The 46,173-nt window shown below is 71.6% G+C and carries 47 protein-coding genes (1 of these 47 running past the window's edge); 34 read left to right on the forward strand and 13 right to left on the reverse strand.

The features are described 5' to 3' along the window. From ACWDY5_RS10840 to ACWDY5_RS10855, 4 genes are all read right to left on the reverse strand, one after another. Window positions 1-751, reverse strand: partial view of a hypothetical protein gene (locus ACWDY5_RS10840; protein ID WP_449722037.1) — the 5' portion only. Its footprint begins 1,235 nt before the window's first position; only the first 751 of its 1,986 coding nucleotides appear in the window; its start codon is at window positions 749-751; the stop codon falls past the left edge of the window. 186 nt (window positions 752-937) lie between these two features. Then, a complete protein-coding gene (locus ACWDY5_RS10845; RefSeq protein ID WP_449722038.1) occupies window positions 938-3,040 on the reverse strand; it encodes an Ig-like domain-containing protein in 2,103 nt (700 codons plus the stop codon). Window positions 3,041-3,161: 121 nt separating this feature from the next. Next, a complete protein-coding gene (locus ACWDY5_RS10850) occupies window positions 3,162-5,324 on the reverse strand; it encodes a putative bifunctional diguanylate cyclase/phosphodiesterase (protein ID WP_449722039.1) in 2,163 nt (720 codons plus the stop codon). 4 nt (window positions 5,325-5,328) lie between these two features. Beyond that, window positions 5,329-6,144: an SAM-dependent methyltransferase gene (locus tag ACWDY5_RS10855; protein ID WP_449722040.1), complete on the reverse strand. Its 816-nt coding sequence runs from the start codon at window positions 6,142-6,144 to the stop codon at window positions 5,329-5,331. Between the two features lie 129 nt (window positions 6,145-6,273). Between ACWDY5_RS10855 and ACWDY5_RS10860 the strand changes: the two genes are divergently transcribed. The 7 genes from ACWDY5_RS10860 to metG all read left to right on the forward strand — a co-directional run bounded on the left by ACWDY5_RS10860 (window position 6,274) and on the right by metG (window position 15,193). Beyond that, on the forward strand, window positions 6,274-7,590 hold the full coding sequence (locus ACWDY5_RS10860; RefSeq protein ID WP_449722041.1) for a cytochrome P450: 1,317 nt from the start codon (window positions 6,274-6,276) through the stop codon (window positions 7,588-7,590). 35 nt (window positions 7,591-7,625) lie between these two features. Next, the gene (locus ACWDY5_RS10865; protein ID WP_449722042.1) at window positions 7,626-8,669 is read left to right on the forward strand and encodes an alpha/beta hydrolase; all 1,044 of its coding nucleotides are present in this window, start codon (window positions 7,626-7,628) and stop codon (window positions 8,667-8,669) included. 216 nt (window positions 8,670-8,885) lie between these two features. After that, entirely contained in the window at window positions 8,886-10,739 is a 1,854-nt protein-coding gene (gene dnaK, locus ACWDY5_RS10870; RefSeq protein ID WP_252483755.1) for a molecular chaperone DnaK, read from the forward strand. Continuing rightward, the gene (gene grpE, locus ACWDY5_RS10875) at window positions 10,736-11,404 is read left to right on the forward strand and encodes a nucleotide exchange factor GrpE (protein ID WP_449722043.1); all 669 of its coding nucleotides are present in this window, start codon (window positions 10,736-10,738) and stop codon (window positions 11,402-11,404) included. Before dnaK ends, grpE begins: the two co-directional genes overlap by 4 nt. A 32-nt stretch (window positions 11,405-11,436) precedes the next feature. Beyond that, window positions 11,437-12,618: a molecular chaperone DnaJ gene (gene dnaJ / locus ACWDY5_RS10880; protein WP_449722044.1), complete on the forward strand. Its 1,182-nt coding sequence runs from the start codon at window positions 11,437-11,439 to the stop codon at window positions 12,616-12,618. Beyond that, on the forward strand, window positions 12,615-13,067 hold the full coding sequence (locus ACWDY5_RS10885) for a heat shock protein transcriptional repressor HspR (protein ID WP_449722045.1): 453 nt from the start codon (window positions 12,615-12,617) through the stop codon (window positions 13,065-13,067). The genes dnaJ and ACWDY5_RS10885 overlap by 4 nt, the downstream gene beginning before the upstream one ends. A 611-nt stretch (window positions 13,068-13,678) precedes the next feature. Beyond that, complete coding sequence (gene metG / locus ACWDY5_RS10890; RefSeq protein WP_283662151.1) at window positions 13,679-15,193, forward strand: methionine--tRNA ligase; 1,515 nt, start codon at window positions 13,679-13,681, stop codon at window positions 15,191-15,193. 46 nt (window positions 15,194-15,239) lie between these two features. On the opposite strand, the gene ACWDY5_RS10895 is transcribed toward metG, so the two are convergent. Continuing rightward, entirely contained in the window at window positions 15,240-16,343 is a 1,104-nt protein-coding gene (locus tag ACWDY5_RS10895; RefSeq protein ID WP_252483847.1) for an FAD-binding oxidoreductase, read from the reverse strand. 554 nt (window positions 16,344-16,897) lie between these two features. On the opposite strand from ACWDY5_RS10895, the gene ACWDY5_RS10900 reads away from it, so the two are divergent. From ACWDY5_RS10900 to ACWDY5_RS10915, 4 genes are all read left to right on the forward strand, one after another. Beyond that, entirely contained in the window at window positions 16,898-17,614 is a 717-nt protein-coding gene (locus ACWDY5_RS10900; RefSeq protein ID WP_449722046.1) for a pyridoxamine 5'-phosphate oxidase family protein, read from the forward strand. Window positions 17,615-17,671: 57 nt separating this feature from the next. Continuing rightward, window positions 17,672-18,118, forward strand: a complete 447-nt coding sequence (locus tag ACWDY5_RS10905; RefSeq protein WP_449722047.1) for a MarR family winged helix-turn-helix transcriptional regulator — start codon at window positions 17,672-17,674, stop codon at window positions 18,116-18,118. A 110-nt stretch (window positions 18,119-18,228) separates the two neighbouring features. Then, the gene (locus ACWDY5_RS10910; protein ID WP_449722048.1) at window positions 18,229-18,699 is read left to right on the forward strand and encodes a MarR family winged helix-turn-helix transcriptional regulator; all 471 of its coding nucleotides are present in this window, start codon (window positions 18,229-18,231) and stop codon (window positions 18,697-18,699) included. 38 nt (window positions 18,700-18,737) lie between these two features. Further along, a complete protein-coding gene (locus ACWDY5_RS10915) occupies window positions 18,738-20,336 on the forward strand; it encodes an MFS transporter (protein ID WP_449722080.1) in 1,599 nt (532 codons plus the stop codon). Between the two features lie 59 nt (window positions 20,337-20,395). Here ACWDY5_RS10915 and ACWDY5_RS10920 read toward each other — a convergent pair whose 3' ends face one another. After that, a complete protein-coding gene (locus ACWDY5_RS10920) occupies window positions 20,396-20,992 on the reverse strand; it encodes a histidine phosphatase family protein (protein WP_449722049.1) in 597 nt (198 codons plus the stop codon). 112 nt (window positions 20,993-21,104) lie between these two features. Between ACWDY5_RS10920 and clpB the strand changes: the two genes are divergently transcribed. Continuing rightward, a complete protein-coding gene (gene clpB, locus ACWDY5_RS10925) occupies window positions 21,105-23,690 on the forward strand; it encodes an ATP-dependent chaperone ClpB (RefSeq protein ID WP_449722050.1) in 2,586 nt (861 codons plus the stop codon). A gap of 145 nt (window positions 23,691-23,835) precedes the next feature. Further along, window positions 23,836-24,534: a type III secretion system chaperone family protein gene (locus ACWDY5_RS10930; protein ID WP_283662145.1), complete on the forward strand. Its 699-nt coding sequence runs from the start codon at window positions 23,836-23,838 to the stop codon at window positions 24,532-24,534. A 1-nt stretch (window position 24,535) separates the two neighbouring features. Here the strand turns inward: ACWDY5_RS10930 and ACWDY5_RS10935 are convergent, their stop codons facing one another. The 4 genes from ACWDY5_RS10935 to ACWDY5_RS10950 all read right to left on the reverse strand — a co-directional run bounded on the left by ACWDY5_RS10935 (window position 24,536) and on the right by ACWDY5_RS10950 (window position 26,783). Then, window positions 24,536-25,078 carry a hypothetical protein gene (locus tag ACWDY5_RS10935; RefSeq protein ID WP_449722051.1) on the reverse strand — a complete coding sequence of 181 codons (543 nt, stop codon included), beginning with the start codon at window positions 25,076-25,078 and terminating at the stop codon, window positions 24,536-24,538. Then, the gene (locus ACWDY5_RS10940; RefSeq protein ID WP_449722052.1) at window positions 25,075-25,497 is read right to left on the reverse strand and encodes a hypothetical protein; all 423 of its coding nucleotides are present in this window, start codon (window positions 25,495-25,497) and stop codon (window positions 25,075-25,077) included. Before ACWDY5_RS10940 ends, ACWDY5_RS10935 begins: the two co-directional genes overlap by 4 nt. A 101-nt stretch (window positions 25,498-25,598) precedes the next feature. Beyond that, window positions 25,599-26,129 carry a hypothetical protein gene (locus ACWDY5_RS10945; protein WP_449722053.1) on the reverse strand — a complete coding sequence of 177 codons (531 nt, stop codon included), beginning with the start codon at window positions 26,127-26,129 and terminating at the stop codon, window positions 25,599-25,601. 117 nt (window positions 26,130-26,246) lie between these two features. Further along, window positions 26,247-26,783, reverse strand: coding sequence for a hypothetical protein (locus ACWDY5_RS10950; protein ID WP_449722054.1), 537 nt, complete (start codon window positions 26,781-26,783; stop codon window positions 26,247-26,249). Between the two features lie 104 nt (window positions 26,784-26,887). On the opposite strand from ACWDY5_RS10950, the gene ACWDY5_RS10955 reads away from it, so the two are divergent. The 10 genes from ACWDY5_RS10955 (at window position 26,888) to ACWDY5_RS11000 (ending at window position 35,170) form a co-directional block, all read left to right on the forward strand. Next, window positions 26,888-27,667: an SDR family NAD(P)-dependent oxidoreductase gene (locus ACWDY5_RS10955; RefSeq protein ID WP_449722055.1), complete on the forward strand. Its 780-nt coding sequence runs from the start codon at window positions 26,888-26,890 to the stop codon at window positions 27,665-27,667. 6 nt (window positions 27,668-27,673) lie between these two features. Beyond that, on the forward strand, window positions 27,674-28,339 hold the full coding sequence (locus ACWDY5_RS10960) for a hypothetical protein (RefSeq protein ID WP_449722056.1): 666 nt from the start codon (window positions 27,674-27,676) through the stop codon (window positions 28,337-28,339). Further along, the gene (gene pyrE / locus ACWDY5_RS10965; protein WP_252483771.1) at window positions 28,336-28,899 is read left to right on the forward strand and encodes an orotate phosphoribosyltransferase; all 564 of its coding nucleotides are present in this window, start codon (window positions 28,336-28,338) and stop codon (window positions 28,897-28,899) included. Before ACWDY5_RS10960 ends, pyrE begins: the two co-directional genes overlap by 4 nt. Before the next feature lie 11 nt (window positions 28,900-28,910). After that, on the forward strand, window positions 28,911-29,555 hold the full coding sequence (locus ACWDY5_RS10970; RefSeq protein ID WP_449722057.1) for a TrmH family RNA methyltransferase: 645 nt from the start codon (window positions 28,911-28,913) through the stop codon (window positions 29,553-29,555). Window positions 29,556-29,618: 63 nt separating this feature from the next. Beyond that, window positions 29,619-30,773 carry a glycoside hydrolase family 76 protein gene (locus ACWDY5_RS10975; RefSeq protein ID WP_449722058.1) on the forward strand — a complete coding sequence of 385 codons (1,155 nt, stop codon included), beginning with the start codon at window positions 29,619-29,621 and terminating at the stop codon, window positions 30,771-30,773. Between the two features lie 11 nt (window positions 30,774-30,784). Beyond that, window positions 30,785-32,032, forward strand: a complete 1,248-nt coding sequence (gene purD / locus ACWDY5_RS10980; RefSeq protein WP_449722059.1) for a phosphoribosylamine--glycine ligase — start codon at window positions 30,785-30,787, stop codon at window positions 32,030-32,032. Between the two features lie 18 nt (window positions 32,033-32,050). Further along, on the forward strand, window positions 32,051-32,353 hold the full coding sequence (locus ACWDY5_RS10985) for a hypothetical protein (RefSeq protein ID WP_252483775.1): 303 nt from the start codon (window positions 32,051-32,053) through the stop codon (window positions 32,351-32,353). Then, window positions 32,350-33,465: a WXG100 family type VII secretion target gene (locus tag ACWDY5_RS10990; protein WP_449722060.1), complete on the forward strand. Its 1,116-nt coding sequence runs from the start codon at window positions 32,350-32,352 to the stop codon at window positions 33,463-33,465. Before ACWDY5_RS10985 ends, ACWDY5_RS10990 begins: the two co-directional genes overlap by 4 nt. A 20-nt stretch (window positions 33,466-33,485) precedes the next feature. Next, window positions 33,486-34,661: a pyridoxal phosphate-dependent aminotransferase gene (locus ACWDY5_RS10995; protein WP_449722061.1), complete on the forward strand. Its 1,176-nt coding sequence runs from the start codon at window positions 33,486-33,488 to the stop codon at window positions 34,659-34,661. Between the two features lie 101 nt (window positions 34,662-34,762). Then, the gene (locus tag ACWDY5_RS11000; RefSeq protein ID WP_449722062.1) at window positions 34,763-35,170 is read left to right on the forward strand and encodes a hypothetical protein; all 408 of its coding nucleotides are present in this window, start codon (window positions 34,763-34,765) and stop codon (window positions 35,168-35,170) included. Here the strand turns inward: ACWDY5_RS11000 and ACWDY5_RS11005 are convergent, their stop codons facing one another. After that, entirely contained in the window at window positions 35,171-35,689 is a 519-nt protein-coding gene (locus ACWDY5_RS11005; protein ID WP_252483779.1) for a MarR family winged helix-turn-helix transcriptional regulator, read from the reverse strand. It abuts the gene before it with no gap. A gap of 87 nt (window positions 35,690-35,776) precedes the next feature. Here ACWDY5_RS11005 and ACWDY5_RS11010 point away from each other — a divergent pair, with 87 nt between their 5' ends. Continuing rightward, the gene (locus tag ACWDY5_RS11010) at window positions 35,777-35,938 is read left to right on the forward strand and encodes a hypothetical protein (protein WP_283662129.1); all 162 of its coding nucleotides are present in this window, start codon (window positions 35,777-35,779) and stop codon (window positions 35,936-35,938) included. On the opposite strand, the gene ACWDY5_RS11015 is transcribed toward ACWDY5_RS11010, so the two are convergent. Both ACWDY5_RS11015 and ACWDY5_RS11020 read right to left on the reverse strand, forming a co-directional pair. Continuing rightward, window positions 35,910-36,512 (reverse strand): HAD family hydrolase, encoded by a 603-nt coding sequence (locus tag ACWDY5_RS11015; protein WP_449722081.1) that lies wholly within the window; start codon window positions 36,510-36,512, stop codon window positions 35,910-35,912. The two genes, ACWDY5_RS11010 and ACWDY5_RS11015, sit on opposite strands and share 29 nt — an antisense overlap. A gap of 20 nt (window positions 36,513-36,532) precedes the next feature. Next, entirely contained in the window at window positions 36,533-37,579 is a 1,047-nt protein-coding gene (locus tag ACWDY5_RS11020; protein WP_449722063.1) for a threonine aldolase family protein, read from the reverse strand. A gap of 162 nt (window positions 37,580-37,741) precedes the next feature. Between ACWDY5_RS11020 and ACWDY5_RS11025 the strand changes: the two genes are divergently transcribed. The 10 genes from ACWDY5_RS11025 (at window position 37,742) to ACWDY5_RS11070 (ending at window position 46,120) form a co-directional block, all read left to right on the forward strand. Beyond that, the gene (locus tag ACWDY5_RS11025) at window positions 37,742-38,260 is read left to right on the forward strand and encodes a SigE family RNA polymerase sigma factor (RefSeq protein ID WP_252483783.1); all 519 of its coding nucleotides are present in this window, start codon (window positions 37,742-37,744) and stop codon (window positions 38,258-38,260) included. A 32-nt stretch (window positions 38,261-38,292) separates the two neighbouring features. Next, entirely contained in the window at window positions 38,293-39,036 is a 744-nt protein-coding gene (locus ACWDY5_RS11030; protein ID WP_449722064.1) for a hypothetical protein, read from the forward strand. 26 nt (window positions 39,037-39,062) lie between these two features. Then, window positions 39,063-39,674: a TetR/AcrR family transcriptional regulator gene (locus tag ACWDY5_RS11035; protein WP_449722065.1), complete on the forward strand. Its 612-nt coding sequence runs from the start codon at window positions 39,063-39,065 to the stop codon at window positions 39,672-39,674. Between the two features lie 68 nt (window positions 39,675-39,742). Then, the gene (locus tag ACWDY5_RS11040) at window positions 39,743-40,285 is read left to right on the forward strand and encodes a SigE family RNA polymerase sigma factor (RefSeq protein WP_449722066.1); all 543 of its coding nucleotides are present in this window, start codon (window positions 39,743-39,745) and stop codon (window positions 40,283-40,285) included. Then, window positions 40,285-41,187: a hypothetical protein gene (locus ACWDY5_RS11045; RefSeq protein WP_449722067.1), complete on the forward strand. Its 903-nt coding sequence runs from the start codon at window positions 40,285-40,287 to the stop codon at window positions 41,185-41,187. The genes ACWDY5_RS11040 and ACWDY5_RS11045 overlap by 1 nt, the downstream gene beginning before the upstream one ends. A 136-nt stretch (window positions 41,188-41,323) precedes the next feature. Further along, on the forward strand, window positions 41,324-42,757 hold the full coding sequence (purB, locus tag ACWDY5_RS11050; RefSeq protein ID WP_449722068.1) for an adenylosuccinate lyase: 1,434 nt from the start codon (window positions 41,324-41,326) through the stop codon (window positions 42,755-42,757). 138 nt (window positions 42,758-42,895) lie between these two features. Then, the gene (locus tag ACWDY5_RS11055; RefSeq protein ID WP_256509834.1) at window positions 42,896-43,477 is read left to right on the forward strand and encodes a TetR/AcrR family transcriptional regulator; all 582 of its coding nucleotides are present in this window, start codon (window positions 42,896-42,898) and stop codon (window positions 43,475-43,477) included. Between the two features lie 163 nt (window positions 43,478-43,640). After that, on the forward strand, window positions 43,641-44,534 hold the full coding sequence (locus tag ACWDY5_RS11060; protein WP_449722069.1) for a phosphoribosylaminoimidazolesuccinocarboxamide synthase: 894 nt from the start codon (window positions 43,641-43,643) through the stop codon (window positions 44,532-44,534). 67 nt (window positions 44,535-44,601) lie between these two features. Beyond that, window positions 44,602-45,357: a DUF2334 domain-containing protein gene (locus ACWDY5_RS11065; protein WP_449722070.1), complete on the forward strand. Its 756-nt coding sequence runs from the start codon at window positions 44,602-44,604 to the stop codon at window positions 45,355-45,357. A 106-nt stretch (window positions 45,358-45,463) separates the two neighbouring features. Then, complete coding sequence (locus tag ACWDY5_RS11070) at window positions 45,464-46,120, forward strand: hypothetical protein (RefSeq protein ID WP_449722071.1); 657 nt, start codon at window positions 45,464-45,466, stop codon at window positions 46,118-46,120. Window positions 46,121-46,173: the final 53 nt, after the last annotated feature.

Raw genomic sequence — 46,173 nt, forward strand, 5'->3', positions numbered from 1 at the left:
GGATCGAGGCCAGGTCGTCGCCGGGTCCGTCGCCGTCCAGCGAGGCCAGGGTGAACCGGTCCGCCGAGCCGAGCGGGGCGCAGTGCGCGGGGCCGAGGGAGACCACCCGGCCCGCCCGGTCCAGCGCGTTGAGCCCGTAGCCGCAGCCCTGCGCGCGCACCGCGGGCGGCTGCGGCGGGAGGTCGGTGTGCTCGGCCCGCACGGTCACCGCGGTCGTGGGCAGCGCGGTGGCCAGCCTGCGCCCGGCGGGGGAGTCGGCCAGCAGCAGCCGGAGGGTCCCGGCGCGCACGTCGGGGGTGATGCCGAAGACCGCGGCCCGCTCGGCCGGCGGCAGCCCGGCCGACCAGCGGGCCAGCGCGTCCACGCCCTGGTCCATGGCCTCCGCGCTGCCCGGCCGCACCTGCGCGCCCGCCCCGGTGATCCGGACCCGGTCCGCGGCCGCCTCGTCGGTCACCGCGACCCGCAGCCGCCGGTGACCCGGCTCGAACCAGGCGCCGCCGAAGGAGGAGCCCAGCTCACCGCGCAGCCGCTCGGCGGCGGCCGCGGCCTGCCGGGCCGCGCGGCCGTTGGCCAGGTAGGTCACCGGCTCCAGGTTGAGGTCCCGGCGCAGCGCGTCCTTGAGCCCCTGCGGCAGCGCCTCGGCGTGCGCGGCGAGCAATGCCTGCTCACCGGGTTGCTGCGCGGCCCAAGCGGGCGCCACACCCAGCACGAGCAGGCAGGCGGCACCAGCCAACCCGAGCGCCCTGCGCATCCCGCACCTTCTTCGCCACCACACGAACCCGCCCGCGACAACGGGACGTGGCCAAACGCTAGCCGCCCGAAGGGGCAGTTCCGCCGGTCGCTGCCGGGTTCGTTATGAAGGTCGCGGTACGGCAAAGAAACGGGCGGCCGTCCCGTAGGACGACCGCCCGTTTTGGTGCTGTGTGACTGGGTTGGCTCAGGACTCCGCGCCGGCCTTGCGGCGGCGGAAGAACACCAGCAGCGCGACGCCACCGGCCACGGCCACGCCGCCGCCGATCAGCATCGGCAGCACGTTGTCCACACCGGTCTTGGCCAGACCGCCGTTACCGCCACCGTTACCGGCGGGGCTGGTGGTCGGCGGGACCGCCGCGCCACCCTTGGTCAGCTCGTAGGCCACGGTGTCCGCGTCGGAGTCCACCTTGTCGATGGTCTGCTTGGCGGAGATGGTGTGCTTGCCCTTGGCCAGGTCGGCGGCCGGGGTGACGCTCCACTTGCCGTCGGCGCCCACGGTGGCCTCGCCCAGCTTCACGTCACCGGCGGTCACCGTGACGACAGCCCCGGCGGTGCCGGTGCCCGCGACGGTCGGCCGCGCGTTCTCGCTCTTGGCGCCTTCCTTCGGCTCGGTGATGACCGGGGCCGAGGGGACGACGGTGAAGGTGGACTTGACCTCGCGGGAGGTGAGGTCGCCGGCCTTCTGCTTCAGGGTGATCTCGTGACCGCCGTAGGCCAGGTCGGTGGTGATGGCCTCGGTCCACTTGCCGCTCGCGTCGGCCTTCAGCTCCTTGGTCTGACCCTTGTAGGTCAGCGACACGGTGGCGTTGGGCTTGGCGGTGCCGGTCAGCACCGGCTTGCGCTCGGTGATCCGGGACTTGTCGGCCGGGCTGGTCAGCTTCGGCGCGGACAGGTTCGGCTCGTCGGCGTCGCGGTAGGCGGCGACCCCGTTGTTGTTGGTGTCCTTGATCTTGGTGATGTCGGCGTTGAGCTCGTTGATGTCGAGCACGCCGTCCTCGTCCTCGTCACCGTTGGCGGTCAGCACGGTCAGCTGCGCGTCACCCTTGTAGTCGGGCAGGATGTCGCGCTGCACCAGCTCGGCGTAGGAGCGGTCCTTCGGCTGGCCCGCGGTGGGGCACTTGTCGCCGGGGTTGGCCGCGCCACCGGAGGTGATGCCCAGTGCCTTGGAGCCCAAGACCACGGCGCCGCCGGAGTCGCCGGGGATGCTGCACGCGTCGTGCTGGAACAGCGAGAGCAGGTGCCCGCCGATCTTGACCGACACGTCGGTGTTGACCACGTTGCCGCACTGCCAGCCGGTGGTGCGGCCGGACTTGCAGATCTCCTGACCCTGGATCGGGTCGGTCAGGCCGTCCAGCTTCAGGCCGCCGCCGTTGTAGCGGTTGACCTCCGGCAGCAGCTTCTGCGCGCCGTTGGTCACCTTGATGGTGGCCGAGTCGTCGCCGTTGGCGTCGTTGTCGAAGCGCACGTTCTCGCCGAGGCCGATGGCCTCGCCGACCGGGTTGCCCGCGCCCTTGATCTCGGCGTTGACCTTGCGGCCGTCGAAGCCGTCGAAGCAGTGCCCGGCGGTGATGATCTGGCCGCGGCCCAGCTTGTCAACGGCGTTGAAGCCGAGGGAGCACAGCCGCAGGCTGGAGCCCGTGCCGGAGACGGTGTAGCCGTCGCCGCCGCGGATGTCCTTCTCCGGCTGGAGTTCCTCTTCCTTGTGCCCGACCTCGACCTGGACGTTCACCTTGGGCAGCTCGGCAGCCAGCGCCTTGCCGGCCTCCGAGGTGGACAGGGTGACGCCCAGCTTGCCGTCCTTGGTGTCCACCGCGACGGCCTGGAACGCGTTGCGCTTGTCGCCGGTCAGCGACTTCGCCCACTTGCTGATGGTGTCCGCGGCGCGGTCGAGCGCGGCAGCGGAGACCGCGCGCTGGTGCACCTCGCCACCGGCGGCCCGCACCTTGGCGGCCACCGCGGCGTCGGTCACCGCGACGTGCAGCTTCTTGCTGTTCTTGTCGAACCACGCGCCGCCGAACTTCTCGCCCAGCTCCTTGCGCAGCTTGCTGCCCGCCAGCGCGGCCTTGTCCGCGGCCCGTGCAGTGGCCACGTACTCCTTGGCGTCCTTGCCCAGGTCCCTGCGGATCGCTTCCTTCAGCTCGGCCGGCATGGACTGCACGACCGCATCCGCGGTGACCTCGGTCGGCTGCGCGGGCGCGGCGCCGGTGCCGAGCGCGGTGCCCAGAACCAGGACACCACCCACGGTCATCGCAGCGCCGACCCTCCGGCGGAGGCTTGCCTTACTCATCGAGCTCCTTCCCCAGAACCCACCGTGCCCCGATTGGGTTACCTCGGATGGGTGACGCAGGGAAGCTAGCTCTAGTTCCGCCCAGTGCGGGATGAGTTTGTGAAAAAAGGTGCGAACTTCGTTACGTAGATTTGACCCGCCAGGCAGGGCCGCCAAAGCCCGCAGCCAGCTCGTCCGGCCTGCCCGCTGCCCCGAAGTAGTCGCCACAAGCCAGGTCCGCCTCGGCCGCGAACCAGAATTCTGCCTGCTCAGCGGTGGTGACGCCATCCACGATCACGCTGACGCCCGCCCGGTGCGCCAGCCTCGGCAGCTGCCGCAGCGCCTCGGTCACCGGCGAACCCGGCACCAGCTCCCGCCCGACCAGCTCACGGTTCACCCTGACGAAGTCCACCGCCAGATCGGTCACCGCGGCCAGGTTGGCCGTGCCCGGCCCGAAGTCGCGCAGCACCGTGCGCACGCCCAAGTCGGTGAGCGTGCGCAGGTTGTCCCTTGACTCTCCGTGGTCGGCGGCCAGGGCCAGCGCCGGTAGCTCCAGCAGCAGCCCCGCGGCCGGGAAGCCGGTCTGCTCCAGCACGCCGAGCAGCCTGGTCACCAGGTCCGGATCCGCTGCCTGGTGCGCGGTCAGGTTCAGCGCCAGCAGCAGCTCGCGGCCCAGCCGCTGCCGCCACCAGGCCACCTGCGCACAGCCCGCGCGCAACAGCCACTCGCCCAGCTGCGGCATCAGCCCGGTGCGCTCGGCCAGCTCCCGGCACTGCCGGTCCGGCAGCGGCCCGAGCTCGGCGTGCTCCCAGCACACCAGCGCCTCGACCCCGGCCACGGTGCCCTCGGCCAGCCGCACCAGCGGCTGGTACCGCGCCTCCACCGAGCCGTTCTCGAACGCGCCGGGCATGGTCGCGGCCAGCGCGTCGCGCTGCCGGTCCAGCCGCTCGTGCTCGGGGTGGAACAGCTCCCACTGCCCGCCGCCGCCCGCCTTGGCCCTGCGCAGCGCCTGCCGGGCGCCGCGCAGCACGTCCTCCGGGGTGCGCTCCGGCGCGGGCCGGTGCACCACGCCGACACTGGCCGTCGGCGCGGTGCCATGACCATCCACATAGGACGGTTCGGCCAGCTCGCGCCGGATCGCGTGCACCAGGCTCACCAGCTCGGGCGTGCCCGGCGAGTTCTCCAGCAGCACCGCGAACTCGGCCCCGTCGAAGCGGGCCACCATCGCCTTCTGCCCGGCCAGCACCGCCTTGAGCCGCTGCGCCGCGACCACCAGCAGCTGCTCGGCCGCCCGCTCGCCGAGGCCGTCCCGGACCACCGCGTAGCCGTCCAGGTCCAGGTGCAGCAGCGTCACGCCGTAGCGCGGATCCGCTTGGCGCAGCACGGTTTCCAGCTGGGTGCCGAAGAACTGGCGGTTGGGCAGCCCGGTCAGCACGTCGTGCAGCGACTGGCGGCTGAGCTCGTTCTGCAGCAGCACCAGCTCGGTGCCGTCCTCGACCACCGTGACGAAGTGGTCCGGCGCCTCGTCCGCACCGCGCAGCAGCGAGGCGGTCAGCGAGACCATCGCGTGGTCGCCGTCGCGGCGCAGCAACCGCTGGGACTGCTTGATCCTGGCCAGCCTGCCCTCCCGCAGCGCGGCGTAGTCCTCGCGCAGCGCGGGCGCCCGCTCGGGGTCGACCAGCTCGAACAGGTTGCGGTCGGTCAGCTCGTCAGGCGAGTAGCCGAGGATCGCGCCTGCCGAGGCGTTCACCGTGACCAGCTCGCCGTCCAGGCCGGTGATCAGGATGCCGCTGGCCGAGGAGGTGGCGACCTCCTCGAACCTGGCCTCCGCGGCCCGCAGGTTCCACTTGGCGTCGCGGACCGCCTTGAGCAGCGAACGCTGCATGCTCTCCTGCTGCGCCAGGGTGGCCTGCTGCGCCGCGCCGACGAAGCCGACGGCCAGCGCGCCGAGTGCCTCGACCACGCGCTCGGCCGGCGCGCCGCCCTCGGCGAACTCGGGCAGGGCCAGCAGGCCTGGGCCCAGGACGTCCATGGTGGTCGCGAGCGCCCGGTCGTTGGCGCAGTTCAGCTCGATCAGCCGGGCGCCTGCCGCGGCAGCGGGCTCGGTGTCCGCCGGGTCGCTGCACACCGCCGCGCACAGCTGGTCCAGCAGCTCGATCAGCTCAGCCTCGAAGTCGGCGTGCACCAGCGGCACGTAGTTGGCCTCGGCCAGCACGTAGGCCCATCTGCGCGCGAGCGTGCGGCGCTTCCGGCGCCAGTCCTCCGGCGGCGGAAGCGGCTCTGCCTGGAGGCTGAGATCCGGCATCGGCTCAGCTCTTCCTGGCGACGCCGACGTAGATATAGGCGTTGCTCGACGGGTCGGCGACGTCCCCCGGACCGTCGGCCCGCCAGTTCGCGCAGCCGACCAGCCCCGGCTCGACCAGCTCGAAGTCGCCGAACATGGCCAGGATCTCCTCGTAGGAGCGCGGCGTGACCTGGTCCGCGCTGCGCGAGGAGCGGATGGCGTCGCCGAGGTCCTCGAGGTCCTGCTTCTGCTCGTCGTGGGTGGCGTGGCTCAGTGCCAGGTAGCTGCCGGGCGCGAGCAGGTCGCGGTAGCCGCCCACAAGCTCGGCCGGTGCGGACTCCTCGGGCAGCCAGTGCAGCATCAGCATGAACAGCAGGCCCACCGGCTGCTCGAAGTCGATCAGCTGCCGGACCGCGGTGCTGCCAACGATCGAGTCCCGGTCGCGCATGTCCGCGTGCACCACGCCGGTGCCGGGCACGGTCTCCAGCATCAGCTCGCTGTGCGCGACCGCCACCGGGTCGCGGTCCACGTAGACCACCCGGCAGGCCGGGTCGACCTGCTGCGCGATCTCGTGCACGTTGCCCACGGTCGGGATGCCGGAGCCGATGTCCAGGAACTGCCGCACGCCCTGTGCCATCAGGTAGCGGACCGCCCTGGCCATGAAGGCGCGGTTGAGCCGGGCGATCCGGCGCAGGCCGGGCGCGATGCGCTTGAGGGTCTCGGCGGTGTCGCGGTCCACCGCGAAGTTGTGGCTGCCACCGAGCACGTAGTCATAGACCCTGGCCATGCTCGGCGTCGTTATGTCGACGCCGGCCGGGACCCAGTCCTGCGTCCGCGTCACGGAGAAAACACCTCGATTCGTAGCGGCGCACAGCATAGCCAGATTTCTACCCACTCGGTTGGGTACTGTTGCCTGCGGCCGAATGGGCCCTAGTGTGGCCACCTCCCATTACCGGCGCAAGGAGTGCGAATGCCCGTCCGGGTGGCACCCGGTCGGTGGCCGTTACTCGGGCACACACCGGCCTTACTGCGCAAAAAGTTCCGGTTCACCGCGGAACTGCGCGATCACGGCGATATTGTCAAGCTGTATTTGGGACCACTCCAGGCTTATTTCATCACAAGTCCTGAACTGGTCCATCGCGTACTGGTAACGGACGGCGCGAGTTTCGGAAAAGGCGCCATGTTCGACAAGTTCCGGCCGTACATGGGCAACGGCCTGGCGATGTCGGACGGCGCGTTCCACCGGCGGCAGCGCAAGCTCATGCTGCCCGCCTTCCGGCAAGGCCGGATCGAGCACTACGCGGAGAACATGGTGCAGGCCGCCACCGCGCTGACCGGCTCCTGGCGGCCGGGCGAGGTCCGCGGGATCGACGCCGACATGCAGGGCCTGGCGGTGACCATCGTGGGCGCCGCGCTGTTCTCCACCGAGCTGGGCGGCACCGCGGTCGAGGAGGCCCGCCGGTCCATCCCGGTGATCGTCAAACAGGGCATCATCCGCTCGCTGTCGCCCTCCTTCGTCGAGCACCTGCCGATCCCGGGCAACCGGGCCTTCGACGCCGCGATCCTGCGCATGCGCGAGGTCGTGACCAGGGTCATCGACAGCTGGGACGGCGTGGACCACGGCGACCTGTTGTCCCTGCTGCTGCTGGCCAGGGACGCCGACACCGGCGAGGGCATGACCGGGCAGCAGGTCTTCGACGAGGTCATCAACCTGCTCACGGCGGGCATCGAGACCAGCGCGCTGGCGCTCGGCTGGGTCTTCCACGAGCTGGGCCGCAACCCCGAGGTCGAGGCGCGGCTGCACGCCGAGGTGGACCAGGTGCTGGGCGGCCGCCCGGTCACCTTCGCCGACCTGCCCCGGCTGGAGTACGCCAGGCGGGTGGCCACCGAGGCGCTGCGGAAGTCCTCGCTCTGGCTGCTGATGCGGCGGGCCAACCGCGAGCTCGACCTCGGCGGCCTGCGCCTGCGGCCGGGCGATGAGGTCATCGTCAGCCCCTACACCATGCATTTCGACTCCCGGTCCTTCCCGGACCCGGAACGGTTCGACCCGGACCGCTGGTCGCCGGAACGGACGGCCGCGCTGCCCGACGGCGCGTTCATCCCGTTCGGCGCCGGTATCCGGCAGTGCATCGGAAACACTTTCGCGATGACCGAGCTGCTGGTCGCGATCGCGACGGTGGCCGCGCGCTGGCGACTCGTTCCGGTGTCAGATCGGCCAGTACGGGTGAAGTTCTCCAACGCTCCGTACCCGAGCGCGCTGCCGATGACGGCAGTCCCACGGAATTAGTTGTTCCGCGAATCATCTATTTGGAGGTTCTTCCCGTGCGTTTGTTCTGGCGCCGGATCGGTGCCGCGACCGCGGCCTGCCTGGGATTGAGCGCCCTGATCGCGCCGATCCCGGCCGGGGCCGCCGAGGCGACCTGCCGGGACCTGTCCATCCCGGTCTCCCTGCTCGACCTGCCCCTGCTCAGCCTGGACCAGACCATGTACGGCCGGCTGTGCACCCCGGCCGGTGGCAGCCGCACCGTGCAGGTGCTGGTGCCCGGCGGCACCTACAACAGCTCCTACTGGGACATCTCGCACACGCCGGAGACCCGCTCGTACCGGCGGGTGCAGAACAAGGCCGGGTTCGCCACGCTCGCGCTGGACCGGCTCGGCACCGGCCGCAGCTCCAAGCCGCTGAGCGCGCTGCTGACCGCCTTCACCCAGGCCAACGCGGTCAACCACGTGGTCAAGGCGATGAAGTCCGGTTCGCTGGGGCCGAAGTTCAGCAAGGTCATCCTGGGCGGGCACTCGCTGGGCTCGGCGGTCTCGGTGATCGTGGCGGCCAGCCATCGCAACGTGGACGGCGTGCTGATCGCCGGTCAGCTGCACCGGCTGAACCTGACCGGCATCGTGCCCACGCTGACCACGCTGACCCCGGTGCTGCTGGAGCCGAAGCTCGGGCACCTCGACCCGACCTCGCTGACCACCGCGGCCGGGCAGCGCTACACCGCCTTCCACCGCGGCGGCCCGCTGGATGAGGCCGCGGTCGCCCACGACGAGGCGAACAAGGACGGGCTGGCCGCCGGTGAGGCGGTCGACGGCATCCTGCTCGGCACGCTGCTGCCGCTGAGCAGGCAGATCACCGTGCCGGTGCTGCTCGCCATGGGTGGCAGCGACCAGGTGTTCTGCGGCGGCCTGCTGGGCAGCGACTGCTCATCGGCGGAGGCGCTGAAGCGGTTCGAGGCGCCCAACTTCGCACCGGCCGCCCGGCTGCGCACGTTCGTGCTGCCCAATTACGGGCACTCCTTCAACTACGCGCCGAACGCACCCGAGTTCTTCCAGGCCACCGCGAGGTGGGCTGAGGAGATGGTCGGTCGCTAGACCGGCCCTGGGGACGGCCGTTCCCGCCCGGACGGCCGTCCCCGGAACAAACCGCGCTTCCCATCCGTTGGAGCTGTCAGAAGCTTGAGTGTGATGGACTCAACCTCGCATTTGACGAGGTAGTGCTCCTATCCTCAGACTTGAGCCTGGATCACTCAAGGGTTGCCTTGGATGATCCGCCTACGTACAGCGTGACCAGCAGTGGAGGGAAGATTCATGGCGCGAGCGGTCGGCATCGACCTGGGGACGACCAACTCCGTCGTCACCGTCCTCGAGGGCGGTGAGCCGACGGTTATCGCCAACTCGGAGGGTTCGAGGACGACTCCGTCCATCGTCGCCTTCGCCAAGAACGGCGAGGTTCTGGTGGGTCAGCCCGCCAAGAACCAGGCCGTGACGAACGTGGACCGCACGATCCGGTCGGTCAAGCGGCACATCGGCACCAACTGGAAGACCGAGATCGACGGCAAGGCCTACACCGCGCAGGAGATCAGCGCCCGCGTGCTGATGAAGCTCAAGCGCGACGCCGAGGCCTACCTCGGCGAGGAGATCACCGACGCGGTGATCACCGTGCCCGCGTACTTCGAGGACGCGCAGCGGCAGGCCACCAAGGAGGCCGGGCAGATCGCCGGCCTGAACGTGCTCCGCATCGTCAACGAGCCCACCTCGGCCGCGCTGGCCTACGGGCTGGACAAGGGCGAGAAGGAACAGACCATCCTGGTCTTCGACCTCGGCGGCGGCACCTTCGACGTGTCCCTGCTGGAGCTCGGCGACGGTGTGGTCGAGGTCCGCGCCACCTCCGGTGACAACCACCTCGGCGGTGACGACTGGGACCAGCGGATCGTCGACTGGCTGGTGGAGAAGTTCAAGTCCAGCAACGGCATCGACCTGACCAAGGACAAGATGGCGTTGCAGCGGATCCGCGAGGCCGCGGAGAAGGCCAAGATCGAGCTCTCCAGCACCTCCACCGCGAACATCAACCTGCCGTACATCACGGTGGACTCGGACAAGAACCCGCTGTTCCTGGACGAGTCGCTGACCCGCGCGGAGTTCCAGCGGATCACCTCCGACCTGCTGGACCGCTGCCGCGCGCCGTTCAACAACGTGATCAAGGACGCCGGCATCCCGGTCGGCTCGATCGACCACGTGGTGCTGGTCGGCGGTTCCACCCGCATGCCCGCGGTCGCCGAGCTGGTCAAGGAGCTGACCGGTGGCCGGGAGCCGAACAAGGGCGTGAACCCGGACGAGGTCGTCGCGGTCGGCGCGGCGCTGCAGGCCGGTGTGCTCAAGGGCGAGGTCAAGGACGTCCTGCTGCTCGACGTCACCCCGCTGTCGCTTGGCATCGAGACCAAGGGCGGCGTGATGACCAAGCTCATCGAGCGCAACACCACGATCCCGACCAAGCGCTCGGAGATCTTCACCACCGCGGATGACAACCAGCCCTCGGTGCAGATCCAGGTGTTCCAGGGTGAGCGCGAGATCGCCGCGTACAACAAGAAGCTCGGCATGTTCGAGCTGACCGGCCTGCCGCCTGCCCCTCGGGGCGTGCCGCAGATCGAGGTCACCTTCGACATCGACGCCAACGGCATCGTGCACGTCTCGGCCAAGGACCTCGCCACCGGCAAGGAACAGGGCATGCAGATCACCGGTGGATCCGCCCTGGGCAAGGACGAGATCGACCGGATGATGAAGGACGCCGAGGCGCACGCGGAGGAGGACAAGCAGCGCCGCGAGGAGGCCGAGGTCCGCAACCAGGCGGAGACCCTGGTCTACCAGACCGAGAAGTTCGTCAAGGACAACGACGAGAAGCTGCCCGCCGAGGTCAAGGAGAAGGTCAACGGCGCGCTCACCGAGGCCAAGGAAGCGCTGAAGGGCACCGACATCCCGGCGATCAAGGCCGCGATGGAGAAGCTGGCCACCGAGTCCCAGGCCATGGGCGCGGCGATGTACCAGGGCAACGAGCAGGCCGCGCCCGGCGCGCCCGGCGCGGAGACCCCTGGCCAGCCCAAGGCCGATGACGTGGTCGACGCCGAGATCGTCGAGGACGACAACAAGGGTGGCAGCAAGAAGTGACCGAACAGCAGCCAGAATCCGAGCGCGTGGTGGTTCGCGACCGCCGTCGCATCGACCCGGAGACCGGCGAGGTTCGCTCCGCGGCGGCCAGCGAGGAGCTGGCCGCCGCGGAGGCGGCCGCTGAGGCCACCGTCGCCGCACCGCAGGTGGACGCCGGCGCGCTGGAAGAGCTGCGGCAGCAGCTCGAGGAGCGCACCGCCGACCTCCAGCGGCTCCAGGCCGAGTACGCCAACTACCGCAAGCGGGTCGACCGCGACCGCGAGCTGGTGGTCAACAACGCCAAGGCCAGCGTGGTCACCGAGCTGCTCTCGGTGCTCGACGACTTCGAGCGCGCCGAGCAGCACGGCGACCTGACCGGCGCCTTCAAGGCGGTGGCCGACAAGGTCGCGGCCACCCTGCAGAAGGCGGGGCTGGAGGCCTTCGGGCACCAGGGCGAGGAGTTCGACCCCTCGGTGCACGAGGCCGTGCAGCACGACACCTCGCCGGAGGTGTCCGGGCCGACGGTCACCGCGGTGCTGCGCCGCGGCTTCCGCTTCGGTGAGCGAGTGCTGCGCCCGGCCATGGTCGGGGTCACCGACCACGAGCCCGGCGCGCAGGCCCCGGCGCCGGAGAGCACCGGGCGGCACGCCGCGGCGGAACCGGCCGACGGCGACACCCCGCAGTAGATGACCAACAGCGAGAAGGGAGGGGCGTCCGGATGAGTGCGAGGGACTGGATCGAGAAGGACTTCTACGCCGAGCTGGGTGTCCCTCCCGAGGCGCCCGGTGAGGACATCAAGAAGGCCTACCGCAAGCTCGCCCGCGAGCTGCACCCGGACGCCAACCCGGGTGATGCCAAGGCGGAGGCCAGGTTCAAGGCCGTCTCCGAGGCCTACGGGGTGCTCTCGGACACCGAGAAGCGCAAGCAGTACGACGAGGCACGCAGGCTGTTCGGCTCCGGCGGGTTCCGCCCGGCCGGCGGTGGCGGGTTCGGCGGCGGCTCCGGCGGCTTCGACTTCGGCGACCTGTTCGGCGGCGGTGCCAGTGGCGCCGCGACCAGTGGCTCCGGCGGCATCGGCGACCTGCTCGGCGGCCTGTTCGGCCGTCGCGGCGGGCAGGCCAGCGCGGCCCGCGCCCAGCGCGGCAAGGACGTGGAGACCGAGGTCCGGATCGACTTCACCGAGGCCGTGCGGGGAGCCACCGTGTCGCTGCGCCTGTCCAGCCCGGCCACCTGTGGCACCTGCGGCGGCAACGGCGCGCGTCCCGGGACCTCGCCGCGCACCTGCCCGACCTGCGCGGGCGCTGGTGTGGTCAGCCGCAGCCAGGGCGCCTTCGCCTTCAGCGAGCCCTGCCGCGACTGCCGCGGCGTCGGGCGGATCGTCGACGACCCGTGCGTGGAGTGCGGCGGTGACGGGGTCAGCACCCGCACCCGCTCGCTCACCGTGCGGATCCCGGCCGGGGTGGACGACGGCCAGCGCATCCGGTTGGCCGGCCAGGGCGAGCCCGGCCGCAACGGCGCGCCCGCTGGCGACCTGTTCGTCCGGGTGCACGTGGCCCCGCACGAGCTGTTCGGGCGCAACGGCGACGACATCACCGTGACCATCCCGTGCAGCTTCCCGGAACTGGTGCTGGGCACCACGTTGACCGTGCCCACGCTGGAGGGCAAGGTGTCGGTACGGGTGCCACCAGGCACCACGAGCGGCCGCACGCTTCGAGTGCGCGGCAAGGGCGTCGCCCGCAAGGACGGCACGTTCGGCGACCTGCTGGTCACCCTGCAGGTGGCTGTTCCGTCCACTGTGGACGAACAGGCCCGCGCCGCACTGGAGGCCTACGCCGCGGCAACAGCGGATTTCGACCCACGACCGGCGCTGACCGCACTGTTGGGACGGGATGAGCCATGAGCCAGTTCGGTGACCAGGGTGGCGGGATTCCCTTCCCGCCCGGCGCGACCGAGGACAGCCCGGTGTTCGTGATCTCGGTCGCGGCCCAGCTCTCCGGCCTGCACGCGCAGACCCTGCGCACCTACGACCGGCTTGGCCTGGTGTCCCCCGGCCGCACCGCGGGCGGGGGCCGCCGGTACTCCGCGCGGGACATCGCGCTGCTCAAGGAAGTCCAGCGCCTGTCCCAGGAGGAAGGCGTCAACCTGGCGGGCATCAAGCGGATCATCGAGCTCGCCACCGAGGCCGAACGCCTGCGCGCCGAGGTCGAGGACCTGCACCGCCAGCTCGCCGCCGCACACGCCGCCGCCGACCACGCGGCCGCCGCCGTGCACGCCTCCTACCGCCGCGACCTGGTCCCCCTGCGCCCCCAGCAGACCGCCCTGGTCGTCTGGAAACCCCAGCCCCGCTAAGCCCCCCGCGCGAGCGTTGGCCGAACCCGCACGCGGAGCTGGCCATCGCGGGCGAGCGTTGGCGGATGCGGTACCGCGTGCCGCCCGAACTCGTGCGCGGAACTGGGCCATCGCGGGCGAGTGTCGGCGGATGCGAAACCGCGTGCGCCCGAACTCGTGCGCGGAGCTGGTCACGCGGGCGGAGCGCTGGCCGACGCGGGACCGCGTGTTGGTCGATGCGGGACCGCGTGTCGGCCGAAGCCGTGCCCCGGGTTAGCCGATCCCGAACCGCGCGCTGGCCGAAGCCGTACGCCGGATCGGCTACTCCCGGACCGCGCGTTGGCCGGAACCGCACGCCGGGTCGACCGCTCCCGCCGCCCCCGGTAGCGGCCGTCCGCCGCCACCGCGCCCGGCGTCGGCCAAGCCTCCCTCCCTCGATACTCCGTGCGGCTGACCTGCGCCCCGGGTGTACCCTGCTCCCATGCTGAGGACGTGCGACAGCATGACCATGCGCGGCCGGATGATGATGTTCTCCGGCCTCCTCCGCATGTCCTGACCACTGCTGAGGAGGCCCCCCAACCGGCGGCCCCTCACCGGGCCGACACCATCCGCCCGGGGCCAGGAAGGTAGCGATGAGCCGCTACAACGTCATGACATCCATCCCGTACGTCAACGGCAAGCCGCACGTCGGCCACGCCCTGGAGCTGATCCAGGCCGATGTGCTGGCCCGGCACCGGCGGCAGCGCGGCGACGAGGTGCGCGCGCAGACCGGCACCGATGACAACGCGCTGAAGAACGTGCAGGCGGCCGAGGTCGAGGGGATCACGCCCGCGGAGTACGTGGAGCGGGTCGCGCAGAACTTCCTCAAGCTGGGCGAGGCGCTGGAGCTGTCCTTCGACGACTTCATCAAGACCAGCTCCGACCCGCGCCACAAGCCGGGTGTGGACAAGCTGTGGGAGCTCTGCGCGAAGCAGGGCGACTTCTACCGCAAGTCCTACACCGGCCTGTACTGCATCGGCTGCGAGCTGTTCTACACCGAGGCCGAGCTGGTCGAGGGCAAGTGCCCCGAGCACGGCACGGTGCCGGAGGAGATCGAGGAGAACAACTGGTTCTTCCGGCTCTCCCGCTACCAGGACAAGCTCATCGAGCTGATCTCCACCGACCAGCTACGGGTCGAGCCCGCGCACCGCAAGCGCGAGGTGCTGGCCTTCATCTCCTCCGGGCTGGAGGACTTCAGCTGCTCGCGCAGCATGGCGCGGGCCCGCGGCTGGGGCATCCCGGTGCCCGGCGACCCCGAGCAGGTCATCTACGTCTGGTTCGACGCGCTGGCCAACTACATCACCGCGCCCGGCTTCGGCAGCGACGAGGCGGGCTACCGGCACTGGTGGTCCGAGGACGTCGAGCAGGTGCACGTGATCGGCAAGGGCATCATCCGCTTCCACGCGGTGTACTGGCCCGCCATGCTGCTCTCCGCCGGGCTGCCGCTGCCGTCCACGATCTTCGTGCACGAGTACCTGACCGCGGGCGGGCAGAAGATCAGCAAGTCGCTGGGCAACGCCGAGGACCCGGCCGACATCGTGGCCGCCTACGGCAGTGACGCGGTGCGCTGGTGGATGCTGCGCGACGTGGCCAGGGCGGGCGATACCGACTACACCGCCGAGCGGATGGTCACCAGGTCCAACGAGGACCTGGCCAACAACATGGGCAACCTGGTCAACCGCGCGGTGTCCATGGTGCGCAAGTACCGCGACGGCGTGATCCCGCCGGTGGCGGCGGAGAACCCGGCCGCCGAGGCGCTGCGCGCCGCCCGGGCGGAGGCCGCCGCGACCATCGACGAGGCGCTGGCGAACTTCGACTTCCGCCGCGCGGTGGAGTCGATCAGCCGGATCGGCGACGAGGCCAACCGCTACGTCGAGGTCACCACCCCGTGGGCGCTGGCCAAGGCGGAGAAGAAGGAGGACGCGCCGCCTGCCGCGCTGGACGCGGTGCTGGCCGAGCTGGTGGCCACCGTGCGCGACCTGGCCGAGCACCTGCTCCCGTTCCTGCCCGCCGCGGCCGCGCGGATCGCGCAGCAGGTGGGCGATGGCGGCGACACCGTTGCCGAGCCCAAGCCGGTGTTCCCGCGACTGGAACTGGCCGCGGAATAGTCCTGGCTCCGGTGCCGCCCTTCACCTGGGGCGGCACCGTTCCTCGTCAGTCCAGCGTGAACGGGTCGTACCGGATCCGGTCCAGCGGCGTGCCCGCGACCAGCATCCGGGACACGGTGGCCCTGATCATCGCCGGGGAGCCGCAGACCAGCACGTCCCGGTCGTTCCAGGCGCCGTAGCGGGTGACCACGTCGGCCAGCGTGCCGTGCTCCACCCCGCGTGCGCCGGGGTCGGACTCCAGCACCGGGACCACGGTCAGCCACGGGTTGCCCATGGCCAGGCGCTGCACGCTGTCCAGGTCGTACAGGTCGCCGCGGGCGCGGCCGCCGTAGAACAGGTGCACCTTCGGGTTCTCCCCGTAGGCCGCCATCTCGTCCAGCATCGCCCGCATCGGGGCCACGCCGGTGCCGCCGGCCACCATCAGGATGTCCCGCTTGCTGGTGCGGTCGATGCCCATCCGGCCCATCGGCGGGCCGATCCGCCAGGTGTCGCCGATCTGGGTGTGGCCGACCACCGATCGGCTCACCCAGCCGTTGTTCACCGCGCGGACGTGGAACTCCATCACGCCGTCCGGGCTGGGCGCGTTGGCCGGGGAGAAGTAGCGCCAGAGCCGGGGGCGCTGCGGGGTCTCCACGCTGAGGTACTGCCCGGCGCGGTAGGGAATCGGGTGGTCTGGCTTGAGCCGGACCACGGCCAGGTCCCAGCTGAGCCGCTGGTGCTCGATCACGCTGGCGGTCCAGAACGCCGGGTTGTCGTCGGCGGCCGCGGACTCCAGCATGGTCTGGGCCATGATCGTGTAGGCCTCGGCCCAGGCCCGTTCCACGGCAGGGGTCCAGGCCTCCCCGGCGAACCGCTTGATCGCGGCCAGCAGGGCGGTGCCGACCGCCTCGTAGTGCACCGAGACCACACCGAACTTGCGGTGGTCGCGGCCGAGCTGCTTGAGGAAGGGCACCAGGTCGTCCGGGCGGTCCACCATCTGCACGACGTGGACGAGGGCGCGCAGCAAGCGACTGCGCTGCACCTCCATATTGGCCGGGAACAGCTCACGGGTGGTCGGTGCGAGGCTGAAGAGCATCCCGTAGAAGAACTGGGCTACTTCCTCGGCGCGCGGCTCGATCACCGCGAAGCTCTCGCGGATCAGGCGCACCATCGCGGTGACCCCTGGCGGCGGTTCCCGGTGCGGGGGTTGGGTCGGGTTGAGCACGGCGTTCGCGGTCATAGTCCGGGCGCAGTCTTCTCCACGTTGTTCGGCACGCCCATCCGACGCACCGATGGTGACCAGCATCCCCCGACAGAGTTGGACATTAACCCCTCCCTCGGGTCATCGGAGCCTTGATGCCACGTTCGAGTGCAATTTGCTTACTGCGTGTGTACATGTGCTCCGCGCAACGGGCGAGCGTACGCGGGGCGATGTGCGTGACCACACCTCCTCGTGACACGGTGGGCACCGTGATGCCCGACACTCCGGTCCCGACCGGCACTGCCGATCCTGACCTGTTGCTACTGGAGCTGTCCGATTCACCGGCCCGTGTCACTTCGGCGGCGGCGGTCGTGCCCGGTGATCACACACGGCAGCAGCCGGTCACGTCCAGTGTGCCAGGCGAGGAATCCGCGGACGCCGCTCGCAGCGCGACGAGCGGTAATGAGTCTTCGGTCGCGCTTACCCGCCAACTGGACGCGCCCACCAGGGTGATCGCGCGTCCGGTGCCCCAGAGGGCCGTCGGCGTGGAGACCACCAGGCGGATCGAGCTGCCCCCGCGCGGCCTCGCCGGACCGGCCGACCCACTGCCGCCCGCACCCGCTGGCCTGCCCGGATCCCGTGGCGAGCACCTCCTGCAGCGGGCCTTCGGCACCGAGTCCAGGGCCGCCCGGTTCTACTCCGACCAGGTGCTCGACCGGCTCAACCCGACCATGGTCGAGTTCGTGGCGCGGATGGAAATGCTGTTCGTGGCCACCGCGGATGGTCACGGAGAGTGTGATTCTTCGCTCCGTGCCGGGCCGCGCGGGTTCATTCAGGTGCTCGACGAGAAGCACATCGCCTACCCGGAGTACCGGGGCAACGGCGTGCTGGCCAGTCTGGGCAACATCAGTGAGAACCCGCACATCGGCCTGCTGATGATCGACTTCGTCAGCGACCTGATCGGCCTGCACGTCAACGGCCGGGCCCGGATCGTCGACGACGGCGACCTGCGCGCCGAGCACCCGGAGCTGCCCTCGGACTTCGAGCGCGGCCGCACCCCGGAACGCTGGGTAGTGGTCGAGGTCGAGGAGGCCTACGTGCACTGCCGCAAGCACATCCCGCGGATGATGCCGGTGCTGCGCGACCGGGACTGGGGCACCGACGACGTCAAGCGCAAGGGCGGCGACTACTTCGACGCCAAGGCGCTGCCCAAGCCCTGGCAGGACTCCACCGGGTCTTGACCTGCCCTGAGTACGGTATGTCCCGGTTCTGGGGGCAGGCCGGGCAAAGGGAGAACAGTGGACAGCGACGACCCGGTTCGCCGGCGGGCGGCCGAGGCGGTGGAGCGCGAGCTCGCGCTGCTGATGCGCCGGTCCAGGAGCATGGCCATGTCCCTGGCCGCCCGGATCCACCCCGAGCTGGACTCCGCGGCCTACGCGCTGCTGCTGCTCATCGACGACCGGGAGTCGGTGCGCGCCACCGACCTGGTGGAACAGCTCGGCCTGGACAAGTCCACGCTGAGCAGGCAGATCGCCCAGCTGCACCGGCTGGCGCTGGTGGAGCGGGTGGCCGACCCGCACGACGGCAGGGCCAGGCTGGTGCAGCTGACCGCTTCCGGCCGGCAGCGGCTGGCTGAGGTGCGGCAGGAACGGCGCGGCAAGCTGCGCGAGCACTTCCGCACCTGGAGCACCGGTGACCTCGATGTGTTGTCGACTTTGCTCGGCCGGCTGAACCAGGATCTCTGAGTCTCTTCCCGAAGGTGTGACGGAGCCCTCACTCGCTACCGACCGTAAAAAGGTTGCTATCTGCAACTAACGAGTTATAGTTGCGTCAAGCAACCATGGGGGTGGTCGGTGTGGACCCACGACCCGATTCCGTCTTCGAGCTGCTGCGGCAGGTCAAGAGCCTGGTCCAGATCCGGCACGCGATCGCGCAGCGGGTCTGGCAGGACGACGGCGAACTGCATCTGGCCGCGGTGGGCCTGCTCGCCGAGCTGGTGGTCAACGGACCACGGCGCAGCGGCGAGATCGCCCAGGAACGCGCGGTGGACCCCTCCGTGGTGAGCAGGCAGGTGGCCCAGCTGCAACGCGCCGGCCTGGTGGAACGCCAGGTCTCGCCGACGGACGGGCGGGCCATGGTGCTCAGCGCGACCCCGGCCGGGACCGCGCTGATCGAGCGGTGGAAACAGGAGCAGACCGAGTGGATGCGGAGCGCGCTGTCGGACTGGCAGGACGAGGACCTGGTGCTGGCGAGCGCCCTGATCGAGCGACTCGGCAGGGACCTGCGCGGCGGGCTGTGCCTGCCGAGGGCGGCGGCCACGGCGTGAGCGTGGCCGAGCCGCGCGACCCGGAGGCGCTGGCCCCGATGTCGCACCGGGAGATCCTGCGCGCGCTGACCGGCCTGCTGCTCTCCCTGCTGGTGGCCATCCTCAGCTCCACCATCGTGACCAACGCGCTGCCCACCATCCTCAAGGACCTGCACGGCACCCAGGGCCAGTACACCTGGGTGGTCACCGCGACCCTGCTGGCGGCCACCGCGACCACCCCGATCTGGGGCAAGCTGGCCGACCTGTTCAGCAAGAAGCTGCTCTACCAGGTGGCCATCGGCCTGTTCGCGCTCGGCTCGGTGCTGGCCGGGATCGCCACCTCGATGCCGGAGCTGATCGCCTACCGCGCGGTGCAGGGCCTGGGCGTCGGCGGCCTGCAGGCGCTGGCCCAGGTGGTCATCGCGGCCATGGTCAGCCCGCGCGAGCGCGGCCGCTACGCCGGGTACACCGGCGCGGTGATCGCGGTGGCCACGGTCAGCGGGCCGCTGGTCGGCGGCTTCATCGTGGACACCCCGTGGCTGGGCTGGCGGTTCTGCTTCTTCCTGGTGGTGCCGCTCGCGCTGGCCGCGATGGCGGTCATCCACAAGACCCTGCACCTGCCGGTGCTGCGCCGCCGGGTGCGCATCGACTGGCTGGGCGCCACGCTAATCATCGGCGGGGTCAGCCTGCTGATGCTGTGGGTCTCCTTCGCCGGCAAGGACTTCAACTGGATCTCCCCGGCCAGCGGGTTGTACCTGCTCGGCGCGGTGGTCACGCTCGGCCTCGCGCTGCTGGTGGAGTCCAGGGCGGCCGAGCCGGTGGTGCCGCTGCGGCTGTTCCGGGACCGCACCGTGCTGCTCTCGGTGCTGGCCAGCCTGGGCATCGGCACCGCGATGTTCGGCGCCTCGGTGTTCATCGGCCAGTACTTCCAGCAGGCCCGCGGCTTCACCCCGACCGTGGCCGGGCTGCTCGGCATGCCGCTGGCCCTGGGCTACGTGCTCACCTCGACCTGGTCCGGCCGCCGGATCACCCGCACCGGGCGGTGGAAGGTCTACCTGGTGGCGGGCGCGGTCGCGCTGTTCGCCGGCCTGGCGCTGCTGGCCACCATCACGCACACCAGCCCGGTCTGGCTGCTCGCCTGCTACCTGCTCGTTGTCGGCGTGGGCATGGGCCTGACCATGCAGAACCTGGTGCTCGCGGTGCAGAACGCGGTGCCGGTGACCGACCTGGGCGCGGCCAGCTCCTCGGTGATGTTCTTCCGCTCGCTGGGCGGCGCGGCCGGGGTCTCCGTGCTCGGCGCGGTGCTGGCCGGGCGGGTCGGCCAGCTGGTCGGGCACGGTGAGCCGGTGCGGGACGCCCAGGGCGATGCCAGCGGACTGGTGTTCCTGATCGCCGCGGCGCTGGCGCTGGTGGCCCTGGTGGCCATCGCGCTGATCAAGGAGGTGCCGCTGCGCGACAACACGTCAGGCTCCACAGGTGAACACACAGCTGTCCCCAATCCTGTGGACAACCCTGGGGATGCTGTGGACAACCGGGCTGCGGCGGTGGACAGGCTGTTGACGCCTGATCGGCGCATCAGTGCAGTTGGGGGCAGGTTTGCCCAGGTTGTGGAGGGCTGTCGGCGGACGGTGGACAAGCCTGTGGACAACCCTGTGTAAAACCGCTCTGAGCTGGGGATGAGCGCCTGTGGACAACTAACCCGCCGTTTTCCCGGTGTTCATACCCGCAGCTCGGCCGGGAACTCGGTGCCGCGCAGCTCCGGCGGCAGGTGGCCGACGTCGTTGTAGGCGACCACCACGGCAGGCCGGCCCGGCCGGTAGAGCAGCACGGAGAGCCCGCAGTTGTAGTCGGCCAGGTTCAGCCAGGCGTGCTCGGGCGCGCCCATGGCCACCGCCACGAAGTGCCGGATCAGGTTCCCGTGCGTGACCACCAGCTCCCGCCGGTCCGCCTCGGCGGCTCCGGCGTAGCGGGTCAGCGCGGCCGCGGCCTGGGCCGGACCCTCCTCGGCGAGCACCTGCGGGGTCAGCCCGGCGAAGAACTCGGCCTGGGCCGGGGTCAGCAGCTCCGGCCCCGGCACGCTCGGGATGCACTCCCGCAGCAGGTCGGCGGGGTGGTGCGGCGCGCCGTGGAGCTGTTCGGCGAGCACCTTCACCGTCTCGGCGGCCCGGGGTGAGGTGCTGTGGTGCACCGCGGCGAAGGGCACCCCGGCCAGCCGCGCGGCGGTCAGCCCGGCCTGGCGACGGCCGCGTTCGGTGAGCGAGCCATCCTCGGCCGCCTCGCCGTGCCGGAGGAGGTAGAGCAGTCGGTTCGCCATATCTTGTGGGACGTGTGGCCCGGATCTCGGTTGCCAGATTTTGGGTTGAGCGGAACACGCTCAACTTTTCTGACGTTATCCCTATGACGGACCCCGTGCGATGAGGTGAGGGATGGACGCTTTCAACCCGACCACGAAGACCCAGCAGGCGATCTCCTCGGCGGTGCAGGCCGCCGGTGTGGCCGGAAACCCCGATGTTGGGCCGGTGCACCTGCTGGGCGCGCTGCTCGCGCAGGCCGACGGCCTCGCGGCGCCGCTGCTGGCCGCGGTTGGCGCCGACACCGCGCGGGTCCGGCCCGAACTGGACCGGCTCGCCCAGCAGCTCCCGTCGGCCACCGGCGCGACGGTCTCCGCCCCGCAGTTCTCCAGGGAGAGCCTGCGGGTGCTCACCCACGCCCAGCAGCTGGCCACCGAGATGAACGACGAGTTCGTCTCCACCGAGCACCTGCTGGTCGGCCTGGCCGCCGAGGGCGGCACCGTGGCCGACCTGCTGCGCAGGCACGGCGCGAGCCCCGAGGCGCTGCGCGAGGCCTTCGACAAGGTGCGCGGCTCGGCCAGGGTGACCAGCGCCGACCCGGAGAGCACCTACCAGGCGCTGGAGAAGTACGGCGTCGACCTGACCGAGCGCGCGCGCAAGGGCGAGCTGGACCCGGTGGTCGGCAGGGACGCCGAGATCCGCCGGGTGGTGCAGGTGCTGTCCAGGCGCACCAAGAACAACCCGGTGCTCATCGGCGAGCCCGGTGTCGGCAAGACCGCGATCGTGGAGGGCCTGGCCCAGCGGATCGTGGCCGGTGACGTGCCGGAGTCCTTGCGCGGCAAGCGGGTGGTCTCGCTGGACCTGGGCGCGATGGTGGCCGGGGCCAAGTTCCGCGGCGAGTTCGAGGAACGGCTCAAGGCGGTGCTGAAGGAGATCACCGACTCCGCCGGCCAGGTGGTCACCTTCATCGACGAGCTGCACACCATCGTCGGGGCGGGTGCCACCGGCGAGGGCGGCGCGATGGACGCGGGCAACATGATCAAGCCGATGCTGGCCCGCGGCGAGCTGCGGCTGGTCGGCGCGACCACGCTGGACGAGTACCGCAAGCACATCGAGAAGGACCCCGCGCTGGAGCGGAGGTTCCAGCAGGTGCTGGTCGGCGAGCCCAGCGTGGCCGACGCGATCGGCATCCTGCGCGGGCTCAAGGAGCGCTACGAGGTCCACCACGGCGTGCGGATCACCGACGGCGCGCTGGTCGCCGCGGCCACCCTGTCCGACCGCTACATCACCGCGCGCTTCCTGCCGGACAAGGCCATCGACCTGGTGGACGAGGCCGCCTCCCGGCTGCGGATGGAGATCGACTCCCGGCCGGTGGAGCTGGACGAGGTCGAGCGGGCGGTGCGGCGGCTGGAGATCGAGGAGATGGCGCTGTCCAAAGAGGACGATGCCGCGTCCAAGTCCCGGCTGGCCACGCTGCGCGCCGAACTGGCCGACCGGCGCGAGCAGCTGGCCGAGCTGACCGTGCGCTGGAAGGGCGAGAAGAACGCCATCGACCGGATCCGCGAGCTGAAGGAGCAGCTGGAGCAGCTGCGCGGCGAGTCGGAGCGGGCCGAGCGGGACGGCGACCTTGGCCGGGCCGCCGAGCTGCGCTACGGCCGCATCCCGGCGCTGGAGAAGGAGCTGGAGGCGGCCACCGCGGTCACCGAGGACAAGCAGGCCATGCTCAAGGAGGAGGTCACCGCGGACGACGTGGCCGATGTGGTCTCCGCGTGGACCGGCATCCCGGCGGGCAGGCTGCTGGAGGGCGAGACCGCCAAGCTGCTCCGCATGGAGGAGGCCATCGGCGCCAGGGTGGTCGGCCAGGCCGAGGCGGTGCGCGTGGTCTCCGACGCGGTGCGCCGCGCCCGCGCCGGGGTCGCCGACCCGGACCGCCCGACCGGCTCGTTCCTGTTCCTGGGCCCCACCGGCGTGGGCAAGACCGAGCTGGCCAAGGCGCTGGCGGAGTTCCTCTTCGACGACGAGCGGGCCATGATCCGCATCGACATGAGCGAGTACGGCGACAAGCACACCGTCGCCCGCCTGGTCGGCGCCCCGCCCGGCTACGTCGGCTACGACCAGGGCGGCCAGCTCACCGAGGCGGTCCGGCGGCGGCCGTACAGCGTGGTGCTGCTGGACGAGGTGGAGAAGGCGCACCCGGACGTCTTCGACGTGCTGCTCCAGGTGCTCGACGACGGCAGGCTCACCGACGGCCAGGGCCGCACGGTGGACTTCCGCAACACCATCCTGGTGCTCACCTCGAACCTCGGCTCGCAGGTGATCGCGGACGCCACCATGTCCGAGCTGGCCCGCAAGGACGCGGTGCTCGCGGTGGTGCAGCGGCACTTCAAGCCGGAGTTCCTCAACCGGCTGGACGACGTGGTGGTCTTCCACGCGCTGGCCACCGAGGAGCTGACCTCCATTGTGGACATCCAGGTGCGCAGGCTGGCCAAGCGACTCGCTGAGCGCAGGCTGACCCTGGACGTCACCGAGTCGGCCAAGGGCTGGCTGGCCCTGCAGGGCTTCGACCCGGTCTACGGCGCCCGCCCGCTGCGGCGGCTGGTGTCCTCGGCCATCGGCGACCAGCTGGCCCGCAAGCTGCTGGCCGGGGAGATCACCGACGGGGACAAGGTCCTGGTCGACGTCCGCGACGACAACTCGGGCCTGGATGTGGCCAAGGGTTAGCGCCAGGGCCGTGTCCGGAATCGGTGCGGCCCACTCCGCCAGACGGGTGGGCCGCACCCACGCGGGTCCGACATTAGGGCCAATTGGTGCCTACTGGACCGAATGTGATCTCGGCTATGGCGGCTCGCACCGCTAGGCTGCGGGTGTGGGCGTACCTGCGTGGATCTGGTTCTCGGTGGCCGTGCTGGCGGCCATTGCCGGCGCGGTCTTGCTCGGCACGGACCGGGCGCAACGCACAGCGCGCAACCGGGAGCGGCGCCGCTGGGCCGCGTTGCGCGGTTGGCGGTTCACCGACGAGGACCAGGTGCTGCTCACCCAGTGGAAGCACGGCGGGTTGGCCTACTCCAAGCAGGGTGTCGCCGTTGACGTGGTCACCGGCTCGATGTTCACCGCGGACGGCCGCCGCCTGGTGCAGGTGCTCGACCACCAGCAGTCCAGCAAGGTGACCATGGTGATCGCCGCGGTCCGGATGCGCCGCACCGTGCCTACCATCCTGGAGCTGTGGGAGCCCAGCGTCCCGTTCGCCCGCGAGCGCGAGGCCGAGCTGGACCTCTACGGCCCGGTCGGCAACCGCTATGGCTTCACCACCGACATGGCCATCGTGCACCCGCTGATCACGCCCGACTTCGTGGACACCATCGACGAGATCGGCGACGACATCATGGTGGTCTGGCTGGAGGGCTCCTGGGTGCTGGCCGCCGCCCCGCCGAACGCCGACCCGGCCCGGCTGGAGCGACTGCTCAGCGACCTCGGCGAGGTGGCCGACTTCGTGGACCCGTTCGACGTGGACGCCGACGACAGCGCGACGCCCTCGGCCGACGGCTCCCAGCACACCCCGCACTGACTCAGACCTCGCCCTCGAAGCGGAGCTCGTCCCGGCTGTGGCGGGTGATCGCCTTGAGCTGGAGCACGCCCGGCTGGTCGGGCAGCCGGATCCAGTGCTCGACCCGCACCGAACCACCGGGCGGGATCGGCTTGTCCGTCTCCGCCCCCTCGCTGCCCTTCTCGGTGACGTCCTCCGGCGGTTTCACCACCTCGTCCGAGCCGTGCGCGACGAACGAGGGGTAGAAGGACAGATCCTGGTACTCCAGCGGGGCCTTGCCGGGGTTGGCCACGGTCACGGTGAACCGCAGCACGCGGGTGCCGGGCACCCGCTCCTCCGCGGTCAGCTCGGCCTGCGGGACCGGCTTGAACTCCGCGATGGTGAACCTGGTGCCCGAGGGCAGGGCCAGCTCGGCGCCGAACCCGGTGCCCGGCGGGTCGCCGAAGCGGACCACCGTGCTGGTGGGCGGCGCTGGTGACGGCGGTGCGGGCGACGGGTCCGGGGTGCAGGCGGCCGTGGTCAGCGCCGCGAGGGCGAGCGGCAGCGCACCGCGCCGGGCGCTCACACCTCTCCCTCGAAGTAGACGTCGGCGTGGTCGGGCAGCAAGATCGGCTTCAGCCGGAGCGAACCCGGTTTCGCGCTCAGGCCGAAGGCCCGCCGGAGCTTGGTCAGCTTGCCCGGCGGCAGGTCCGGCACGCCGATCGAGGTGTCCGGTCCGTGCAGCGTGGTGACCTCGACCGTCTCCTGGCCGCCCTGCTCGGTGAACGAGCCGAAGCTCGACGCGTGCAGGTTGGTCAGGGGCTTGCCGGTGTTGTTGGTGATGGTCACGGTGAAGACCACCGCGCGCGGGTGCTTGGTCTGCTCTTCGTCGAGGACCTTGCCCGGGGTCTCCACCGCCTCGCCGAACTTGCCCACCTGGGGGGCCGCGGTGGTGGGCAGGGCCAGCCGCGGGAAGGTCGGGGTGACGGTGACCGGAGTCGGCATCGGGATGATGGTGCAGGCCGTCGAGCCGAGTAGCAGCGTGCCGGTTACAACGATGGAAACTGCACGCATGGTGATACCCCCAGTGATGTGCGTGTTACCGGTCAGACCTCGCCGGCGAAGGTGACGTCCTGGTACTTCACGCCCTGGTCCGGCGAGGCCGCGACCAGCAGGGTGCCCGCCTGCTCGCCCACCGCGAAACCGATCCGCACCTCGATGCTGCGGCCCGCGGGCAGCTCCGGCGCGTCCGGGCTGATGCCCAGCTTGCCCGCCTTGTCCACCAGCGGCTCGGCGTCGGCCACCCGGCCGGTGCCGCGCTCGGTGAAGGTGCCGTCCAGCTTGGTCAGCGGCAGGCGCAACGGGGTGCTGCCGCCGTTGCTCAGGGTCAGGGTCAGCTGCACGCCGCGGCGGCCGGGGCCGACCAGCGGGGACCGCAGCGGGCTCGGCCGGGAGAAGGCCACCGCCACGCCGTCGGACCAGCTGTAGCGCTGGCCGAACTGGGCCGTGCGCGGTGTGCTCGCGGTGTGCCGGTCGGTCTCCTGGTTGGCGCCCGGCTCCTCGGCCACCGAGGGCGCGCAGGCCGTGCTGCCCAGCGCCAGGCCGCAGATCGCGGTCACGAGTACCGCACGCTTCATGGTGTTGCCCCCTCGATCACCCATGATCGCCCCCCAGCGGCCATTGTTTCGCCGGTCAACTTCGTGGTCACGATATTCGGCCCGAACGGGCAGACCTGCGGACCGGGCCTTGACGGCTCAGGCGGTGCCCTCGAAGACCGCCTTGGGCTGGTTGCCGAGCAGGTCGGGGGCCACCTCCACGCGCAGCGGGCCGGGCTGCTCCGGCAGGCCGAAGGCCACCGTGCCCTGGAAGGTCTGCCCCGGCGGCAGGTCCGGGGCGTCCAGGCCGATGCCGACGTTGGCCGCGGGATCGCGGATGCTGGGCGCCTTGGCCGCCTCCGGGTCGCTGATCCCGGCGCGGCGGGCGGCGAAGACCATGATCGCCGGCTTGACCGCGCGCTCGGTGCGGTTGACCAGGGTGATCGCGAAGGACACCACCCGGCCCACCTCCGGGTACAGGCCGCGGGCCTGCTCGGACAGGGTGTGCGGGGTGGCCGGGCCGAGGGTCAGCTCCAGGCCGCTCGGCCAGCTGAACCGGCCGCCGAAACCGGGAATCGCCGGGGTGGTCGAGGTGGCGGGCGCTGGTGGTGGTGTCGGTTTGGGCAGCAGGGTGAGGCCGCAGCCGCCCAGCAGGCTCACGGTGACGATCATCAGCGCCGACATGGTTTTCCGCATGCACGCCCCCCAGGTGCCGATCACCTACATGGGTGAATTCGTCCCGTTATATCCACTTCGTTACCTGTTCTCCACCCCGCGCGCCGACCGGTAGGTTTCTCGGCATGCCGACCGCGCTCGTGACCGGACCCACCGCAGGCATCGGCGCGGCCTTCGCCCGCCGCCTGGCCGCCGAGGGACACGACCTGGTGCTGGTCGCCCGCAACGCGCAGCGCCTCGGCGAGCTCGCTGAGGCGCTCACCGCCAAGCACGGCGTCAAGGTCGAGGTGCTGGCCGCCGACCTGGCCGACCCGGCCCAGCGCGAGCAGGTGGAACAGCGGCTGCGCTCGGACTCCGCCCCGGTCGACCTGCTGGTCAACAACGCCGGCCTGGGCACCGGCAAGGACTTCCTGGACAACACCGCTGAGGAGCTGCTCGGCCAGCACGAGGTGAACGTGACCAGCGTGCTGCGGCTGACCCACGCGGTGCTGCCCGGCATGCGCGCCCGCGGCAGCGGCGCGGTGATCAACGTCTCCAGCGTGGCCGGGTTCTTCCCCGGCCGCGGCTCGACCTACAGCGCGGGCAAGAGCTACGTGACCCTGCTCTCGGAAGGCCTGGCCATGTCGCTGGCCGGCACCGGGGTCAAGGTGATGGCGCTGTGCCCGGGCTTCACCCGCACCGAGTTCCACCAGCGAGCCCAGATCGACATGTCCGGCACGCCGGGGTTCTTCTGGCTGGACGCCGACCGGCTGGTGCACGACAGCCTGGCCGACCTGCGCGCGGGCAAGGTCGTCTCGGTGCCCGGCGTGCAGTACAAGGCGCTGGTCGCGGTCAGCAAGATCCTGCCGAGGGCGCTGCTGCGCCGGCTGGCCTCCCGGGTCGGCGGCGGTCGCGGGCGCACCTGATCCACCATGGCCGCGCTGGTGCTGTTGTCCCTGGCCTTCCTGGCCGCCCTGGTGGTCGGGGCGGTCTTCCTGCTGGTGTGGGCGAACCGCAGGCAGCAGCAGCGGCAGGCCGAGCTGACCGTGGCGGCGGCCTCGATCGGCTGGCAGCACGGCTGGACCGAGCCCAAGTTGCTGCGGGACCGGTTCACCGTGCGGAACTCGCCGTTCGGCCCCGGCCTGCCCAGCGGTGAGTCGATCACCGGCGCGCACCGGGGCCTGCCGCTGCTCGCCTTCCTCGCCCAGGTCAACGAGCGGGTGCACGAGGCCCAGTCCACCACGGACTTCGTCGTGGTGGCGCTGCCGCTGCCCGCGCCGGTGCCCGAGCTGACCCTGGTGCGCAGGCGGCCGGGGCAGGGCCTGCTCCGGGTGTTCGGCACCCGGCGGCAGCCCACCGGCGACGCGGTGTTCGACGACGCCTTCTTCGTCGAGTGCGCGGACCCCGGCTTCGTCGCGCACCTGCTCACGCCGCAGGTCCGGCAGTGGCTCTGGCACCACCCGCACTCGCGGGAGGTGAGCTTCCGGTACGGGCCGAGTGATCTTGTGGTGTGGTGGCCTGGCCGGTTCGAGCTGCCCGCGGTGCGGTGGCTCGCGGACTACGCCTGCGAGCTGATGTGCTTAGCTGACGCCTCGTGACCTCCCAGATCAACCCCCAGGCCAAGGCCGAGCTGGCCGCCCTCGTGCGTGAGCTGGCCGTCGTGCACGGCAAGGTGACGCTGTCCTCCGGCAAGGAGGCCGACTACTACGTCGACCTGCGGCGGGCCACCCTGCACCACGCGGCCGCCCCGCTGATCGGCCGCCTGCTGGCCCAGCTGACCGCAGACTGGGACTACGCCGCCGTCGGCGGGCTCACCCTGGGCGCCGACCCGGTGGCCACCGCGATGATGCACGCCAGCGTGGCCGACCCCGGCCTGCGCACGGTGGACGCGTTCGTGGTGCGCAAGGAGCAGAAGGCGCACGGCATGCAGCGCGCGGTCGAGGGCGCGGACGTGGTGGGCAAGCGGGTGCTGGCGGTGGAGGACACCTCGACCACCGGCGGCAGCGTGCTGACCGCGGTGCGCACCCTGCGCCAGGTCGGCGCCGAGGTCATCGGCGTGGCCACCGTGGTGGACCGGGGCACCGGCGCGCGGGAGGCGATCGAGGCCGAGGGCCTGCCCTACCGCTACCTGCTCGACCTGGCCGACCTGGGGCTCTGACACCGGTGTTCGTGGACGAGCCGGGGCCCACCGAGTGGGGCGCGGAGCAGGTCGGCGTCGGTCCGTGGGCCGGGCCCGCGCCGGATGATCCGCGCCTGGACCCCGAGCTGCTGGCCGAGGGCGACCGCCGCAACGTGGTGGATGCCTACCGGTACTGGCGGCGGGAGGCGGTCGTAGCCGACCTGGACGCCCGGCGGCACGGCTTCCACGTGGCCATCGAGAACTTCCAGCACGACCACAACATCGGCACCGTGGTGCGCACCGCGAACGCCTTCGCGGCCAAGGCGGTGCACATCGTCGGGCGCAAACGTTGGAACCGGCGCGGCGCCATGGTCACCGACCGGTACCAGCACGTGCACCACCACGAGGACGTCCCGGCGCTGGCGGCCTACGCGCGGGAGCACGGCCTGACCGTGGTCGGCGTGGACAACACGCCCGGCGCGGCCCGGATCGAGACGGTGACCCTGCCGAGGGACTGCGTGCTGCTGTTCGGGCAGGAGGGGCCAGGCCTCACCCCGGCGGCGGCCGGGGCCGCGGAGCTGACCGTGTCCATCGCGCAGTTCGGCTCCACCCGCTCGATCAACGCCGGGGTGGCCGCCGGGATCGTGATGCACGCCTGGGTGCGGGCGCACGCGGATCTCGACACGGCCTGGTGAGTTTCCCGGAGCGTCGGCCCTCGCTTGCCGGGTTCGGCCGCCGTCCGCGCGGACCATGGGCGGATGGGTGGCAGTCGGATCGGCCGGAGCGGTGACCGGCCCGAGCTGTGGGCGGCGCGCGCGGCGGTGGCCGAGCGCGCGGTCTGCGCGCGGCAGCTGCGCAGGGGCCTGCTGACCGGCCGCCTCACCGAGCTCGACGTCTGGCCGGCGGGCCGGTTACGCCGGGGCCGCCGCTCGCCGTGGCGGGCCACCCTGCTGGACTGCGCGGTGGACGCCTGGCTGCGCGCGCCCACCGCCGACCGGCAGGCCCGGCTGACCGGGCTGGTCCGCGGCCTGCGGGTGCGGCCGAACCGGCTGGGCAACGCCGAGCTGGCCACCCTCACGCTGGCCCTGCACCGCGCGCACAGCAGGGCGGGCGCGCCCGGTCGGCCCGCGCTGACCAAGCCCGCGCTGCGACGGCTGCGGAAGAGCTGGAGCGACCACGCCGGTGGCGGCCTGTGGTCGGACGAGCCTGCCGGGCGCAAGGACGCGCTGGTCAACGGCGCGGCCGCGCTGCTGTTCGCCCAGCTGGCCACCGAGGGCGGGGAAAAGGCCGACCTGCACCGCGCCCGGTCCACAGTGGACTGGGTGCTGCACCACCTGCTGGACGACGGCCTGGTGGTGACCGGGCTGAGCGTCGCGCCGGACGGCGGGGTCGGCGCGGTGGACCGGACGATCACCTTGCCCGGCAACGCCTACCTGCTCGGCGCCTGCGCCAGGCTGGCGGTCAGCACCGGTGAGCGCGGCTGGCCGGCGGTCACCGCCCGGCTGGTCACCGCGGTCACCGACCGGCTGGCCGACGCCGACCACGTGCTGCGCGGCAGCGGGCCCGGACCGGCGCTGGGCCTGCTCTCCCGCAACCTGGCCTCGGCCGCGCTCGCGCTGCGCGACGACCCGGCCGCGGACCGGGCCGCCCAGGTGGTCTTCGGCTCGGCCGAGGCGGCCTGGCGCCACCGCGCGGTGGCCAGGGGCGGGCCGCTGTTCGGTCCGGAGTGGACGGTGCCGGCCATCTCGCCGGCCGAGCGCCCGCTGGCCGGTGACCCCGGCGCGCCCGTGCCGCGCGCGGAGCGGCAGCTGTCCACGCAGCTCGCGGGCTGGCTGGCGCTGGAGTCGGCCGCGCTGCTGGAACGCGCCGGCTTCGCCGACCGCGGCTCTGCCCGCCGCCCCCGCACCCTCTAAACTGCCGCTCCGTGCGCGTCCTGGTGATTGGCTCCGGTGCCCGAGAGCACGCCCTGCTGCTTGGCCTGTCCCGCGATCCCGCGGTGACCGCCCTGGCGTGTGCCCCCGGCAACGCGGGCACCGCCTCCGTCGCGGAGAGCTACGGCGTGGCGGCGACCGACCCGGCCGCGGTGACCGCGCTGGCCAAGGAGTTCAACGCCGACCTGGTCGTGGTCGGGCCGGAGGCGCCGCTGGTGGCCGGGGTGGCCGACGCGGTGCGCGCGGCCGGGATCCCGTGCTTCGGGCCGTCCAGGGAGGCGGCCAGGATCGAGGGCTCCAAGGCCTTCGCCAAGGACGTGATGGCCGCGGCCGGCGTGCCCACCGCGCACAGCGAGATCGTGGACAACCCGGCCAGGCTGGACGCCGCGCTGGCCCGGTTCGGCCCCACCTGGGTGGTCAAGGACGACGGGCTGGCCGCGGGCAAGGGCGTGGTGGTCACCACGGACCTGGACACCGCCCGCGCGCACGCGATGACCCTGCTCGACGGCGGCCACCCGGTGCTGCTGGAGTCCTTCCTGGACGGGCCGGAGGTCTCGCTGTTCTGCCTCACCGACGGCCGGACCGTGCGGCCGCTGCTGCCCGCGCAGGACTTCAAGCGGGTCGGCGACAACGACATCGGCCCGAACACCGGCGGCATGGGCGCCTACGCCCCGCTGCCGTGGGCCGCCCCCGACCTGGTGGACGACATCGTGGCCACGGTGGCCCAGCCGGTGGTGGACGAGCTGGCCAAGCGCGGCACCCCGTTCCAGGGCCTGCTCTACGCGGGCCTCGCGGTCACCTCCGAGGGCCCCTCGGTGATCGAGTTCAACTGCCGCTTCGGCGACCCGGAGACCCAGGTCGTGCTGGCTCTGCTGCGCACCCCGCTGGCCGGGCTGCTGCTCGCGGTGGCCGAGGGCAGGCTGGCCGAGCAGCCGGAGCTGGACTGGGCCGAGGGCTCCGCGGTCACCGTGGTGGTCGCGGCCGAGGGCTACCCTGGCCTGCCGCGCACCGGCGACGTGATCACCGGCGCGGACGCCGAGGGCGTGCTGCACGCGGGCACCCGCCGCCGCGAGGACGGCGCGGTGGTCTCCGCCGGCGGCCGGGTGCTGTCCGTGGTCGGCACCGGCGCGGACCTGGACGAGGCCCGCGCGGACGCCTACCGCCGGGTCGACGGGGTGCACCTGACCGGTTCACACCACCGAACGGACATTGCGCTGAAGGCGGCACAGGGCGCGCGCTGACGCCCTACCCTGCCCAGTGTGGGGATGGTCAGGTTCAACCGGGACGCGCTGGAGAGCTGCCGCACCACAGTGGCCGGTCAGGCAGGGCAGTTCGGCGCGGTCGGGGACCGCTTCCCGCAGGGCGGGGCGAACGCGGCCATGTTCGGCAAGCTGGCCGACTCCGGCGCGCTGGCCCAGGCGCTGGACGCGCTGGACAAGTCGATGAACGCCGAGTTCGAGGCGGCTCAGACGCTGCTCGGCAAGGTGGAGCGGGCCCTGGACGCGGTGCAGCGCACGGTGGAGGACACCGAGCGGGCCAACGCGTCAGGGGTCAGCCGGTGAGCGCGCGGGACGCGGTCGCCGCACTGCCCGGCGGGCAGGCGCTGGCCGAGATCTGCGACAAGGTCAACGGCGACCCGGAGGCCATCCGCGCGGTGGCCACCCGCTGGACCGAGGCCGCCACCAGCGCGGGCGAGTGCGCGGGCAAGGTCAAGGGCGCGGTGTCCGGGCTGGACGCCGCCTGGCAGGGCAGCTCCGCGGACGGCTTCGTCGGCTACATGGGCAAGTTCAACGCCGCCGCCACCTCGGCGCAGACCACCCTCACCCAGGCCGCCGGCGACCTGCGTGCTGCCGCGGACGCGCTGGCCGGCGCCGAGCAGTCGGTGAACACCATCTGCGAGAACCTGCTCAGCCGGGTCCGCACCTTCAAGCAGCAGAACCGCAACCAGCCGGACGAGGACGTCCGCCCGGTGATCGAGGGCTTCGTCAAGGAGGCGGTCAGCGACGCCCAGCCCAAGGTCACCGAGGCCGAACAGGCGCTCAAGTCCGCGCTGGGCGCTCTTCGCGGGCGTGTCGCGAACCCCAGGTTCTCCACCATGGACGCTCCCGACGGGCAGCCGTTCACACCGGCCCAGGGCAAGAAGGTGGACTGGCAGCCGAGCCCGGAGCCCAAGAAGGAACAGCCACCGGCTGAGCGTCCGCGGGAGACCGGCGGCGGATCCGGTGGCGGGGGTGGTGGTGGCGCGACGGGCGGCGGTGGTGGCGGCGGCCTTGGTCCCAGCGGAGCCCCGCCGCCCGGGGGTGGCCCCGCGCCGCAGGGGCAGGTGGCGGAGTGGATCAACCAGGCGATCGAGATCCTCAAGGCGCAGGGTTATCCGGTGGACAAGATGAACCCGAACGACATCTGGATGATCATTCAGAAGGAGTCCGGCGGGAACCCGCACGCGATCAACAACTGGGACTCCAACGCGGCCAAGGGCACGCCGTCCAAGGGGCTGATGCAGACCATCGACCCGACCTTCGACCGGTGGTCGCTGCCGGGGCACAAGGACATCTGGAACCCGGTGGACAACATCATCGCGGGGATCCGGTACTCGGTTGAGCGGTATGGGTCGGTGTCGAGCGTGCCCGGGGTCGTCGGGATGAAGACCGGATCGGGTTACCGCGGCTACTAGCCGCTGTTTAGGCTGCGGCCATGGCTCAGCCGACTTCCCTGTTCTCCGTCGCCGCCCGTGCCGACATCCCGCCGTTCCACGTCATGGACGTGGTGTCCGCGGCGGCCAAGCGGCAACGCGAACGCGGGGACGTGCTCTCGCTGGCCGCCGGGCAGCCGTCCAGTCCCGCGCCGGCGCCGGTGCGGGCGGCGGCGGCTGAGGCGCTGGCCAAGCAGACGCTGGGCTACACCGAGCAGCTGGGCATCCTGGAGCTGCGGTCGGCGATCGCGGGGCACTACGGGCGAACCTACGACCTGGATGTGAACCCGGACGACGTGGTGGTCACCACCGGGTCCTCCGGTGGGTTCCTGCTGGCGTTCCTGGCCACCTTCGACCCTGGCGACCGGGTCGCGCTGACCAGGCCCGGTTATCCGGCCTACCGCAACATCCTGCGGGCGCTGGGCTGCGAGGTGGTGGAGCTGCCGTGTGAGCACGAGACGCGGTTCCAGCCGACCGTGGAGCTGCTGGAGTCGCTCGACCGGCCGATCAAGGGGCTGATCGTGGCCAGCCCGGCCAACCCGACCGGGACCGGGCTGGAACCGGCGGAGCTGGCGCGGATCGCGGAATGGTGTGCGGCCAACGGGGTTCGGCTGGTCAGCGATGAGATCTACCACGGGATCAGCTACGGCCAGCCGCTCGGCTGTGCCTGGCAGACCTCGCGGGAGGCGATCGTGGCCAACAGCTTCTCCAAGTACTTCGCGATGACCGGGTGGCGGCTGGGCTGGTTGTTGCTGCCCGCCGGGCTGCGGCGCGCGGTGGACTGCCTGACCGGGAACTTCACCCTGTGCCCGCCCGCGCTGTCCCAGTACGCCGCGGTGGCCGCGTTCACCGAGGAGTCCTACGCCGAGGCCGACGCGCACGTGGCCCGCTACCGCACCAACCGGGACCTGCTGCTCTCCGGCCTGGCCGGGCTGGGCATCGACCGGGTGGCCCCGGCCGACGGCGCGTTCTACGTCTACGCCGACATCGGTCACCTCACCGAGGACTCGATGGCCTTCTGCCGCGGGCTGCTGGCCGACACCGGGGTCGCGGTGGTGCCCGGCATCGACTTCGACCCGGTGCACGGCAACCGGTTCATCCGGCTGTCCTTCGCCTCGGCCACCGCGACCATCACCGAAGCGGTGCAGCGCATCGGGAGCTGGCTGCCCACGCTGTGACCCGGCGGCCATCCGATACCCGACCAACGGCGCGGCAGCAGCGGAAAATCCGCGCCTAGCGTCGGGGCGTTCCTCCCTCACCGTCCAGAAAGGACGATCGGATGCGCGCCTCGACCTTCCTGCGCCGCCTGGCCGCCACCGCCGCGATCACCGCGGTCGCCGGGTTCGGCCTGTCCGCTCCCGCGATCGCCGAACCGGTGGCGACCAGCGGTCCCGTCATGTCCCTGAGCGCCGACGAGCTTTCCGTCGCGCAGCAGGGGCTGCGGCACCAGTTCACCAAGGAGGAGACCCAGTTCCTCTACGACGCGGCCAAGACCGGTGGCGAGACCCTGGTGTCGCTGGGCTGTAGCGCGATCGTGCCCGCGCCGGCCAACGCGCTGTGCGCGCCGGTGGCCAAGTTCGTGGTGAACCTGGTGGCCTCGCCGTTCAACCCCAAGGGCCGTTGCCTGGCGCTGTGGGCCGACCTGGCGGAGTTCCCGCCGATCGGAGCGAAGTACAACGAGTGCTGATCAGCCGGAGTCGGTGCCGGTGCCGCGCACTCCCGCCGACGGCCAGCCGCAGCCGCCCTCGCGGTCCGAGCGCAGCTTGACCGACAGGTGCGACATCACGTCGCCCAGCGCGTCGATCTGGCCCGGGGTGAGCTGGTCGATCAGCGCGGCCCGCACCGTTTCCACATGGCTGGGTGCGAAGCTCTCCAGCGCGGCGAAACCCTCGTCGGTGAGCACCGCGAAGTAGCCCCTGGCGTCATCCGGCACGGCCTCCCGGCGCACCCAGCCGCGCTGCTGCAGGCGGTCGATCACATGGGTGAGCCTCGGCCGGGCCGCCACCACCTGCGCGGCCAGGTCGGCCAGCCGGATCCGCCGCTGCGGGGTCGCGGACAGCCGGACCAGCACCTCGTACTCGAAGTGCGTGATGCCGTGGTCCCGCCGCAGCTGCTGGGCAACCCGTTCCTCCACCAGGCGGCTGGCGTCCAGGAAGTGGACCCAGGCGCGCATCTGGGACTCGTTCAGCCAGCGCGGTTCGCTCACCACGTCATTATCGCGGTGAGCGCCGCGTGGAACTCCGCCACCCGTTCGATCGTTCATCGTCTGAGAGGTTGTGGAGGGGAGAACGTTATGTTGATGATCCTGGGGATCTTGCTGGTCGGCTGGATCGTGCTGTCCGTGATCGGGTTCGTGGTCAAGGGACTGTTCTGGCTGGCCATCGTGGGCGGAGTGATCTTCCTGGGCGCCACCGCGGTGGCCTGGGTCAAGAAGCAGAACCGCCAAATCCACTGATCCGCCCGGTCAGGTAGGCGCGGGCGTCCGCCGCTCCCGTCCACAGCCTGGCGTCCAGCCCGGCGGCCAGCGCGCCGTCGATGTTGACCTGTCGGTCGTCGAAGAACACGCACTTCTCCGGGGCGGCGTCCAGCCTGCGCAGCAGCTCGGCCCAGATCTCCGGGTCCGGCTTCGCGCACTTCAGGTCGCCGGAGAAGATCAGCGTGCGGAACTTGCCGGACCAGGGGCGCAGCTCGACCGCGCGCCCGAACGAGGCCGGGGCGTTGGACAGCAGGGCCAGCGCGACCCCGGCCTCGTGCAGCTCGGTGAGCAGCGCCTCCGCCTCGGGCTCGAAGACCAGCCAGCCCTCGCCGTCGGCCTTGGTCAGCGCGGCCACCGTCTCCTCGTCCACCTCGACGCCGAGCCGGGCGCCCACCGCGCGCCAGTACTGCGACTCGGGACAGCCCCGGTCGTAGGCCTCCCGCTCGGCCCAGTAGGCGGGCTCGAACTCCGCCGCGGCCACCCCCAGCTGCTGAGCCAGCTCGGGCAGGGCCGCGGTCTTCGTGCTCAGGACCTCGCCGTAGTCGAAAACCACCCAGTACAAAGGTCTCTCCCCTAGCTCGCCCTGCTCTGGTTGCGCAGCACGTCCTCCTGCTCGACCCGCCGCAGCACCTCGACAATGCCAGCCCGGTCCACGTCCCGGTGGGTGACGAAGCGCACCTGCCCGGCCATCGGCGTGGCCAGCACCCCGGCTCCGGTCAGCCTGCGCAGCGCCAGTTCCAGGTCCGGCGCCCCGGCCAGCACGATGTTGGTCTGCGGCTGGCGCACCGACCAGCCCAGCTCGGTCAGCCCGTCGGCCAGCAGCCGCGCGTTCGCGTGGTCCTCGGCCAGCTCGCCCACCCGCTCCAGCGCGAGCAGCCCGGCCGCGGCCAGCACCCCGCCCTGGCGGACCCCGCCGCCGAGCATCTTGCGCACCCGCCTGGCCTCGGCCACCAGCTCCGCCGAGCCGGCCAGCACCGAGCCCACCGGCGCGCCCAGCCCCTTGCTCAGGCAGGCCTGCACCGAGTCCGCGCCCACGGTCAGCGCCGCGGGCGGCACCTCAAGGGCCACCGAGGCGTTCCAGATCCGGGCCCCGTCCAGGTGCACCCGCAGCCCGGCCTGCCGGGCTGCGGCCACCAGCCGGGTGTGTTCCTCGATCGGCACCACCGCGCCACCGGCCGCGTTGTGCGTGTTCTCCAGGCACAGCAGCGAGGTGCGCAGCGCGTAGTACGGGCCCGGCGGGCCGGCCGCCGCGCGCACCGCCTCCGGCGCGATCCGGCCGGGGCCCAGCTCCCAGGGCAGCTCGGCAGGCATGCCACCGGCCAGCCAGGCCGGCGCGCCCAGCTCGTTCTGCAGCACGTGCGCGTCCTTGGCGGCCAGGAAGCGGTCGCCGCGGCGCAGGTGGATCATCAGCGCGATGATGTTGCCCATGGTGCCGCTGGGCACCCACAGCGCCTCGGCCGTGCCGAGCAAGGCGGCGGCGCGCTCCTCGAGGGCTCGCATGGTGGGGTCGCGGTCCAGGACGTCGTCACCGACCTCGGCGGCGGCCATGGCCGCGCGCATCCGGTCATCGGGCTTGGTGACGGTGTCCGACCGGAGGTCGATCGGGGCGGAATAGGTCACGATACGATCACACCACACTCGCCGCCGCGGATCGAGCGGCGAATGCCCAGCTCGCGGGCTCGGACACGCGGGGGGTGACGTGGATCTCCTGCCCGGTCCGTGCAACCGTTGTGCGCAGTTGTTTCGTCCAGTAGGTGCAAGCAGACGAGCGGAGAGTTCCGCGTGGACCATCACGAGGAGCAGGAGTTCGCCGAGTACTTCCTCGCCAGGCGCGATGCGGTGCGACGGACGGCCTACCTGCTCTGCGGCGACTGGCACCGGGCGGATGACCTGGCCCAGACCGCGTTCGTCGCGTTGCACCGGCGCTGGCGCAAGGTCCGGGACAAAGGTGCCCTGGACGCTTACGTCAGACGCACGCTGGTGCGGGCGTCGATCGACGAGTCCCGGCGGCCGTGGCGGCGCGAACGCGTCGTGGACGAGCTGCCGGAGACCCCGGTGAGCACACCGGAGGTCGGTGACTCGGTGGCCACCAGGTCGGCTCTGCTCGACGGCCTGCGCAAGGTGCCGCCGCGGCAACGCGCGGTGCTGGTGTTGCGGTTCCTGGAGGGCCTGGACGTCTCGGCCGCGGCCAAGGCGCTCGGGTGCACCGAGGGCACCGTGAAGAGTCAGACCGCCCGGGGGCTCGATGCCCTCCGGGAGGCGCTGGGAGACGCACTGGACGATCTGAGGTCCGCCACATGAGCGGGATCATCGGATCGAGGAGGTGGATGTAGGTGGACGAGCACAAGCTCGCGGACGCCTTCCGCGATGCCGTGCGCGAGGTGCCACCGCCGTCCTTCAACGAGCAGGACGTGGTCACCGCCTCGCACCGGGCGAGCGCGCGGCAGCGGAAGCTGGTCCTGAGCGGATCGACTTTCGGTGTGGCGCTGCTGGTCGGTGGCACGCTGGTGGTGACGAACCTGTTCGGTCCGGGGCAGACCCCGAACACCGCGTCATCGGGGGAGCTCACGGCCGAAGGGTCCGTCTTCGGCGTCCCCCCGCAGGAGAACAGCACCGGCGGCCAGGCAGGCCCCGGTACCGATCGCGCCCAACCCAAGACCTCGCCTGAGCCGTCCAAGCAGGGGGACGGCTCAGCGAGCACCGGTCCTTCGATCGGTGGCACCGAAGGGTGCGGGATGGCGGACCGGGAGCTCGCAGCAGCCCTCGCCGTCGAGCTCCCGGCCGTCGCCGCACTCACCCCTGAACAGGCCCCGGCCGAGCTGTGCCCGCAGGGTTCCCGCGGGTTCTCGCTGAAGACGCCGGAGGGCACGCTGACCGTGTCCCTCGGCCAGGACTCCGGGCTCTCCCGCGACGGCGGCCGGGCCGACAGCGGCCCCGGCGGCACGCAGAGCTACACCGCGATCACCACCCACGGGGCGCCGCTGACCATCCACAGCGTGCCGCGCAAGCCGGGCGGCAAGCCGCCGTTCGCCGGCGACCTGGAGCGACTGGCGAAGAAGCTCTCCGACAAGTACTGAGCCCGCTTCTGGCACGATGGCTGGCTATGGCCGAGACCAGGCATTCCGCCAGCACGCCCAAGGGTGAGCGGCGGCGGCACGCGCTGATCGAGGCGGCCGCCGCGCTGCTGGCCGAGGGCGGCTTCGACGCCATCCGGCACCGCGCGGTGGCCGAGCGCGCCGAGCTGCCACTGGCCTCCACCACCTACTACTTCAGCTCGCTGGACGAGCTGGTCGCGGCCGCGGTCGAGCACGGCTCCCGGGCCGAGCTGAACGCCGCCAGGCAGTGCCTGGACGACCTGGCCGGGCGGGACCACCCGCTGTGCGCGGACGACCTGGTCGAGCTGGTGCTGGACCTGCTGCTGGGCCGCCTGTCCAGGGACGGTGGCCTGGAACCGGTGCTGCTGCGCTACGAACGCCTGGTCGGCAGTGCCAGGCGGCCCTTCCTCACCGACCTGATGCGCGGCCTCGGCGAGGAGCTGACGGCCCTGCTCACCGAGCTGTTCGCGCACTCCGGCACCCCGGTCGACCGGCCGCGGCTGGACGTGCTGGTCGCGCTGGTCGACGGCGCGGTGGTGAACGCGCTGATCGAGAGCAACCCCGATCCCAGGGACGCCGCCCGCCGGATGCTGCGGGCGAACCTGCCCGGCCGCGCCTGACCCTGGTGCAACCTGTCCTCGGCCCGCTGGCGTGAGTAGAGGCGGATCTGGGTGATGGGAGGCGCGGAATGCGGGCCGAGGACGATGCGAGCTACCGGGAGTTCGCCAGAGCGAAAGCCATGTCGCTGCGGCGACTGGCCTACCTGCTGTGCGGGGACTGGCACCTCGCCGAGGACTTGGCGCAGACCGCGCTGATCAAGATGTACCGGGCCTGGCCCAAGGTGCAACGGAAGAACACCGTCGACAACTACGCGCGGCAGGTCCTGCTCCGCTGCTGGCTGGACGAACGACGGAAACCCTGGCGGAGCGCGGAGAACCGCGACGGCAAGGTGCCCGACCAGCCCGGCATCGACCTCGATCCCGCACTGGCCGGCCCGGCCACGGGGACACGGGACCTCCTGCTGCGCGCGCTCACACAGATCCCGCCGCGGCAGCGCGCCGCCGTGGTCCTCCGGCACTGGGCAGACCTGTCCATCGCGGAGGTCGCGGCCGCCCTGCGCTGCTCGGAAGGGACCGTCAAGAGCCAGACCGCGCGGGGGCTCGAGGCCCTGCGCGCGGTCGTCGAGCGGCTGGACGCGGAGATCGCGCCGGTCGCCGGGAGGAGCGTGTGATGCAGGACAAGCAGTTGATCGACAGGTTGCGCGGGATGAGCACAGCCGAGCCCCCGCTGGGCTTCGACCCCGACCAGGTGGCCGACACCGCGGCCAGGCTGCACCGGCGCAGGCGGGCCACCCTGGCCGCGGGCGGCGGCACGCTGGCCGCGGTCGCGGCGGTGGCCGTGACGGTCAGCATGGTGCTCGCCGGCCAGGGCGCGATCGGGTCCGCGGGGCAGGCAGGGCCGCTGACCGGGCTGTCGCAGCCGCCGCTGGTCAGTCCCAAGGTCGACCTGAGCAAGCAGAAGCAGCGCAACGAGGAGCTGCTCAAGGAGGTGCTGCCCAAGCTCAAGCCGGGGGTGACCCAGCTGCGGACCACTATGCGGCAGCTGTTCCACGACGGCGACCTGGACGCGCTGAGCGGCATAGCCGGCTTCCGGGACGAGGTCCACGGGGCCTGGATCACCCTGTCGATCACCGGCCCGATCACCGCGCGGTCGGTGGTCACCCCGCTGCCCCTGCGCTGCGTCCCGAGGGGGGAGGGATCGGTGGTGCCCACCAGCCACCAGTACAACCCGGCTGGTGACACCAGGCCGTCGCCGCGCAAGGGGCTGACCGGCAAGTGCGAGAAGCTGCCGCAGCCGGACGGCAGCGTCGTGGTGGTCGAGGAGGTGCTGACCCCGAAGGACCCGATGGCCCCCAACAGCTTCGACTCGCAGAACCCGGCGGACTACAAGCGCATCTCGCTGGATGGCACCCACTACCGCCTGGACGGCTCGGTGGTGGGCGTGCAGAACCTCGTCACGGTGCCGTCGGACTTCACCGAGAACAACGACGCCGGCCAGAACCGGCCGGACCCGCCGCTGACCAGGGACCAGGTGATCCAGCTGGTCACCAATCCGGAATTCAACCTCAGCTGAGCGGAACCGATGTCTCGTTCCGGACATCCCACTGTGGCCGGCGCTGATCTTCGGCGCCGGCCACGTGGCCGGTCGGCACTGGGGGTGCCGACCGCCACGTGCCCATGTTCGCGCTGGTCAACTAGGCTGCGTGAACGTGACCTCGACCAAGCCGCGCATTCCCAACGTCCTGGCCTCCCGGTACGCCTCGCTTGAGCTGGCCCGGCTGTGGTCGCCCGAGCACAAGGTGGTCCTGGAGCGGCAGCTGTGGCTGGCCGTGCTGCGGGCCCAGGTGGAGCTGGGCGTGGACGTCCCGGCCTCGGCGCTGGCCGACTACGAGCGGGTGCTGGCGCAGGTGGACCTCGGCTCGATCGCCGAGCGGGAGCGGGTCACCCGGCACGACGTGAAGGCGCGGATCGAGGAGTTCAACGCCCTCGCCGGGCACGAGCACGTGCACAAGGGCATGACCTCGCGGGACCTCACCGAGAACGTGGAGCAGCTGCAGATCCGGCTGAGCCTGGAGCACGTGCGGGACCGAGTGGTCGCGGTGCTGGCCCGGCTGGGCGCGCTGGCCGCCGAGCACGCCGAGCTGGTACTGGCCGGGCGCTCGCACAACGTGGCCGCGCAGGCCACCACGCTGGGCAAGCGGTTCGCCACCGCGGCCGATGAGCTGCTGGCCGGTTTCGGCAGGCTGGAGGACCTGCTCGCGCGCTATCCGCTGCGCGGCATCAAGGGCCCGGTGGGCACCGCGCAGGACATGCTCGACCTGCTCGACGGCGACGCCGAGCGGCTCTCCCGGCTGGAGGCCGCGGTGGCCGGGCACCTCGGCTTCGGCCAGGTGCTGACCAGCGTCGGCCAGGTCTACCCGCGTTCGCTGGACTTCGAGGTGGTCACCGCGCTGGTGCAGCTGGCGGCCGGGCCGTCCAGCCTGGCCAAGACGATCCGGCTGATGGCCGGGCACGAGCTGGTCACCGAGGGCTTCAAGGCGGGCCAGGTCGGCTCCTCGGCCATGCCGCACAAGATGAACACCCGTTCCTGCGAGCGGGTCAACGGCTTCGCGGTGATCCTGCGCGGGCACGCCTCGATGGTCGGCGAGCTGGCCGGGGACCAGTGGAACGAGGGCGACGTGTCCTGCTCGGTGGTGCGCAGGGTCGCGCTGCCGGACGCCTTCTTCGCCTTCGACGGGCTGCTGGAGACCTTCCTGACCGTGCTCGAGGAGTTCGGCGCCTTCCCCGCGGTGATCGGCCGCGAGCTGGACCGCTACCTGCCGTTCCTGGCCACCACCAAGGTGCTGATGGCCGCGGTGCGGGCCGGGGTCGGCCGGGAGACCGCGCACGAGGCGATCAAGGAGAACGCGGTGGCCACCGCGCTGGAACTGCGCGAGGGCCTGGAGCGCAACGATCTGCTGGACCGGCTGGCCGCCGACGAGCGGCTGCCGCTGGACCGGGCCGCGCTCGACGCGCTGCTGGCCGACCGGCTGCCGTTCACCGGCGCGGCCGCCGCGCAGGTCAGCGCGGTGGTGGCGCGGATCGAGCAGGTCGTGGCGCAGTACCCCGAAGCGGCCAAGTACACCCCCGGCGCCATCCTCTGAGCAAGCTTTCCAACCGGCAGAACTGTTCCCCGGTACTTCGGAACCTCCTAAGTACCGGGGGCTATCAGCACATTCGCCCCTGAGAATGACTCGCGAGACAACACGTCGGTCACTGGGGAGTGAACTTTGGTCGCACGGATGGAGGGGAAGGCCCGAAACCGCACCGCGCTTCTGGAAGCAGCCAGGGAAGTCATCGTCGAGGAAGGGCATCGAGGCGCCTCTCTCGGCGTGATCGCGGGCCGGGCCGGTCTCACCACCGGGGCCATTTACTCGATTTTCGGCAGCAAGCGGGACCTGTTGATTGCCGTCATCGAGGACATTCACCGCCGGGTGATTGCCGATCTGCAACAGCTCAGCGATCCGCGGCTTTCCCTTGAGCAGGTGATCGCGGTGTACGTGGCCGGGCGGCTGCGCGCGGCCGACGCCAAGGACGCCGCGCCGCTGCTGGCCTTCGAGACCGAGCTGGCCGGGCTGGCGCAGAGCGACCCGGTGGTCAGCACCCGGCTGCGGGAGATCTCGGTGCGCTCGGACCGGCAGTTCGCCGAGTCGCTGACCGGCCGCAGGGACGAGCGCGGCATGGTGGTCGACGAGCACCGGGCCGCCCAGCTGGCGCTGGGGGTGCGCGCGCTGGTGCTGGGCTTCGAGCAGCGGCGGCTGCGCGGCGAGGCGGTGGCCGAGGCGCTGGTGCTGGACCTGGCGATCGCCATGGTCCGGCAGTGAATAAAGAGGATCGCCCAGCCCCCGAGCCGGGCGATCCGAATCCGCCGAACGATTCCCGAGAAAGTGGCGGAAAACTGCTGCCGGTATAATGCCACAGTTGGTTGGTTGTTGACACCGGTGGTGCGACGCAGGTCACCAGGGGTGCATTGCCTAGGGTGAGCCCGTGACCTCCCTCGTCGACTACCCGCTGATCGCCGCGGGCAAGGTTCGTGAGCTCTACGCCGTCGACGACGAGCACCTGCTGTTCGTCGCCTCCGACCGCATCTCCGCCTTCGACTTCGTGCTGCCCAACGGCATCCCGGACAAGGGCCGGGTGCTCACCGCGATGAGCGTGTTCTGGTTCGAGCTGCTCGCCGACGTGGTGCCCAACCACGTGGTGGCCTGGGACGACCCGCGCATCCCGGGCGAGGTCCGCGGCCGGGCGCTGCTGGTCCGGCGGCTGGAGATGCTGCCGGTGGAGTGCGTGGCCCGCGGCTACCTGACCGGATCCGGCCTCGCCGACTACCGGCGCACCGGCGCGGTCTGCGGGGTCGAGCTGCCCGAGGGCCTGGTGGAGTCCTCCCGGCTGCCGGAGCCGATCTTCACCCCAGCCACCAAGGCCGAGATCGGCGCGCACGACGAGAACGTCTCCTTCGCCGCCGTGGCCGACACGGTGGGCCTTGAGCGGGCCGAGCGGCTGCGCGAGCTGACCCTGGCGGTCTACCGCAGCGCGGCCGGGCACGCGGAGAGCAGGGGCCTGATCCTGGCCGACACCAAGCTCGAGTTCGGCGTGGACGCCGCAGGCGGGCTGGTGCTGGCCGATGAGGTGCTGACCCCGGACTCCTCCCGGTTCTGGCCAGCCGAGGGCTACGCGCCCGGCAAGGTGCAGCCCTCCTTCGACAAGCAGTACGTGCGCGACTGGCTGACCTCGCCCGCCTCGGGCTGGGACCGGGCCTCGGAGACCACGCCGCCCCCGCTGCCCGAGGACGTGGTCGCCGCGACCAGGGCCCGCTACGTGGACGCCTACGAGCGGATCTCCGGCCGGGCGCTGGCGGACTGGCCGTCCCCGGAGGCTTAAGCAGAGCTGCGCCTGCCCGCAACCTCAGCGGCAGGCCGTGGTCACGCGGCCATGTCGCAATAGGGTCATGCGCCCCAGACTGCTCGTCTCGCTCTCGGGCATCGGCCGGGCGAACCTGGCCGACTGCGCCGCCTTCGCCGCCGCGCTGGACCGGCGCGGCGTGCCGCTGTCCCTGCTGCTCACGCCGAAGCCGAACAGCGAGCGTCCGACCAGGGACTCACCGGTGCTGGACTGGATCAGGGCCAGGGAGCGGGCCGGGGACGCGCTGGTGCTGCACGGGTTCGACCACGTGGCCCAGCCCAGCGGGCACCGGCTGCCGCTGCCCAGGCTGGCCCCCGCGGCCAGCTGGGCCGGTGGCCGGATCTGGCGGCGGGCCGAGTTCGCCGAGCTGCCCGCGCACGAGGCCGGGCTGCGGCTGCTGGCCGCCACCGCGGTGCTGGACCGCCTTGAGCTGCGCACCAAGTGCTTCGCGCCGCCCAGCTGGCTGGCCTCGGCCGGGACGATGGTCGCGTTGCGGCGCAGGGGTTTCGAGGTCTGCGCGGACGCCAGCGGTGTGCACGACCTGCGCACCGGGGCCAGTCACCGGGGCCGGGTGCACCAGGTGGGCCGGGGTGAGCTGTGGGCGCGGGCCGCGCTGCGCGGCGGGCGGCGCGGTGGCCTGGTGCGGATCGCGGTGGACGCGGCCGAGCTGTCCCGGCCGCAACCGGCCCGCGCGGTGCTCGGCGCGATCTCCGGTGTGCTGCGGCTGGGCGCGCTCGGTGGGACATACGCAGACCTCGGTCTGGGCCGTACCGCCGAACGCCGTGGGCTGAACGCCGGATAATTACGGCGGTTGAACGAGTGACGGCACCAATCACCGCACCGGACGATCGGGATCGTCCCCTCCCAACCCTGCGGTGAGGTGTGTAATGAACAGAATTACGAAATTGATGGTCGTCGCCGCGATGGCCATCCCGGCGGCGGGTTCGTTCGGATTTTCCGCGCCCGCTCCGTCGGCCGCGGCGAGTGTGCCCCAGGACGAGAAGGTCGGCGCCGAGGAAAACGTGGCGCACACAATTGCCGGTGGCGAGGGCGCGCTGACCCTGCGGCGCGCGGAATCCGGCTACGTGAAGGCACATGTCACCGGACTGAAACTGCGGCCGGGTGACGTGTTGCGCATTTCCGACCCCAGCGGCAAGGAGAGCTACACCTACACCGGCCAGGACGACCTGACCGCCAGCCCGGACGCCACCGGATTCTGGGCCATGTCGGTCACCGGCGACACCGCGGTGCTCAGCCTGACCGGCCAGGACGGCGGCCCGGCCGCCCCGGACTCCACCGCCACCGTGGACAAGCTGACCCGCGGCTACACCCCGGCTGAGTTCAAGGCCGCGCAGGAGATGCAGACCAGGAGCATCTGCGGCTCGAACAACTACCAGGACGTGGCTTGCTACCAGACCTCCAACCCGACCGAGTTCGCCCGCACCAAGCCGGTGGCCAAGCTGCTGCGCAACGGCTCCTCGCTGTGCACCGCGTGGCGGGTCGGCACCAAGAACCGCATGCTGACGAACAAGTATAAACCACACACCATGGATGACCTGCACTGATGTCGGCGTACCTGCTCGCCCTGCGCTCGCTTCACCCACCACGCGCGCTCAGC

Source organism: Crossiella sp. NPDC003009 (genome assembly GCF_053591555.1).

Coding starts and splice junctions, on each gene's coding strand:
- ACWDY5_RS11070 (WP_449722071.1), top strand. CDS start 45,464: ATGGTCGTCGCCGCGATGGCCATCCCGGCGGCGGGTTCGTTCGGATTT.
- ACWDY5_RS11010 (WP_283662129.1), top strand. CDS start 35,777: ATGTTGATGATCCTGGGGATCTTGCTGGTCGGCTGGATCGTGCTGTCC.
- ACWDY5_RS10845 (WP_449722038.1), bottom strand. CDS start 3,040: ATGAGTAAGGCAAGCCTCCGCCGGAGGGTCGGCGCTGCGATGACCGTG.
- ACWDY5_RS10960 (WP_449722056.1), top strand. CDS start 27,674: ATGGCCGCGCTGGTGCTGTTGTCCCTGGCCTTCCTGGCCGCCCTGGTG.
- ACWDY5_RS10975 (WP_449722058.1), top strand. CDS start 29,619: ATGGGTGGCAGTCGGATCGGCCGGAGCGGTGACCGGCCCGAGCTGTGG.
- ACWDY5_RS10950 (WP_449722054.1), bottom strand. CDS start 26,783: ATGCGGAAAACCATGTCGGCGCTGATGATCGTCACCGTGAGCCTGCTG.
- metG (WP_283662151.1), top strand. CDS start 13,679: ATGAGCCGCTACAACGTCATGACATCCATCCCGTACGTCAACGGCAAG.
- ACWDY5_RS11055 (WP_256509834.1), top strand. CDS start 42,896: ATGGAGGGGAAGGCCCGAAACCGCACCGCGCTTCTGGAAGCAGCCAGG.
- ACWDY5_RS11040 (WP_449722066.1), top strand. CDS start 39,743: ATGCGGGCCGAGGACGATGCGAGCTACCGGGAGTTCGCCAGAGCGAAA.
- ACWDY5_RS10955 (WP_449722055.1), top strand. CDS start 26,888: ATGCCGACCGCGCTCGTGACCGGACCCACCGCAGGCATCGGCGCGGCC.
- dnaJ (WP_449722044.1), top strand. CDS start 11,437: ATGAGTGCGAGGGACTGGATCGAGAAGGACTTCTACGCCGAGCTGGGT.
- clpB (WP_449722050.1), top strand. CDS start 21,105: ATGGACGCTTTCAACCCGACCACGAAGACCCAGCAGGCGATCTCCTCG.
- ACWDY5_RS10860 (WP_449722041.1), top strand. CDS start 6,274: ATGCCCGTCCGGGTGGCACCCGGTCGGTGGCCGTTACTCGGGCACACA.
- ACWDY5_RS11000 (WP_449722062.1), top strand. CDS start 34,763: ATGCGCGCCTCGACCTTCCTGCGCCGCCTGGCCGCCACCGCCGCGATC.
- ACWDY5_RS10940 (WP_449722052.1), bottom strand. CDS start 25,497: ATGCCGACTCCGGTCACCGTCACCCCGACCTTCCCGCGGCTGGCCCTG.
- ACWDY5_RS10895 (WP_252483847.1), bottom strand. CDS start 16,343: ATGGTGCGCCTGATCCGCGAGAGCTTCGCGGTGATCGAGCCGCGCGCC.
- ACWDY5_RS10920 (WP_449722049.1), bottom strand. CDS start 20,992: ATGGCGAACCGACTGCTCTACCTCCTCCGGCACGGCGAGGCGGCCGAG.
- ACWDY5_RS10945 (WP_449722053.1), bottom strand. CDS start 26,129: ATGAAGCGTGCGGTACTCGTGACCGCGATCTGCGGCCTGGCGCTGGGC.
- dnaK (WP_252483755.1), top strand. CDS start 8,886: ATGGCGCGAGCGGTCGGCATCGACCTGGGGACGACCAACTCCGTCGTC.
- ACWDY5_RS10995 (WP_449722061.1), top strand. CDS start 33,486: ATGGCTCAGCCGACTTCCCTGTTCTCCGTCGCCGCCCGTGCCGACATC.
- ACWDY5_RS10885 (WP_449722045.1), top strand. CDS start 12,615: ATGAGCCAGTTCGGTGACCAGGGTGGCGGGATTCCCTTCCCGCCCGGC.
- ACWDY5_RS10915 (WP_449722080.1), top strand. CDS start 18,738: ATGTCGCACCGGGAGATCCTGCGCGCGCTGACCGGCCTGCTGCTCTCC.
- ACWDY5_RS11045 (WP_449722067.1), top strand. CDS start 40,285: ATGCAGGACAAGCAGTTGATCGACAGGTTGCGCGGGATGAGCACAGCC.
- ACWDY5_RS10850 (WP_449722039.1), bottom strand. CDS start 5,324: ATGCCGGATCTCAGCCTCCAGGCAGAGCCGCTTCCGCCGCCGGAGGAC.
- ACWDY5_RS11035 (WP_449722065.1), top strand. CDS start 39,063: ATGGCCGAGACCAGGCATTCCGCCAGCACGCCCAAGGGTGAGCGGCGG.
- ACWDY5_RS11065 (WP_449722070.1), top strand. CDS start 44,602: ATGCGCCCCAGACTGCTCGTCTCGCTCTCGGGCATCGGCCGGGCGAAC.